The following is a 56315-nucleotide window of genomic DNA, read 5'->3' as shown; positions in this document are numbered from 1 at the left end:
GGCAGAGCTGTGGCATGCAGCGGTTGCGTTTGGAACGGCCCTTTGCAATCAGACGCCGAGCGTCTGTGGGTTCCCGATTCGCAGAGGGCGTGAAGGCGCCGACAAAATACAACCATCACAAGTGCACTAGAGAGACAACATGGCGTTGGACGACAAGCTCACGGATTTGCACAAACTGCACGCCGCAGGCCAGGAGAAGTACACCTACTTTGTTCTCGCCGCTTCAGGCGCGTCCATCGCCTTCGCTGTGCAGAAGACCGAGGGGCTTCCGCTCTCGTGGTGGCTAGTTCCTGCTGGACTTGCCGTCCTGTCCTGGGCGGCCAGCTTCTGGCTCGGCGTTCGAGCAATCGACCGGGTGCAAGCAACCGTGGTCGCGAATCACGCGCTGCTACAGCTACAGCAGGGAACTCACCCTACACAGCCCGACCACCCTCAACTCGTCCAGGCCGCCAAGGAAGGCGTTTTGCAGGCCATGACGGTCAACAGCTATCAGGCCAACACCGCCTACGTCTGGCAGTTCAGGATGTTGCTCGCAGGCGCTGCGTTTTTCGTGGCTTGGCGCGCGTTGGAGATGTACCGGATTACCCCCGCCTCCTAGCCCGATCATGAACAACGAGGTGTAGATGGGAGCCACTAGGACATACAAGCGTGGTACCGAGTTTCCACATGAGGGGTTCGTGCAGCTAGCAATCGAGGCACACTTTCGCAACGCTGGCTTCACTGTCGATTCCGACGGTCGAGTCGATTTGCTGTGCCGCCATGCGCGAACTGGCGGGACATGGCAGATCGAAGCGAAAGGTGTGACAACCCAGATTGGGCTGGACTTTAGGACCGGGATGGGCCAACTCGTGCAAGGCATGACCGATCAAGGCTCGCGCCACGGTCTCGCCGTGCCTGACACCCCGGCCTTCCATGCGCAGATCAATAAGGTGAGCGCTTGGGTGGTCCAGCGCTTGGACATTTATTGGTTGTTTGTATCGGAAGACGCCTCCGTTCGGATCGTCGCCCCAGGCGAACGGACACCCCCGTAGGGTCCACTTCGATGCCTACGCTCCGCCCTCGGGCTTCGAGCTCGTAAGGGCGCCGACCTGCGCGCCGAACCGATCCAGAACACTCGCCCGGCTCGCAACGCGCGGCGGCTGCTGCTCGAACAGGTAATACCGCACGGCCTCTTCCACGACCGTCCTGGTCGAGGTGCCCGGCTCGAAGACGGTGCCGTGCACCTGGGCTTTCTCGGTGAGCGCCGGCCAGGCCTGGGCCGGCAGATCGTCTGGCGCGGCCAGCGCGGAAGCCAGGATCCGCAGCGCCGCGGCGACGCCAGGCGGAACATCTTGGCCTTCCAGGTGCGCGACCGCCGCGAGGGCGTCGGCGCGCCAGCCGGCGGCAGGCATCTGATCGTTCGAAGGCTGGTCCATGACCGAGAGTATCGGGGGTTTCGCGGACTGCCGCGAGGGGGTCGATGACCCGGCAAACAGCCTCATTGCACCGCTCCAGCGCCTGCCTCGACCTCGTCATTGACCGGGATGCAGTGGCCCACGCAGACACAGCCCGCCTTACCCTCGAGCCAGACCACGGCCGTGTGCCCACTGAGGATCTGAGCTTCGGTGCGGGTCTTGTACCGCTTGAGGGGCGCGCCCTCGTACTCGAAGAAGTCGACCGTGCCGCCAATGGGCAGCTGCGCGTTGAAGGCGTCGACCTGGGCCTGCAGGCGCTGTTGGGTCTTGATCTGGGTTTTGGTTGGAGTGCTCATGATTGGCCTGATGGTGGTTCTCGTCGCTCAGGCGGCGACAGCTTCTCGTAGTTGATACTGACCCGGCGCCGTGCGCTCAAAGGCGCTTGCATGACGCTGGAGGACCTGGCGCACCTTTGCGCGCCAGTGGGGATTCGCGGTCGGGCGCATTGTTTGGATCGAGCCGTAGATCTGCTCGAGGTCGGCTGAGCCGCCAAGCGCCCGAAGGATCTCGCGCACGACTGGGAACCAGACGCCGCGGCTGTCGCGGCCGGTGGCCACCGCCTCTTTCCAGCGCCTGTCGATCGCTGCGATCTCCTGGGCTTCCCGGTACAGCATGAATCCGTGCAGCCGGCGCTGGCGCTCCTTCGTGAAGGTGGCAAAGCACAAGGGCAGGGACAGGCCCGGGAAGAGGTTGCGCGGGATCATGGCCTGATGGATGCTGAAGAGCGAGTGGATCCGCTCCACGCTGCTGCTCGTCTGCAGAATGTACGCCGGCAGGATGAATCCGGCCTGGCCGCCCTCCTCCAGGATCTCGTGCGACTTGCGCAGGAACGCGGCCACCGTGTCCGACTGGAAAGGCGGGTTGCCGATGACAGCCTGCACGCGGCCCAGGTCCTCCGCCGGAACCTCGAGGAAGTCCCCCACGATCACATGGCGCCCGGACGCGCGGCGCGCGCGCTCGGCCTGGACTGGATCGATCTCAACCCCGACGACATCCAGCGAGCCGGGCAACGCGCATAGGAAAGCGCCGTCGCCGCACGGCGGCTCAGCTACGCGATCGCCGGGCTGGAGCCATCCGAAGGCCTCCTCGACGATGCCCTCGGCCGCCCAGGCGGGGGTGAACCATTGGTGCAGGCGCTGCTGCGTGGATTCCACTGGCATGGCCGCACCTAAATCGACAGCGGGTAACGGGTGGCGAGCCAGGAGACCTGTGCCGGCGTGAGCTTGACTAGGATGGGAATCAATCGTCACGGTATGCCCTGCCTCCCGAAAACGGCGGGCGACGCGGGCAGCCGACGCGCGAGGCAGAAGACGGCACTTATGACCTACCTGCACCCCGAAAGTGTGACCGGGGCGGTGGATGCGGATCTGGAAGAGCTTGCGGGTTCTGTACTTGTTGGTGGCGGTCATATCTGCTTGATCTGATGCGTCTCAGATCAAGGTACAGGATCCGCGCGTGATTCGTAAGGGCAGATCCTCGATAAGTGCACAGCACTCTCGCTAGGATGGTCGCTGTCATGGCAGACGTCCCACCACCGCCGCGCGATCCCTACTGGCCGTTTCCACCGTGGCCCAATCCTCTCGATTCGGACGATGAGAGCACGCGGGCGAATGCACGGGCCCCTGCGGCCTTCGAGGAAGAAAAGGAAGCGGAAATCGAAGCGGAGACCTCACGCTTGTGGGCAAAATACCTCGAACTGCAACGCCGACCCGGTAAGAAGTCCTGACGCTGCAGCGCCGTCCGATCGTTGGGCTACAGATGCGCAACTGATTTCAGCAGTTTGGCCCTCCAACCCAAGTAGCAGCGATCGGGCTGGTGATCAGCCCATCGGCGCCGGCGCGCGCTCTTCCTCGTCCTCTTCCTCCTCTTCGATCCCATCGTCGTAGAACATGCTGACACCGCCCAGATCCACCAGCGCATCCTCATCGAACAGCGCTGCCTGCGAAGGCTGCACCGCGGGCGCGACAAGCTCGGGCGTCGCCAATCCCTCGCGGCCCTGCTCCGCCACCATCTCGAGCAGCCGCTCGCGCGCTGCTGCCGAAGGTGACATCCACGCCTTGGCGCACCGCGCAGTGGCCCAGTGCCTGCGCCAGATGGCTTTTGCCGGTGCCACACGGCCCAACGATCAGCACCGGCGCGCGCTCGTCGAGATAGCGCCCGGTGGCCAGCTCGTGCACCAACGCGCGGTTGAGTTGCGGCAGGCGGTCGAAGTCGAACTGGTCCAGTGTCTTGTTGCTGCGGAACGCCGCGCGTCGCAGCCGGCAGGTGAACTGCTTTTGTTCGCGGCGCGCGACCTCGTCCTCGATGAGCCGCGCGAGGAACTCGGTGTAGGCGAGCTTCGAATCGATGGCCTGGCGGTTGCGCGCCTCCAGCGAGTCGAGGATGCCCGACAGGCGCAGTTGCTTCAGGTGCGGGCTGAGGGCCGGCATGGGATTCATGATGAGCACTCCTCGGGTCAGTGACGCGGGGCGTCGGGGTTGAACAGCAGTTGCGCGCTGCGCGCGAAGCGCGCGCCCGGGGCATGGATGTGAGCGACGTCGGCGGCATCCATCGGTTGTTGGTCGAAGCCCCCGGTGAGGATCGTCTTGACAGTGCGGTAATACGGGCTCGCGTGAAGCAGCGCTCGGGCACATGCGGCCTCCAGGCGCGCGGCGCCGAACCTGTCGCGTAGCCGCAGTACGCCCTGGGCCGCGCGCACGCGCTCCAGGATGCGGTCGGCCAGCAACCGCTCGACGAGCTCGGCACACGCAGCGCCGACTTCACGTGCCTGCTGCAGGCACCACGCACGGTCATGGGCGAAGAACTGGCGCGCCGCCGGTGGCAGGTGGTCGCGCACGCTCACGCTTTGGCCCGGGCGCTGGCCTCGCGGGTGGCTGGCCACCAACTGGTGGTCCTTGTACAGGAACACAGTGGAGTCGGTGGCGCGCATCCACAGCGTCTTGCCCACCAGCGTGAACGGCACGGAGTACAGCACCCGGTCATGCGCGACATGGCAGTCGCGGTGCACCGACACCTTGTGCCAGGTGCCCAGATCCGGCGCGACCGCGGGCAGTGTCTGCAGCTGCGTGCGCTCCAGTTCGAACAGCGCCAGTGGCGCCCGGCGGGTCGTGCCGTGCACGCGCACGCCGGCTTGCTGCATGACCCAGGTGCGCGCCTATGCATTGAGGTCGGCCAGGTCGCGGAACTCGCGCAGCGGCACGAAGCTGCCTTTGACGTATTTGACCCCGGCTTCGACGACCCCCTTCTTCTTCGGGTCCCTCGGGGCACACGGGTCGATCTTGAAGCTGTACCCCTCGGCACACTCGGCATACGCGCGCTGCACGACGGGGTCGTAGATGCACGCCTTCACGATCGCGCACTTGGCGTTGTCGATGATCAGGCGCCTCGGAACGGCGTTGAACCATTCGAAGGCGCGCCGGTGGCAGCCCAGCCAGGTCGCCACGGTCTGATCCCACACGAACACGACGTACTGGTGGCGACTGAAGCACAGCGTCATCACGAACGCCCAGGTACGCCGCAGAGTGCCCGCCGGATGCATGAGCACGGGGCCGGCGCCGAAGTCGACCTGCGCCGCCTCGCCCGGGGCGAAGCTCAACGGCACGGTCGCATCGGGCAATCGATCGCCGCGGATCGAAACGATCATGCGATACACCGACGAGTAGCTGCCCCGGTAGCCGTGATTGCGCTGCAGCGCCTCCAGGATCGTGGTGCCCTGCACGCCCTGATCGAGCCAGCCGGCGATGCGTTCGCGATGCGCCTCCAGGGTCGAGACGGTGGAGGCGGCCAGCTTGGGCGCGCCAAGAGCGGCGGCGATCTCGGCGTCCTCGGGGAAACGAGTTTGCGCGTCGAGCCACCCGTGCTGCTCGGCCAACGCGCGCAGGTCCGCCACCTTATGCCGGCCCATGCAATGACTTCGCGCGATCTCTCGCTCGGAGGCGCCCCGGCGCATCTGCGCAAGGGCGATTCGGTACTGGAACATCTCGATTCTCCTTCGGCTCATCGCTGCCTCCGTGGGGGCTTCATCAAGTCGCCCACTTCAGCACGCAACAACCCATTCAGATCGAGGTGTCCTTCAACTCAAGTGGCTCCAATATGCCGCAAACGCAGTGGCTCCACTACGCCGGATACGAACTGGCTCCTATGTGCAGGAAGATGACACAGTGGCGCAGCGGACATGCCGAACGCGCGTGTGCGACTGACCGGTGGCGAGCCTTACCTCACCCTTCGGCCATGTACAGCGAACTGACATTGACGGCCACAAGCCAATCGGCCGCGTGCCTGCCTGCTACAACCGGCCGGCCTTCCCCGCAGATCTGCCAGTGGGCGATTGACGGCACCCGGAGCCGACGCAATTTCGAACGATTCCTCATCGAGGGGCGGCGCCATGCGCAAGCAAGCATGCAGTGCTCGCACATGCGGCGGCGGCCTTCAACAGAGTTCGATGCGCGCTTGTCTCATGCATGCAACATGGACGTTTAGGTCGCTCGCTTTGCATGATTGTTGGTCAACTTTGCATGATGGGCCGATCCCTCATTTGAAGGCTTGGTGGAATGTCTCACCCTCCGGATTTGGAGGTTGACATCGGACCGGTCGGAGGCGCGATGGGGTGCCGCCGACACCGTGGTTCATGTCTAACCCTAGTGAGACTCACATGAGAAGATCCTTGGTTGGCTTAGCAACTTTGATGGTCGTGGGCGCTGCCTCTGCGCAGTCATCCGTAACCCTCTTCGGGGTCATTGACATGGCCGTAAGCGGCTACAAAAACCAGTCCGTCACGCCTTCAGGCTTGGCCGTCGACGTTTCCAAAACCGCTCTTTCGAGCAGCGGCTACACGACCAGCCGGCTTGGCTTTCGCGGAACCGAAGACCTGGGCGGGGGGTTCGCAGCAAGCTTCTGGCTCGAGGCGGGCATGTCGCCAGATACTGGGAGTGGCGCTGCAACCGGAGGCGGCATTGCTTTCAATCGGAGATCCACGGTGAGTCTGTCGAGTGGCCTCGGTGAGATTCGTCTCGGCCGCGACTACACGCCGACCTATTGGAACGACGCCGTGTTTGATCCCTTTGGCAATCTTGGCGTGGGAGGCAGCCTGATCTACACAGCCAGCGGCGGCGCCGCGCTTGGCGTGCCGGGCAGCGGCTTTCAATCGAATCCAAACTATATTCGCGCTTCCAACTCAATCGGCTACCTCCTGCCGCCCAATCTGGGAGGCATCTATGGCCAGTTTCTATATGCCCTCAACGAGAAGACCAACTACGACCCGGGCGGCCTGACGCCACCTGGCGTCGCGGCGGTGGTGGCAAACCCAGCGCTTGCAACGGCCGACAACGCGCGCGCTGGCCGCTATATCGGGGGTCGGCTTGGCTACATGTCAGGCCCGCTCGACACCGCGGTTGCATTTGCGAGAAGCACAATCGCATCGAACTTCTTCGTTGGCACGACGACCAACCTCGACATCTGGAGCATCGGCGCATCGTACGACTTCGGCATGGTGAAGCTATTTGGCGAGTATTCGAACAACAAGCAGGATGTCAACTTCGCCACCAACACCTTCAATCCTGTCGGAACCACTAAACCTGGGGCGAACGGCGCCCTCCTTGGATTCAGCATCCCGGTCGGCGCATCGTTGATCCGCGCTTCGTGGTCTGAGGTCAGATATAACAATTTGCCAGTTGGTGTTTTTGCCTCCCAGCCCGAGGCTGACCAGTTCGCCATCGGATACGTCTACAACCTCTCCAAACGGTCTGCGCTGTACGCCAGCGCCTCTTACCTCGACAACAAGAATGGCGCCGCCCTTGCTGTCGGGGGCGCGCCTGGGTTCTACACCGCGACTGCTCCGGGTGGAGTAGGCAACGCTGTACCGAACAAGTCGATGGGATACGACCTCGGCTTCCGTCACATATTCTGATCAGAACACGCCAGGGTTCCTGGAAACGATGACAAAGGGCAATCGACGATGGACGGTTGCCCTTGTCGTCCCTGCTCTGGTTCGCGAGGTTCTGCTTGACCTTTATTGCCGCGCTAGGAGTTCGCAAGCGGTCAGTTTTGGGTGCCAGGATAGAGAGAAGAGGCTGCCAATGGACGAGAGCATCCAATCGCAATTGACAGCGGAAAGATTGATCGGCCTCAACGATCTCAGAGTGTTTGCCCATGTGGCTTCTCTAACCAACTTCTCCCTGGCAGCGGCCGCACTGAACGTGCATAGGTCCAGTGTGAGCAGGAGCGTCTCGCGACTTGAGTCGGCGTTGAGGGTGTCACTGTTGCACCGTCCCGCTCGGAAAATTCATCTGACCCGCTCCGGCATCGCGCTCAACGAACGCTGCGTCGAGATTTCTGTCTCTCATCAACGACATCATCGCAACGGAAGATGACGCGTTCGATCATCGACCTTGCCCAGACTCTCACGGGTGTTGGACGCCTTTGAACTCTTGACGCATTCGACTTGGAGCAACAAGGTACCAGCACTTGAACTTGCGGCCAAAATTCGTGGGATCGGCGTATCCAAGATGCGACGCGATGGTTTCGATCGAAAGATCGGTATGTTGGAGGTACCAGGCCGCTTGGCTCTTGCGTACTTCGTCCTTGATACCAGAGAAGCTGGCCCCAGACTGCGCGAGCCGGCGAGCTAGCCTTCGCGGCGAGACGCCCAGGTCCGACGCGACCACCGCGGCTACGGGGTTGTGCGCGAGTTGCTTGAGAAGCGAGCGACGAACTCTTTCCGCGAACGCTCCGAAGCCGAATTCCGACCTTTGTCTCAGGCAATCTTGCGCGGCGTTTTTGAAGGCCTCTTGATCGGCAAAGAGACACCGACGATCGATCATCCCCACGGGCAACTGAAGCATCAGGCAAGCCTGGTCGAAGACCAGTTTTTTGGCGAACAGCGACGACGAAACGTCGTGTCCCGACGGTTGAGGATAGGGCAGGCCGACAACGACTTCGTCCGGAGAGTTCCCGATCATTGCTTTCAGCAAATGGAGGGACCAGCCGAGGATGGAGTGCAACGCGAAGACATGTGCGTCGCACATCGGCCCGAGCGGTCGAATTCTCAATGTGCTTGAGGTGGGCCCGTGTTGGACCTGAAAATCAAAAGTTGGAAACAGCAGATCGGCGTGCGCGCTCAGAAAGTCTAGACCCTCACGCACGCTTCCTCCCGACACCGCGGCGATGCCGACGGGTGTGTGGTACGGCTGCAGCATCGAACCCGCCAGGTACCCCAAGGAGGATTCTCCGCTCCGCTGAATCGCCCTGTAGGCGAACTGGCGGAAGGCAAGGAGGTCAATCATTCCAAGGTCGTTCGAGAGGTCCTGCCACGACAAGCCAGCGTCGGTGAGCAGCGTCACCGAGTCCACGCCCCGGCCATTGAGGCAGTCAACAATGGTCCGGACATAGACTGGATGTGCAAATGCGACGGTTGTCATGGAACGCGGCATCGCTCGCAGTGTGGCGTTCGATGGTTCAGTGACGGGGTCGAGCCAGAGGCTGCGACGCAGGGTTCGGGCGTGCAACCTGTCCGCCGCGCGCTTCTGCGTTCTTGCACTGATCGACTGGATTCATCGAACCATCTCCTTCGTTCGTGCCGATGCCAACGATCGGCTCAGACTGACTCGAAGTCTTCGGAGAGCATCTCATCGTGGTGAGATTCGAGGATGCCCTTAAGCATCCCCGCCTTACCGGAACGATGTCTCCTGAAGAAGCCGTAAGGCGCCTTGGTTTGGCTAAACGAAGTTCTTTGCAATGAGGCCGAGCTGCACTTCAGCCGCACCACCGAAGATGGTGTACGCGCGACTGTTGCAGTATTCAGGAACCAGCGTCCCTGCCGTGTTGCGGCCGTCTGCTGGATCGCTGCGCCAGCGCAGGCTGTCGCCGCCCAATGCTTCTACCCCTAATTCCCCGATGAGTTGCTTGATTCGGCTCGCACGTAGCTTGAGGATGGAGGACGCCGGCCCTGGATTCGTTCCCGGCGCGAGGTTTCCCATCGTACGCAACTCGAGCCATTCGAAGGTGTCGACGTCCGTGGCCACCTCGGCGAAGCGGCGCAGCAGTTCATCGTTCGGCCGGGCCGCCGAGTGCAGCACTTCACCGATCCGCTTGAGCTGCGAGCGTAGGCGTGGACTGAAGATGCCGGCGCCGCGCTCGAACTCGAGCAGGTACTTGGCACACTCCCAACCTGCGTTCTCCTCTCCCACGCGATCTGCTTGCGGGACGCGTACATCCTCAAAATGCACTTCATTGACCTCGTGGTCGCCGCCAATCGTTTGGATCGGGTGCACCTTGATCCCGGGCAACGTCATGTCGACCAGCAGGAAGCTGATGCCCTGCTGCTTTTTGCCTTCATTGCTCGTTCGGACCAGGGCGAACATGCGATTGGCGTGGTGCGCAAAGCTGGTCCAGATCTTGGTGCCGTTCAGCACGTAGTCGCTTCCGTCAGATCGGGCGCGCAGCGACAGGGACGCGAGGTCCGAGCCCGCGTTGGCTTCGGAGAATCCCTGGCACCAATAGTCCTCGCTCGACAGGATCCGAGGCAGGTAACGCCGCTTCTGCTCGCCCGTTCCGTAGCGAATGATGACGGGGCCGACCAGTCGCACCCCCATCGGATGCACCAAAGGTGCGCCGGCGAGTGCACATTCGGTCTCGAAGATGAATCGCTGGAGGGAGGACCAACCGGTGCCGCCCCACTCCTTCGGCCACAGGGGGACGAGCCATCCGCGCGCCTGCAGCTTTTGCTGCCAAGGCGTGGAGAACTCAGGCTCTGGATACATCGAGGTCGTGCTGGACTGACCCTGGCGCAAGGCCTCGGTCAGGTTGTCGGCGAGGAATGCGCGGACTTCATCGCGAAAGGCGAGTTCAGCGGGTTGCAATTCGAGGTTCATACGGTGGCTGTGGTCCTGGAAGGCGCTGTCGCCTCGCGCAGCGTCTGGCTGTAGACGTAGTCCTTGTCACTCAGCAACAGGTCACCGAGCCACGTGGCGTGTGAGGGCGCATCGCCATCCTGTTGTCCGAAGGCGAGAAGCGCTCGGAACATGGCGGCCACCGGCAACTCCTCGCAGACGCCCATGGCGCCATGCAACTGGACGGCCTCCTGGCCGACGAAGCGTGCGGCTCGTCCGACCTTCGTCTTGACGAAGTCGGCCATGGCGATCGCGCTAGACCCGTCGAGAGCGACGCGCATGGCCGCCAACTCACAGGCCGCCTGCGCCTCGGTGCATTGCACGGCCATTTCCGCCAACCGATGCTGAATCACTTGGAACTGGGAGAGGCTTTGACCGAATTGGCGGCGCTGTTGCGTGTACGCGGCGGTCTGGGCCAACGCCGCTTGCATGGTGCCCGTTGCTTCCCAGGCGCGAGCCAAGATGCCTTCGGCGATGACCTCGTGCAGCAGTGCGACGGTATCCGCGCTGGAAGTAGCGGGTTCGCATTCTTCGGCTGAGGCCCCATCGAAGACGATATCCGCCGCACGTCCGCCTGTGGTTGTATCGTAGGCGTCGACCCGAACGCCTTCGGCTGCCGGGTCCACCAGGAAGAGACGTGTGCCATTTTCCGCCGCGGCGGAAACTATCCATCGCGATGCGCCGGCCCCCCCGACGACCTGCCGCTTCTCGCCTTGAAGACGCCAGCCAGAGGCGGTCTTCGCGGCTTTGGTCTGACGAGAGGTCCACGGCAACCGGTCTCCCGGCTCCATGTGCGCAAGCGCCAACCTCGACTCGCCAGCCACTAGGCCGGGCAGCAGGTCAGCGCGCTGCTCCGGTGTGCCCACGAGAGCCAACAACCTTCCGGCCTGCAGCACGCAGGCGTGCCACGGCTCGGTCACCAGGTGCCGGCCGAATGCCTGCATCAGCAGGCCCGTCTCGAGGGGTCCCATGCCCAAGCCACCGGCTTCCTCCGGAATCGGAAGACCCAACCAGCCCATCTCGGCGAAAGCGGTCCAGGTTTCAGGAGAGCCGCCATCGCGGTGCAAGCTCGCTTCGCGCTGCCGGAAGTCATAGCAGCCCGCAAGCCAGTCCAACGCGCTGGATTGGATCAGGGTCTGCTCGTCGGTCAGGGTGAGCCTCATGCGCAGGCCTCCGCTTCATCAAGTTGTCGCATCAGTCGGCCTTGATCTTGGCGCTCGAGATCACCCGAGACCATTGGTCGATGTCGCGACGCAAAAAGCTCGTGAACTCTGCGGGCGTGTTGCCGATGATGTCGAGACCCCAGCCCTTGAATCGCTCGCGCAGTTCAGGTTCTTTGAGCACCTCGACCACTTCGCGATAGATGCGGTCGATCACCGGTTGGGGAGTCCCAGCGGGCGCGACCAGTCCCAGCCATGGCATCGCTTCATAGCCCGGCAGGCCGGATTCGGACACTGTCGGGAGTTCAGGGACTGATTGCGAACGCTTGGCCGTGGTCACTGCCAACGCACGCAGCTTGCCGGATTTGATGAAAGGCCCCGATGAGCCGAGTGCATCGATCATGACGCCAACCTGCCCACCCACCACGTCCGTCAACGCTGGGCCGCTACCTTTGTAGGGGATGTGCACCATGTAGGTCTTGGACATGCTCTTGAAGAGTTCGCCCTCGAGGTGGGTGGAGGTGCCCGTGCCCGTCGAGGCGTAGTTCAGCTTGCCAGGGTGCAGCTTCGCATACGTGACGAGCTCCGCCACCGACTTGATCGGAAGTTCCTGGTTGACCACAAGAACATGCACCACCGACGCGACCTGCGTGATGGGTGCGAAGCTCTTGATCGCGTCGTAGCCCACCTTGTCATAGAGCAGGGGCGCGGTGCCGAGCGAGGATGCTGCCAGCAAGAGCGTGTAGCCATCTGCCGGTGCACGCGCGACGTAGTCGGAGGCCAGCACAGTGCCGGCACCTGGCTTGTTGTCGACGATGACCGGCTGGCCCAGTCGCGGCGAGAGCTTCTCGGCGAGTGCGCGGGCCAGGATGTCGGTTACACCGCCGGGAGGGAACGGCAGCACCATCCGAATGGGCTTTTCGGGAAAGGCCTGCGCCGACGCACCCACCGGCGAAATCAAGAATGCCGCAGCGACGGACGCCGCGGTGCACATGGCCTTCATCAGAGAGGTTTTCATGTCTGGTCCTGAAAAATTCAAGCAAGTGGCCGAGTCACGACGAGCGCGTCGAGCGCCACCGCACCCTTGCCGTGTGCACGCACTTGGATCGGATTGATTTCGATCTCCTGCGCCTGTTCGCCCAGTGCGGCCGAAGCTGCGGAAAGTGCCGCGATACTGGCGCAGGCAGCTGCCACATCGGCCGTCGAGCGGCCTCGGAATCCATCGAGGAGGGGCCATGCTTTCAACGAACGCAGCATGTCGCCCACCATTTCGGTGTCGACGGGCAGCAGGCGATGGCTCGTGTCGCGGTACAGCTCGGTGAGCACGCCGCCCAGGCCCACGGTGAGCGCCGGACCAAACACGGGATCATGGGTGACGCCGGCGATGAGTTCAGCCACGCCGCCGCTGGCCATCGGCTGCACGAGGAGGCCGTCTATGCGGGCGGCGGGATCGTATCGGTGGGCCGCTTCGAGCACTTCCGCGCAAGCCGTGCGCAGCGACGCCGGGTCGGCGATGTTCAAGCGTACGCCTCCAGCCTCGGTCTTGTGTGCAATGTCAGCGCTGAGGATCTTCAGGGCTACTGGGTAGCCGATCTCTTCGGCCGCCTGCACTGCCGCCAGCGCGTCTTCACAGACCTTCTCTGGAAGCGACGCGACGCCATATTGCGCGAGCAACGCTTTCGTGTCGTGCTCGTTGAGCCTGGCGGGCAACTGCGGTGCACGGTCGTGCCGGGGCGGCATCTTCCGCAACTCGGCCCAGCGGGCCACCGCGGCACGCCGTGCCAGCCAGAGGCAATACGGCGCCAGCGCCTGGGTCGCACGTCCCAGGTCGTCGAAAACCGGGATGCCCGCGTCGGCCAGGCGCGAACGGCACTGCGCGGCGCCGGTGTCGATCGCGACGAAAAGACGAGGGTGACGCGCGCAGATGTCGACCAGGGTATCAGCCATGCGGTCGAGCAGGTAGCCCGGGGCGTAAACGATGACGGTGTCGACTGCGTCGCATTCGGCCAGCGCGGTGAAGATAGACCGCACGAACTCCGGCGTGTTGACCAGATTCCCGGTCACGTCGACAGGGTTCGACACCATGCCGTAGTCTGGAATTCCTTTGCGCAGTGCCTCCTGCACGTCCTGCGGCAGTGTCGGAACGTCGAGGCCGGCGCCAATCAGCTTGTCGGCCAGGATAGCGCCGAGCGCACCAGACATGGTGACGATCGCCACCCGACGGCCGCCTTCGCGGTGGCGAAATCCGCTCAAATAGGCCAGGTCCGCCATCTGCGCAAAGTCGGTGCCGCGAATCACGTTGAGTTGCTCGAAGCCTGCCTGGTAAAGCGCGAGATCGCCTGCCAATGCCGAGGTGTGCGAGCGCACCGCTTCCGAGCCCTTTTCGGTCTCGCCGGCCTTGTAGATCACCAGCGGTTTGCCCTGCTCGGCAAACGACAACGCGGCATCGATGAAGCGTTGACCATGGCGAAGTTGCTCCACATATCCGATCACGCAGTCGGTTTGCGGATCCTGCGCCAGGAATTCCAGATACTCCGAGAACTCCAGCGATGCCTCGTTGCCAGTGTTGATGAACTGGCTCACCGGTGTCCCGAGCTTGCGGACCAGGGCAAAGACGGCCGAGCAGACGTTGCCGCTCTGCGTCAGGATGCTCACGCGCCCGGGCTGCTCTTGGGGCGGTGCGCTGCGGAACACGGAAGCGAAGGCCGTGTGCGCCTGCAGATTCAGGTTGGCGAAGCCCATGCAGTTCGGGCCTGCCACCACCATGCCGCTGCGAGTGACGAAGGCCTCGAGCGGCTTCTGCAGCGCGGCACCAGCCTCGCCCGCTTCAGCGAAGCCCGCGGCGTACACAATGGCTGCGGGAACGCCCTTGGCATGGCAGCGCTCCAGCATGGGCGTCACGTCCTCGGCGCCGATCGCCAGCACCACCAGGTCCGGTGTCTCCGGCACCGATTCAATGTCCGGATAGCAGGTGTAGCCAAACACCTCTTCGTACTTCGGATTGATCGGGAAAACCCTGCCGGCATAGCCGAAGTGGCGCAGCAGGTCGAGCGGCATGCCGCCGATGCGGCCTGCCTGGTTGCTGGCGCCCACCATTGCTATCGATCGCGGTCGCAGCAGAGGGTCCAGTCGGTGCGTGCGCGCTTCGTTCATGGGCGTGCTCCCTTCTGGATCGCGTTGGCCAGTCCTGCGTCTTTGGTCTGGCGGTACTCCTCACTCACATGGCTCAGCTGATGGACGTCGAAGTGAGCAGACAGGGCCTCCCGCATGCCCTGTACGTCGACCGATCGATTGAGCGACTTCTTCAGCACCCGAAGCGCAAACGGCGGCGCCTCGGCGATCCGCTGTGCGAGCTCGATCGCGTCTTCATCCAGCCGTTCGGTCGTCGACACCCGGTTGACCATGCCCATAGCCTTCGCGTCGGCGGCCGTGATCCGCTCGCCCGTGAACAGGAACTCCTTGGCCTGCCGCAGGCCCATCACCCAGGGGTGAATCAGGACTTCTGTGGCGGCTGCTCCCATGGTGTGGGTGACAGGATCGGAGAAGAATGCGTCTTCGGAAGCGACCACCAGGTCGCACATGTTGGCGAGCATGAACCCAGCCGCGACGCAGGCGCCTTGCACCTGGGCAATGGTCGGCTTCGGAAAGTCCCAGATGTGCATGCAGTAGTTGAAGTAGCGCTGCTCTTCGTAGGCCCAGCGCTCTTCCACCGTGAATTCCGCACGCTCGGCCTGTGCCTGCTTGAGATCGTGGCCCGCAGAGAAGTGCGCACCCTTGGCCGCGAGCACCACGACTCGGGTGGCGCTATCGTTGCGCGCAGCCTCGAAGGCATCGTCGAGCGCGTCAAGCATCTGCTGGCTCTGCGCATTTCGCGCCTGCGGGCGATTGAGCCAGATTCGGCGCACCGCGCCAAGCTGTTCGATGAGAAGAAGGGGGTCGCTCATGAATGGTTCCGGATTTCAGTGGTGTTCGATCTTCTCGCTGCTATGCTCACAGTGCGAGCAAAACATGAAAAGGATCCCATACTGTGAGCAAACCTATGGAAACCCCGGGGGCACAAGCCATGCGCCGGTCGCTACAGGTGCTGCGGGCACTTGGCGCGCATCATGAGGATGGACTTGGTGTCAACGAGGTCGTGGCGATCACCCACCTCGAGCGGTCGACTGCGCACCGCCTCTTGACCTGCTTGGTCGAGGAACAGTTCGCAGAGCGAGACACCATCACGCGTCGCTATCGCCTCGGCCTTGAAGCCATGCGGCTCGGTTTCGCGTCGCTCAAGCGGGCGCCGCTGGTGGCGACCTTCCAGCCGGTTCTGCAACGGTTGGCCCGCATTTCGGAAGACACGGTGTTCCTTCTTGCTCGCCAAGGCGACTACACAGTTTGCCTGGCGCGTGAAGAAGGCGCTTTTCCGGTGAAGATCTTCAGCACCCGCGTGGGCGACATTCGACCGCTCGGTGTGGGCGTCGCGGGCATGGCGATCCTGGCGACTGCTCCAGACGAAGAAATCGCCCGCATCCGAACGCAGCACGCAGCGGCATTCGACGCAGCTGGGCTGACCCCGGCACAGATGAGCAAGGTGATTGCCCGCACCAGGCGAACGGGCTACTCCGAGATGGTCGATACCGTCACCCAAGGAGTGGCCGGCGTAGGCGCTGTCATTCCGGACCCAGCCGCACCTTTCGCGGCGATCTCCATCGCGTCGATCAAGCCCCGGATGTCTTCCAGCCGCAGGGCTGAACTGGGTCAGCTTCTCTTGAAGACGCTCGCCGAGCAAATTGCAAAGTGACTCCATGTGTCCCGTTAGGAGGCAATGAGCGTGGCTTGGTAGTGACGTAGCGCCCATGCACCGTCGGCCATTGTCCAAGTCGCCAGGGCACGGCAATGGATAGTCTTGACCAAGCCTGACGATAGCACCGACATCTTGAGGTCGGACCACTGCACTGCGAAGCCGTCGAAGACGTCGACGCTGGCATGCAGGAGTTCGATCTCCCGATAACGCAACGCGCCGGTCGAGACCTTGCGCATCAGGGAATCCCGGTCATCGACGGCCGCCGTCGTGTGCACGAAGCGAAGTTCAGGAGACAGCAGGGCGCCGAGTGCTTCGACGTCCGCGGCAACGAGCGCATTGCGCCTGAGCTCGTCGGCCAGCAGGATTTGCCGAACGATCTCGGTCACGGTTTGGAGGGCGTTTCGAAGGCGAAGTCCTCGGGGTCGATCGTCGCGGTCAGGTCACGGTACTCCGCAAGGCGCCACGGCGAGTTCATGATCACCCGACCCTTCTTGTTCTTGTACCAGTTCGTCACACCCGGGTGGGCCCACACCATAGTGCGCAGCTTGTCATCGACCTTCGCGTTGTAGTCGTTGAAGGGGGACTCGCGGCATTCCATCCAGGCGGCACCACGCTCCAGCATCTCGCGCAGTGCCTGCATGATGTAGCGCACCTGGCACTCGGAGTGGAAGATCGCGCTGCCACCGTGCGCAAGATTCGTGTTGGGCCCATAGATCATGAAGAAGTTGGGAAACTTCGGGACCGTGATGCCGAGGTAGGCCCGTGGATCATCCTCGCCCCACAGATCGCGAAGCGTCGCGCCATCGCGGCCGATCACCTGCAGTGGGGCGATCATCTTGGCTGCCTCGAATCCAGTGGCCAGGATGATGACATCGACGTCGTGACGCGAACCGTCCTTCATGACGATGGCACCGGGCTCGACATGATCGATGTCGTCAGTGACAAGATCGACGTTGCTGCGCTCCAGCATCTCGAACCAGTTTGTATCGCGGAGCATGCGCTTGCCGAACGGCGGATAGCACGGGATCACCTTCTTCATGAGGTCAGGGCGATGGCCGATCTTGCTTTCATAGTAGGCGATCAGGTCTTCCCGCATCTTGTGGTTCGCGGGATTGAGCGACAACTCTGGCTTGGTCCAATCCGGATCGATCTTCAGCGTGGCGTGGAAGCCATCCGATGCGGCCCAGAAGAGCATGAAGCGGAACCATTTCATGTAGCCGGGGATGTTCGACATGGCCCAGTGCACGTCCGGTCCCAGCTCGGAAAAGTAAAGGGGATGTTTGATGATCCAGTGCGGCGACCGCTGGAAGATGCTGAGCTTGGCGACCGTCGGAGCGATCTTCGGTGCCACCTGGATACCACTGGCGCCTGTGCCGATCAGCGCCACTCGCTTTCCTTCGAGCGAGACGTCCTCGCGCCAACGGGCGGTATGGAAGACCGGACCATCGAAGGTGTCGAGCCCGGGGATCTTCGGAATGGATGGGCGATTCAGCGCGCCTACTGCGGATACCACCGCATTGGCGCTCAACGTTGTGCTCGAGCCATCTTTGGCTTTGGTGACGATGTTCCAGCGCGCGGCAGGCTCGTTGTAGTCGGCTGCCACGACCTCTTCTCCAAATCGGATGCGGTCACGGATGCCGAAGCGCTCGACACACTCCAGGATGTATTTCTGAATCTCACCGCCCGTGGCGAAGTAGCGTGACCAATTGGGATTGGGCGCAAACGAATAGGAATAGAAATGGTTTGGCGTGTCGACTGCGATGCCCGGATAGATGTTCTCGAACCAGGTGCCGCCAACTTCGCTGTTTTTCTCAATGATCGTGTACGGAATACCAGCTTCTGCGAGGCGGATCGCCATCGCGATGCCGGACAGGCCGGCGCCGATGATGAGCACATGGTATTCCTTCGATCGAGACGGCGTCTCGGCATCGCGCCACTCGACACGCCGCGGATCGACGCCGTCGAATTGTGCCTCCTCGGAAAGGATCGGCCGGTACTCGGGCGGCACTTCCTGCCCGACTGCGGTGTTCATGATGCGTATCAGGAGTGCTTCGCTTGGTCGGTGAGGAGTCCTCACGCCGGCGGCGATGTCGAGGATTACTTCTTGCAGTTCGGAGCGGATTGCCGCAGCCATTGCCTCTGGGATGGTGACAAGAAAGCTCCATCCACCCTTGATGTAAGGCGCTGTCTTGTCGAGCCAGGTCTCATCTCCCGTCAGGTGGACCAGAGATGCCATGAGTGGCACCACGTCCGCGGCAGCGAGTGACTGGGTCAACTGGCTGCGATCGGCCGCGGCGCGCTGACACTGTTCGAGAGTATTCACGAGTGGACTCCTGTGATGAAAATGCGGGTTAAACGGTTGCGATAGGCGTCACGGGCGAGCCGGCGGCGCCGGGCAGCCGAAGGGGCGGCGCGGTGAGTAGGAATGCGCTTCGCTGGTGCGCTCTCAGCCAGTCGGCGAGATCGCTGAGGTGGAACATCTCGCCCAGATGAATGCCTAGCTTGAACAAGCAGTGCTCGTGCAAGGGGAAGTGCGAACCGTGCTTGCTCGGCGTCACGCACGGAAGGATCTCCACGCCTTCGTTGTCGCATGCGATGGCAGCGATGCCGGCATCGTCGATCCAGCGCAGCAGGCGTTCGTCGCTTCCATCGAGTCCGACTCCAACACTTGACGCCACGCCCGGTGGCGGATCGCCAGCACAACCGATCAGGACGCGGTCAAAGCCCGTTCTCACACAGAGGATGTCACCGTGCAGGATTTCAAGCTTGTCGGCCTCAATCACCCGCATCACATCGTCGTACCCGATGGCGCGCCACGTGTCGCCGAAATGGGCGAACAGATCGAGCATCACCCCCCGGCCCTGAACGCCGGCGGCCGCCATGTTCTCGATCCCGAGTGCGCGCAGCCCGTAGGGGCCGTCCTGCGGCTTGCGGCCATCAAGGTAGTCGAACGGACCGCGCACATCCTCGTTGGCCCGGAAACCGTTGTAGTAGACGACCTGCGGTTTGCCGGTGTCCTGCGCGTCGAACACCGAGCCGATATGGGCCAAGCTGTCCCACTGCGTGGAGTACTGGGTGCTGAGCGTGACCTTGTCATCGCAGACAACATCCGCCTGCCCCGGATTGACGAGCCCGACCGGGTAGTTGATCACCGGGTCGTCTCCCCGCATGGAGTATTCAATGCGAGGTGGAAAACGCCGTGGGTTGAGGACGTTCTTGCCAGGAAGATCGAGGGGTAGCGAAAGGCAAAACACGCGACCTTCCACCACCTCCTGCACGGCGCGCCGAACAACGGCCGGTGTCAGCAGGTTCAGGCGACCACGCTGATCGTCTGCGCCGAAGGCGCCCCAATTCGAGCCCTCTGGTCTGATCTTCCATCGTTCGGCCATAAGTGTTCCTTGATTCAGTGTGGCATCCGAAATAGATAACGACTGAGCGCAGCAGATGCTCTGCTTGGCAGCCGCTTACGACGACCTACAACTCCTGTCGCGACCGCTTGGCGATGGTGCCGACGATGCCGGCCCGGAACGCCATGACGCAGATGGCGAAGATCACGCCCTGGATGACGGTGACCCATTCGCCCAGCCCAGCCAAGAAGTTCTGCAAGGTCACCACGATGAGCGCCCCAGCGACCGGGCCGAAGAGCGTCCCCAGGCCTCCCAGGAGCGTCATCAGAATGACCTCGCTCGACAAGGTCCAATGGACGTCGGCCAGTGTCGCGAGTTGGAAGACCAGCGCCTTCATCCCACCGGCCAACCCGGCCACTGCCGCAGACAGCGTGAACAGCAGGATCTTGTAGCGCGTCACGCGATAGCCCAGGGAAATGGCGCGCGCCTCGTTGTCGCGAATCGCCCTGCACGTCTGCCCGAAGGGGGAATGGACGATGCGGATGACCAGCGCCAAGGTAGCGATGAAAAGCACTGCAACGACGGCATACAACACCATGTCGTTGCTCAGGTCCAACAACCCGAACAAGCGCCCTCGGGGCACGGCCTGGATGCCGTTCTCGCCGCCGGTGAGATCAGAATTGCGGACTGCGATGAAATACACGAGTTGCGCCAGGGCAAGCGTGATCATGGCGAAGTAGATGCCGTCACGCCGCACAGCGATGGCGCCGAATGCGGCGCCCATCACGGTCGATATAGAAACGGCGGCGAGCAACGAAAGTTCGGGCGGTGCACCCCACTGGGTGGCGAGATAGGCAACGGCATAGCTGCCTCCGCCGAAGTACGCCGCATGCCCGAAAGAAAGCATCCCGCCGAAGCCCAGCAGCAAGTTGAACGAAAGCGCGAACAACGCGAAACACAGCACCTTCATCAGAAACACCGGATACAGCAGCGCCGGTGCGATCATCAGCGCCACTGCGAGCCCGACCAGCACCCATTGCTGAACCTTGTACTGTGCGAACGCTTTTTGTCGTTCGATCTGGAGGCTGTCAGATGCGGGAGATTGAAGTATGGACGTTTGGTTCATCTGAATTCCTAGGTGCTCAGGACTTGCGGCCGAACAGACCCGCAGGGCGCATGAACAAGACCATTCCCATCACCAGGAAGATCACGATCTCCGAGGCGGGCGGGTAGACAATCTTGGTGAGCCCTTCGATCAATCCCAGACCGAAGCCACTGACGACCGCGCCAGCGATCGATCCCATGCCTCCGATCACGACCACCGCGAAGACAACGATGATGAGATCAGCGCCCATGTTCGGACTCGCGGAATAGATCGGCGCCGCCAACACGCCAGCGAAGGCCGCGAGCGCGACCCCAACTGCGTAGGTCGCCGTCACGAACACGGGTACGTTGATGCCGAAGGCTTGCGTGAGCGCCGGGTTCTCGGTCGCCGCCCGGAGGTAGCTGCCCAGCCGTGTCTTCTCGATGATGTACCAGGTCGCAGCGCAAACGCTGGCAGAGGCAACGATGACCCAGACGCGGTAACGCGGCAGGATCAGGAAGCCGAAATCCACGCCGCCACGCAATTCCTCCGGCACGGGATAGTTGACGCTCGACGAGCCGAATTTGATGCGAAAGAGGCCCTGCAGGATCAGTGCGATTGAGAATGTGAGCAACAGCCCGTACAGGTGATCGAGATGAGCGATCCTGGAGAGCATGAGCCTTTCGACCAGCGCGCCGAAGAGTCCCCCCAGCAGAGGCGAGAGCAACAGAGCGCCCCAGTAGCCCACGCCCAGGTAGGTCAGGCCGAACCAGGAGATGAACGCACCCATCATGTACTGGGCGCCGTGGGTGAAGTTTGCGATATTCAACATTCCGTAAATGACCGCCAACCCGAGGCTCAGGATCGCGTAGAAGGAGCCGTTCATGAGCCCAAGCAACAGCTGCGCCATGATCGCCTGAGGTGGCATTTCGAATATGTTGTTCACTTCAGACCCCAAGATAGCGAAGCACTCGTTGCTCGTCGCGCAGGAGCTCGGCGTTGTCAAACTCGTCGACGATGGCGCCCTGCTCAACGATGTAGTGACGGTCGGCCAGCGTCGTGGCAAAGCGAAAGTTCTGCTCGACCAGAATGATCGTGAACCCTCGCGCCTTCAGGCGTTGAATCAAGCCATGGATCTGCTCGATGATCACCGGAGCAAGCCCTTCGGTTGGTTCGTCGAGGAGGAGGATCTTGGCGCCTGTACGAAGGACGCGGGCGATTGCCAACATTTGCTGCTCGCCGCCTGAGAGCTTGGTTCCCTGGCTGTCCAGGCGTGCCCTTAAGTTCGGAAACAGCTCGAAGATCTCTTCGAGCTTCATGCCGCCTTCGGCGATCACTGGCGGCAGCAGGAGGTTCTCTCGCACGTTCATGCTCGAATAGATGCCGCGTTCTTCGGGCACATAGCCAAGACCGATGCGGGCGATCTTGCGCGAAGGCAATGCGATCGTCTCGACGCCATCAATGACGATCGAGCCTGTGCGATGTGCGACCAGGCCCATGATGCATTTCATCGTCGTCGTTTTGCCGGCACCATTTCGACCCAGCAAGGTCACCAGCTCGCCTTGCCCGACGCGAATGCCGATGCCCTGCAGCACATGGGATTCGCCGTACCAGGCGTGGAGCTTCTCGATCTTTAGCACGTTGTTGTCAGACATGGGCAGCGGACCCCAGGTAGGCTTCAATCACGCGTTCGTCGTTCGACACCGTGGCGTAGTCGCCGTGCGCGAGCACCTCGCCCCGGGCGAGAACCGTGATGTGATCCGACAAGCGCGAGACGACGGACAGGTTGTGTTCCACCATCAGAACCGTTCGCCCGCGCGCGATGCGCCGGATGATCTCCGCCACCCTCTCGATGTCCTCGCGCCCCAGGCCAGCCATCGGCTCGTCGAGCAGCAGCATCCTCGGGTTGACAGCTATCGTGGTCGCCAACTCGAGCGCACGTTTGCGGCCGTAGGCCAGCTCAGCCGCCGGAACGCCCGAGAATGCGCTGAGCCCGAAGGCTTCAAGCAGGCTCATGGCTTCATCCTCCAGTGCCGACAGGCATCGCTCGGCACGCCAGAAGTCGAAGGAATCGCCCCGTGTACGGCGTTGCAGTGCCACGCGCACATTCTTCAGGGCTGTCAGCTGCGGGAAGACGGCCGAGATCTGGAATGACCGCACGAGCCCCAGGCGCGCAATGTCCGCCGGCGCCCGACGTGTGATGTCAATGCCATCGAAGTGGATCGTGCCACCTGTGGGCTGGAGGAATTTGGTCAACAGGTTGAAGCAGGTTGTCTTTCCTGCGCCATTCGGGCCGATGACGGCATGGATGTGTCCGCGCCGCACATTGATGTCGACCTCGTTGACGGCCGTGAAGCCACGAAAAGTCTTAGTAAGTTTGCTAGCACGGAGGATGAAATCCTCGTTGGCCGTCTGTGGTGCGTTGCCCATGGATGTGTTTTGCGCGCTTCAAGTCTTGAGCAGCGTGCAGACGCTTTCGCCGGGGGGACGGAACGCCTGGTCACCCGGAATCTCGGCAACGACCTTGAGCAAGTCCCACTGGCCTTTGATCTCACCGGGACTCTTCACTTCAACAAGATGCGTGGGACGGATCAGCCGCCCGTCGGCGCGGACCTTGCCATTGCGTGTTACCAAGTCCTCGACGGGCATCGAATGCAGCGCTTTTAGGACCGCACCGGTCTCCTTCGTGCCGGCGGCCTTGACCGCCTTGAGATATTGGGTCACCGCACTGTAGTTGACGGCATGCGTCTCGGCGGGCGGCTTTCCGTTTCGCTTCAAGAAGCGCTGGGCCAGGTCGCGCGTCTTGTCGTCCCGGTCCCAGTAGTAGATGCTGTTATGGACCATCCCTTGCATGTTGGCGGGGCCAATGCCCGGGATGTAGTAGAGCTGCATGCCAAAAGAGGCGGCCTTCTGCTTGCGCCAGATTCCGAACTCCTGGCCCTGTTTGACGATGCGCTCCATGTCCTCGCCCGTCGTTGCGAGGCCAATCACCTTGGCGCCAGAGCTTTGCGCCTGGAGAAGGAACGAGGACATGTCCATCGTGTTGGCGGGGTGCTTCACGCCACCCAGCACCTTGCCTCCAGCTTCGAGGACCTTCTTTCGAGCATCGGCCTCGAGCGCTTGGCCATACGCATAGTCCGCGCTGAGGAAGAACCAGCTGTTGTCACCGCCCTTCGTCATATTGCCCGCCAGGGCGGCGCTCTGCATGTAGGTGTCGTATCCCCAGTGGAACGAGTGGCTGTTGCAGAACTTGTTCGTGATGTCTGAGCTCGACGCGCCCGTGACGATGATGATCTTGTTCTTGTCCTTCGCGATCGTCTGACAGGCGATCGCAACCGCGGAATTGCCAAGGTCCAACAGCATGTCGACTTGCTCCTCGTCGAACCAGCGCCGCGCAATGGCGGCGCCAACGTCAGGCTTGTTTTGGTGGTCAGCGAAGACGAGTTCAACCGGCATACCGGCAACGGTCGATCCGAAATCCTCGATTGCCATTCGCGCGCCATCGACCGAGCCCTTGCCCAATACGGACGACAAGGCCCCGGACATGTCGGTCAGGACGCCGATCTTGAGCTTTGGCGCCTGCGCAAACGCCAGTGGAGCGGCGGCTTGGGCCGCCGTGAGCGCTGAGAAAAAGCTAAAGGAACGGCGCGAAAGGGTCATGTTGGCTCCTGTGGATTGAATCTACGTTGTTATCTAATTTGGGGACAACTCTATTTTATGAGACACTTTCAGCAAATTGAATCGCGTCTTCCCGGTTGCCGAGTGTCCGCCTGTTGAGATATGATTGGGTACGGTGCTCACAATGTGGGATTTGCTTTAAGTGATCCGGGAAAGTCAAAGTGAGCGTCAAATCTGCCGAGGGGGTTTTCAGCGTGTTGCACGCGCTGGCTGCGGCCGCCGAACCCAAGAGCGCTAGCGAACTCGCGCACACCGCCAGGTTGCCACTGACCAGCGCCAGTCGAGCCATCGCGACGCTCGAGGCTGCGGGGTTCGCACGACGAGTGAACGGTGCCGCACGCTTCGAACTTGGCAACGCTGCTCAAGTACTGGCCTACGCCTTCATGTCGCAGTTCCCAATCCGCGATGCGGCGTTGCCTTATCTGCAGCAACTCGTGACTGTGTCCGGCGTGAGCACGTCGCTGTTCGTGCGATTGGGGAGGTATGCGGTTCGCGTTGCGTTCATCGCCGGGACCAATTCGGTCATCAACGTGAATGCGCTCGGTGAGGCGCGTCTTCTCTCGGAGGGGGCGGCCGGACTCGCGATGCTCGCCCACTGCGATCTTCTGGAGAGCAGCTTGATGCCGTCGGATTCAAGCCGCGAAAGTATCGAAGCGAGGCTCGAGGAGATTCGATCTCGAGGTCATGCGTGGGAAGAAAGTACGCTCGAGCAGGGGGGCCATGACCTCGGCGTGGCGCTGTTGGACAGCGCCTCAAAGCCTCTCGCGTGTGTGGTTCTCGAGGGCGTGACTGCTGAACAGAGCACCTTCCTTACCCCACCATTGCAAGCCGTCTTTTTGGAGCTTCAGCGGCGCCTCGAGGGGGATAGTGAGCTGCTGCAGTCGCACTATGCGCACGTCGAGCACACGCGGATTGAGCTGGGCCCCGACTTGTCCCTCAGAGCCGGATGAGAGGCACCGCGGGCATCATTCGGCTGTGCTGATTGAGGTCCGCGAGAATGTTCCGGATCTCAGGAATATATGAATCCGCAACAGCCTGCGTGAATCTGAAAATTGGTCCGCCTACGGTAATGGCTGCCAGCGGGCGATTCATCGGTCCGAAAACCGGAAACGACAGATAGGTGGCGCCTGTCGAAAAATCCTCGTAGCCGCAAGCGTAGCCGCGCGAACGAATCAACGCGATCTCCGCCCACAGCGCCTTGGGATCGCTGATGGTCGTGGGTGTGAATTTACGCAACGGAGATTCGAGCCTGATGTACTGCTCGATCTCCGAATCATCAAGGTAGGCAAGCAACAGGCGCGAGCCGGCGCCTGCATGCAAAGGCAGGGGCTGGCTCAACGGTGAATAGCCGACGGTAACGCCCTTGCCCTGAACGCTTTCGATGCAGACGTTGCGTCGCCCGACCAGAATACTCAGGAACACGCTCTCGCCGGTGAGCCGCTGGATGGCATGGACATAGGGGCTGGAGAGCGAGCGAATGTCCACGGCTTCCATCCCACGGGCATAGGAGAGAACCTTGTGGCTCAGCTGGTAGCGGCTGCCTGTTGTGTCCCTGACGAGCAGACCTTCCTTCAGCAGAGTGTCCAGCGCCTGGAAGGCCGTGTTTTTGGAGCATTCAAGCTTCTTACTGATCTGCGTGACGCCCCAAACCGGTTGCTGGCTGAAGAGCGAGAGCACCTGCAGAACGCGCAGGGTTCCCTTGTTCGTTCCGGCAGCGGACTGGATCATCGTTTCGGCCACGTTTAGTCGTTCCCTTGCGCCAAGCCCGTCGAAGATGAATTGCATGTGCTGGCCGCGCCATTTTCCACGATTCCGCCAATACTGCGCGGGCCTAGGTTGCAGATCCTCTTGTCTTCTGGAACTGGACGCAAGCTGCGACCTACCCATTAATGGCGCGCTGCTGAGAGCTTGATGAGCTCTACCTTGCGGGAAAGTTGCGCAGCACCAGAAAGCAGGCGTTCGCGAAAAGGAGCCTACTGAAAGCCACGTGGACCGCGGCGAGCCGGTGATCTGTCCGCGCCGAAGTAGAAGTGAGCCACCGCGCCGATCGAATCGCGAGCCAGGGGTGGAAGCCGACCTTGTGTTGGCCGGCTGTGGATAAGTGTATGTCCTACCTTGTTCGTTGACCTCCTGATCGGGTGATGGATGCGCGTGGCAAGGCGCGAAGGGCGTAGCCCGCAGCGCCTTGCCACGCGCGGCGGCCGTCAGTCGGTGACGTCAGTTGGATCGGCTTTGACGCCGCCCATGCGGGCCTGTTCCCTGGCCTTGATACGCTTCTTCGCTGTGGCGCTGCTGTGAAGGAAGCGATGGCTTTCGTTGCCGGTCTCTACGATGTGGCAGTGGTGAGTGAGGCGGTCGTCATCTTTGCATCTCCGAACACCGTCGACCATTCGGCGAAGTCAAGGTTGGTGGTGATCACCACGCTGGTGTGTTCGTACAGCTTTGAGAGCAGATGGAACAGCAGCGCGCCGCCGGCCTGGCTGAACGGCAGGTAACCCAACTCGTCCAGGATCACCATGTCCATGCGCAGCAGGCCGCTGGCGATGCGCCCGGCCTTGCCCTGGGCCTTCTCTTGCTCCAGTGCATTGACCAGGTCGACTGTCGAGTAGAACCGCACACGCTTGCCTCGGCGCGTGATGCCCGACACGCCCGGAGCCGTCGCCAGATGCGTCTTGCCCGTACCCGGTCCGCCGACCAACACGGCGTTGTGCGCGGCCTCGGTGAACTCCAGCGTTGCGAGCTGTTGGATCAGCTTCTGGTCGACCACCGAGGCATCGAAGTCGAAGCCCGCCAGATCCCGGTGCACGGGGAAGCGCGCCGATGTCATCTGGTACTGAACCGAGCGCCACACCGCTCAACGCTGCGAACGACCTCGTGTGGGCGTCGAACAGCATCTCGTGGCCTTGGCTCGGGTATGCCACCAGCCAGAACGCACGGCTCGCGCACAGCTTCAGGTGCGACACCTGCATGCGGTAGTAGATGCCACCGACGACCAGGCCTTCTTCGCTCCAATCGAACTGGAATGCCTCGCCGAGCTCGAAGTTCAGCGGCACGAACGCCGTGACGTTGACTGCCTGCCCCTCGCCCTGGCGCCAGGCCCGAACGAAGTCGGTGACGGCCGAGTACCCGCCGCCGTAGCCCGCCGCCCTGATCTCGGCGTGCAGCGCACGTGCCGTGCGTCGTTCGTGCTTGGGCTGCCGGTTTTCTCGGCGCAGCCGCACGAGCTCATCGCGCTCGACGCTGCTCAAGACATCCTTGCCGCGTACGGGCTTGCCACTGTCAGCGGCGGCTTGCGCCACCCAAGTCGAGATGCTCTGGGCAGTGCAGCCGAACTCACGCGCGAGCTGTGACGGCGTGCGGGCCGCCTGGACCAGTTCGACCATCTGTCGGCGGAACTCCGCCGGGTACGGAGGCTTCGGTGTAGGCATATCGGACTGACGTCGTTGCGGCTGGCCGAGTCGGGTACGCCGGTGGTCGATGTGTGCCGCCAGATTGGCGTGTCTGAGGCGACGTACTACACCTGGAAGAAGAAGTTCGGTGACTTGGGCGTGACCGAGCTCAAGCGCTTGAAGATGCTCGAGGACGAGGACACCAGGCTGAAGCGCATCGTGGCGGACCTGACACTGGACAAGCAGATCCTGCAGGAGGTCGTCCGAAAAAAGCTCTGAAGACTACCAACGGCGTGAGCTGGCAGCCTGGATGCAGGAGCGCTTCAAAGTGAATGTGCGCAGGTCGTGTCGATTGGCGCTGCTGAGGCCCTCGGTCTGGTATCAGAAGAGCGAGGCGCGCGATCAAAGTGCGTTGCGGTTGCGCATTCGGGAGATCGCCATGGACCGACCGCGATTCGGGTATCTGCGCGTCCTGGTCATGCTCAAACGCGAGGGCTGGTCGGTGGGCAAGAAGCGGGTCTATCGCCTGTACCGGCTGGAAGGGCTGCAGTTGCGCATGAAGGTCAACCGCCGCAAGCGCATCAGCCTGCAGCGCGGTCGACCGGTGCCCGCGACCGAGCCGAATCAGCACTGGAGCATGGACTTTGTCCACGACCAGATGCTCGATGGCTGGGCATTCCGTGTGCTCACGGTGATCGATCAATGGAGTCGCGAGAGCGTGTCTCTAGAGGCCAACTTCTGTCTCACGGGCAATGCGTCGGGAAGGCCCTGGACGAGGCCGCGCAGCAGCGTGGATGGCCCAAGGCGATCACGGCGGACAACGGCACCGAGTTCACTCCGAAGCGCTCGACGAATGGGCCTGACGGCGTTGCGTGAAGCTCGACTACACGCGCCCCGGCAAGCCCACGGACAACGGGCTGATCGAGTCGTTCAACGGTCGGTTACGCGACGAGTCCCTGAACGTCAACGAGTTCATTACGATGCAGGACGCGCGCGAGAAGTTGAAGGCATGGCAGCATGACTACAACCATCACCGCCCACAAGGATCACTTGGCCACCTGACCCCCAGTGAGTTCGTCAAAAAGAGGTCAGATCAACAAGCCGAAAACCGCCCAGCTCCAGTTTAGAACTGACCGGATAAGGGGGAGACGTCAGAACTCCTTCATCCATAAGGATCGGGTGTCCGCGAAATCGGGTCAACTTCATCCTGCCAATCACGTCCATGGTGATCACTCCTCGAACCCCACTGCTTAAATAAACAGCAGGGTAGGTTGAACACCTGGCTCACTTTTACTTCGGCGCTACCCGCAGAACTGGCTCAGTTTCCGGTCGGCGCCAACAATCTGTTCTCTTGAGGTGCGGCCATCCCCCTGTTGGGGCGGCTTCGGGGAGTCCCGCAACCAGACGCGCTCCTATAGACGCGAGTTATCCACAATCGTTGACCCAAATTTGGGTATCCACAAATAAGAAGTGGGTGCCCGCCATCTTCTAGTGGCTACCCTGCTCAAAATGCAAAAAGAGAGCTTGACTACATAGCTTCGAGCAGTCTTCTTTTCCGGTTGGGAATGAAGGCAGGGCACGGCCGCCGATCACGCGCACAGGCCACGAGGTGTAGAGGCTGGGTTTCCCGACTCGAATCTGTAGCGGCAGACCATTGGCGCGCGCGAACTCGCCCATCTTCGCCAACTCACCGTCCGCCAGGATCCTCACCGCGGGAGACTCGACGCCGGTGTCGGTGTGAACGACCAGCATCGGAGGCACCGGCAGGCCCGCCTTCCTGCGCTCGACCGCTACGGTCAACACCAGTCTCACCAGCACCGACGAGTCCTTGCCCGAGCTCCAGCCCATGACCGTGGGCGATTCCGAGTCCATCAGGCCGTCGATCACTCGCATGGCCGCGGCGGCCAGGGGGTGAAACTCGGCGATCGCGGCGATGCGTGCCTCGATCGTGGAGGTGGTCGACGCTTGTTGTGCGTCCTGTGCGGCGGGTTGGTTCAACTTGAATCGGTCGTTGTGCCGATTCAAGATATCGAGGGAGACTCAGATCACGACGGATGAATGAATTCCCGCGACCTCGCGGTTTTGTGGTTGCGCCGTGGCCCTGTCGTGGAGCCTATTGCGATGGGGTCCTGGGGCCCGGACGCCGATATTCGTCATGCACCTTCGAATCGTCCGACTCCACCACACTCCGGGGAGCGCTCCGCAACGCCTCCTTCAGTGTCGAAGGGAAGCAGCTTGCAAGCTTGTCCATTGCCCTCTCATCGAGACCGCTCTGATCGAAGCACTTGCGCCAGTTCTGGCGGACCGTCGTCTGGATGTGATCGTAGATCTCCGCGGCCGCCTTCGGGGTTAAGCCGTACGGCTCGACGTTGCTCAGTATGTTCTCGCGCGTGGGTGCGGCGGTCTTCCCTACAAGCATTGCCTGCACGCGGCGACGGGTGGTTGGTACACGCGGAACCATGTCGTAGGCGCTCGAGAGCCGGTAGCCAACGGCAAGATCATCTCCAACGAAGCCATGATTGCGCTCGTGATCGTCACTGTTTGACACCAGGCAATTGAAGACCATCCGACGGAAGAGTTCCGGCTTGTCGGAGCCAGGCTTAGTGCTCCATCGGATCATGTCTCGGGCCACGTTCGCGTAGCTTCCGCTCTCGGAATAGTCATTCACCGGGGACGAGTACAGCACTGTTCGCGCGCTCACGAACGCGTTCCGGCCCCAGGTCGTCACGCCGCCATTCTTCAGCGCGGTGCGGTCGAACCGCCGGACCAGAAGGATGTCATGACCGTCCACCGAATGGACCTCTGAATGCACCGTATCGATGCCGCAGAGCTTCGCCAATGCGTGGGTGGCGTGCTCCAGTCGTGCAATGGACACCTCAGGGTCGTCGAGACGCGACGGGAATTTTGCGATCCATTGGTAGTTGTCGTCTGCAATCGTCAACTTCGGACGGGCTCCGCCCATCGCCGTGTTAGGACGCACCCAGTGTTCGAGGGCGGGCTCTTCCTTCTGTCCCCTCTCGATCCCGGCGAGCACCCCAACTGCCGATGACAGGATTTCTCGGCTTGGCAGGGGACGCTGCACCGGTGGCTTTTCGGCCGATACGCTGAATCCAAGATTGCCTACGCGGTCATCTTGCGAGCGCAACAGGTAACCGACCGGCGAATCTGGCTTTCCGTACATGAGCTCGATCACGCCCCTCCCCCAGCTGTCCGGAGACGAGTCCGCGAACACCCCGAAGAACCCGAGTTGCTGCGTGGTCGTGTATTCCCTGGGGCTCAGCGGCAGCGTGATTGGATCAATCGCGAGCTTGTGCTCGAGCGCGAGATAGGACTTCGCGTAGACGAACTTTCCAACCATACCGGCCGCGGTCCTCTCATTCGTGAACCGACCGCACACCGTGGGCTCGCTATCCCCGGGCATGTAGATCCAGACGAAAGCTTGGTTGGTCAGCGCCCTAGAAGTCATTGTCGACCTTCGATTGCACGCGCACGCGCTTGGTGACCGCCGACAACTCGAGCGCCAGACCATCACGATCGAGCCCAGGGTCGGCAATCAGGTCCAACTCTTGGTCGAGCCCCATAGCCCAAAGAGCCCTGACGTAGGCGCCGATGCCGGTGGTGAGCTCACCTCGTTCAATCGCCTCGAGCGTCGATCTCGACACACCTGCGCGCTGCGCCAGATCCTCCCTACGCAACTTCCGGCGGGTTCGCGCAGATCGGATCCGCTGCCCCAGTTGGGAGACGCGATCCGCGACAGCACCTGGTGTGGTTCCGGGGTTTGTTGTGCTTGCCATAGCATGCATTATATGCAGTTAACGCCTGCTATGGCACCAACGCCGCCCCATGCAGATACCCACTCTACGCGCCGGGCCGGCCGAGGCATGCGAGGGGTGACCTACCCCTCCCGAGGCCCCTTAAACAGTCGATTCCGCCACGGACTCGGCACCGGCGAGCGCGGATGCCCACCGGACACGGAAATCACCCCACACAGCCTCGTTTGCATCGCGCGACAGCTTCGAGGACCAGACCACCTCCTCGGCGAGCTCGACGCGCGCCAGCCGTGGCCAGATGGTCTCCCCATCCACCTCAACCTCTTTGCGCGACTCGTCGGGAACGTCCGCCCATTGGGACTTATGGCCCTGAGGCTTCGTGAGGTTGTACTTCCGGGCCTCCCCAGTCTCGACCACCGGACGCTGAAAGACGCGGGACACGATCTCGACCACCAGCGAACTATCCGCGGTGACTCGGTAAGTCTCGATCGCGCGCCGGGCATCGCCATCGAGTCCCTGCGCCGCGGTGAGGTAGCCGTAGTAGTCGTTGTGGGTCGACTCGTGCTGCAATTCCTCTCCGCCATGGACGAAGCGAAGGACGGCCTCGGATTCCTGCAGCCAATGGATCTCCCGCTCGAACTCGAAACGGCGGCGCTCACCACCAATGGTGGTCCACTCAGCAAAGGTTTCGGTGGAGCGGCGAACGACGGGACAGGAGCTGTAGAAGAGATTCTGCATGGGACAACGTCAGTTGTGCGCGGCACAGGCCGAGCGGGTGGGTGAACGGTTCAGCCCCGGGACGGGAACGCCCGCCGTGGAGGAAAGCCAGGAACCGCGGCCGGATCGGCCTTTGCGGTGGGCGCGGGCAGCGGCTCAGCGGCGGAGAAGTCGAATCCCGCCCTAATGCGCTCGATCGCGCCTGGCGGCAACGGGGGCGGCGCAACGGGCGTGCGACTCGCATGCGCTGGGAACCGGCCCACGACAGGCGTGGGGCTCGCCGGCGCGCGCACCTCGGGGCGGGCCGGCAACAGCCGGAATCCCAGCTGCTGCCCGGGCTGTCCTGCTGGCGCTGGGCGCGGTTGGGGCGCCGCATGCGCGGGCCGCGGCGCGGGAGCTGGCGGGCGGGGCTTGAAGGATCCTGGAGGGGTGGAGAGCCTGGCCGGCGGGGCCGGTTCGGCTCGCGCGGCCGGGCTCACTGGGCTCTCGCCGGCGGCCACCGCCTGGCGCAGCTTCTCGACCTCCTTGCGCACACGCCGCATCAGCGCATCCGCCTCGTTGGCGTCCTCGACGTCTGCAGCACCAGGTTCACCCGCCGCCGCCGTCGCGGTCGCGATGCCCAGAAAGTCAGCCGGAGCGATTTTGGTCAGCCTGAACACGCCCTGCGAGGAACCTGTCTGGCTGTCATCCACATACGAGCCGAAGCCTCGATGCTTCATGTCGATCTCTGCCAGGCGGAAACCGTTGGTGGTCAGCTTGCAGGCCATGAGGCGCTCGAGGGCCGCATCTTCCAGCGCGTCGATCGATTCCACCATCATGAAGAAGTCGGCCGCGCCGCCGTTGCGCACCAGCCGGCCGCGCAGCTGGTGTAGCTGGGACAGGCCGAGCCGGTCCGCATCGCGGATGACGACCAGGCCGATGTCCGGAATGTCGATGCCGGTCTCAACGACCACCGAGGCCACGGCGAGCGGCTTCTCCAGGCTCGTGATCTGCTGGATCGCCACGTCCTTCTCGTCGTCGGAGAGGAGACCGTGCAGCGCCACGACCTTGCCGGGAAAGGCCTGCTCGAAGGTCGCCGCCGCATCCACGACGCCCTGCGCCGTGCGGGTGGTGTCTTCCGTGGTCGCGCCCAGCTCGAGCTGCGCGCCCTCCTTCGAGGCCTTGGCCTTCTTCGTGACCTCGGCGCTGTCCACGCGCGGATAGATGACCAGCACGCGCCTGCGGGCAGCGATCGTCTCGCGGATCGCACGGGTCACGGCGCCGCGGCTGCGCACGTCGACGATGTGGCTCGTGATCGAGCGCTCCACCGGCGCTTGGCGCAGCGTGAAGACCTGCATTCCGTCAAAGAACACGGTCGCCAGGGAGCGCGGGATTGGGGTGGCCGTCGCCTCGATGACATGGGTGGCCGGGCCGACCAGCGCGCCGCGCGTCTGCACCGAGAGCTTGTGCTGCTCGTCCATCACCAGCACGTTGGGGACGATGCCCGCCTTCGAACACGCGCTCGTCAGGCCGCTGGTGCCGACCAGGATGTGATCCTTGTTGCGAATCTTCTTGCCAGCCTCGACTCGCTCCACGCCGCGGATCCCACCGGCGAAGCGCCGCACGATCTGCTTGGCGATCTGGTTCGCAAGGATGATGGTGGGCGCCATGATGACCACGCTGGCGCCGTTCTGGTGGGCCACGATGGCGGGCAGCAGGAAGGTGAGCGTCTTGCCGGTACCGACATCGCCGGGAATGAGACCATTCATCGGCACCGGCGAGCGCAGTGCGCTGGCGATGCCCAGGATGGCAGTGCGCTGGTCGTCCGTGAGCGTCTCTGCCTGCTTGGCGGCCAGGTCGAGCACCTGCTGGTCCGGCACGATGAGGGGCGCATCACGGTGGGGCTGCCGCTTGCTCTGGGTGCGCGCGGCCGTGCGGATCGAGGCCGCATCGATTCGCTGCGCCAGCTGGAGGGCACGCTCGCCGGCTGTAACCGACACAGGCCGGTGCAAGGCGACCAGCAGTTCGCGAAGGGTCGAGAAGACGGGCAGGCCCTCGGCGAGCTCATCCAGGTCGTACTGGACGCATGCGAGCACGCCCGCCTCGTCCAGTTGCATGGCGGCGACGATATGGCGCTCGGACTTCAGGTAGGCGGCTTCCTTGTCCAGCACCGCGTGCACGGCGCCGGTGACAGCTTCTCCTGTGACGCGGCCCGGCATGCCCAGGTAGCGCGCCCAGATCCCGCCGATCGCACCGCTGTGTGGCTGCTCGGCGCCGGGCTCGACATAGAGCTTGTCACCGAAGCGCTTCACGGTACCGAGGAAGTGGACCTTCGAGCCGATCTGCGTAGTGCGCCAACCCCAGGGAGCGAACGAATTCAGGTAGGCGACGCGGCCGGTGTCGTCCGCGACTTCGATCTGGAGGCGACCGATGTTCTTCCAGAACGGGTACTGCTTCTCCTGCAGCTCCGCCATGGACGTGATGACCCTTCCGCCCCAGACCGCCGGGGACTTGTCCTTGTTGACCGCCATGACGCGATCGGTCACCACCAGGCTCAGAAGATGGGAGGTCTTGCCCGAGTGATCCGCCTCATCCAGATCGGTGATCGAGCTCGTACAGTCGATGTACGCCGCCGGCACGCAAAGGAGCGCCAGATCCGGATCGGATAGCTTGAGGCGGGACAGGAAAGTCGGGGTGGAGGCCATGTTCGTGCCGTCGATAGGCAATTCGGAATTCTCCGCAGAAGGATATCGGCACAAAGCCTGTTTCCGCAAGGCAACGACTGCGATTGGTGCGAGAACAGATATGGAGGATGGCGGGTAAGCGTCAGTCGGCCAGCTTCTTCAGGCGCAACCGGACGATGACAGGCCGATGGTCGGAGCCAAGGTCTGGTCCTGTCGTCGAGCCGAGAGTTGTCCACGCTGGCGTCGCCAACACGTGGTCGAGCGGAAGCAGCGACAACCAACCGCCGGCATTGGGCCAGGTCGAAGCAAGGCCCGTGGCCCGGGTCATCCAGGGGCGGCCCCTCGAATCCCGACGCTGTAGTTGGCAGAACCGAGTGGAGCCGGTCGGGGACAGCTGTTGAAGTTCGTCCAAAAGTACTATTTAATGTCATGGCCGTCGCTGCCGGCCATAGGAGTCCTCAAGTAGGCGGCCAGAACCGGAGCGCGGTAGACCAATGCTTGATTGCGCCATCGAATCGTGCGACTCCTTGCGACTCGGAATCGTGGTCAACTTTCTGTTTTTCGTCTTGGGATCGGCTGTGCTGATCGCCTTGCATATCGCATGGGATGCACACGAGGCACTCGGCGGAAAGGTAAGGAACGAAATCCAGGGGCAACTGCACCATTCGGGCTATGCGCTGCACCTGATCGCCGGATGCGCCTTCTTCGGCGCGTTTTCACCTGCCGAAGCCATTTCAGGGCCGCACATAGCATTTGCACTACTCTGGATAGTGCTGCTCCAGAGCTTGTTGCTCTTCGAGTTTCTTCGATCGAACACGAGCAAGAAGAGGGAATCATTCAGCTGGTCACGCAAGGCGGCGATCCCAACCTCAGTCTTCTTTGTGTGGTGGGCATGGGCCGGGGCAACACCTTGAAAGGCCTGAGATGAGCTATGGTCTTCCGGCTATTCTGGCGACAGCAGGGACCGTGATCACGCTGGCACTCGGTGTCACAGAGGTCATCCTATCGCGGAGGCAGGCCAAGATCGAGTCTTCCGCGCACGCAACGATGGTCGACGGTGTCCTCGATCTGGAGAGGGAGGAGCCGACTTTGAGCGGAGAGGGATGGCCCGCACGCACGCTAGTCTTGATGGCAATCATCGTCCCAGCGCTGGCGCTCGCCGTCGTCTTGGTCGGCTCCATGACCCGCCAGCCTCCTGATTGGCTCCACCTGCGCGGACCGTTCGGGACGACAAGTCTGCTTGCCTTTGGTACCGTTTATGGTGGGACGGCGATCCTGTCCTTCGCGTTTGCCGCTTGGGCGATCCCATGGCAGATAGGGGCTGGCGAACTGGCATTTCAACGCCAAGCAAATGCGTCGAACTGGGTATTCGGAATCGGATGCGTAGCTCTGCTATCCGCGACAACGGCGGAGCTATTCTTTGACAGCTACCGTTCGATCTTGGTCGCCCTGTCCATTGCTGTCCTCTGCATGGCGGCCTTCTCCATTCACTTCGCAATCCGGCTGATCGTTTCGATCCTCAACACTCGCGCGCCAGGCATGACATTGGCAAAGATGCCTCTGAATTGCTGGGCATGGCTCGTTGCTGCGTATGTGATGCTCGCAGCGAACAGTCTGGCCGTGGGCTATCTCGGCATCCTGCTCATAAACCCTCCCTCGGCCATTCCTGTTGTTACTCAGTGGCGAGGGCTTCTCCGTTTGTCGATCGGAGCGTTCCTTCTAGTCTCCCTCCTAACTGCGACCGGCGCTGTTGGGCCCATTTTCTATCGAGCAACAAAGGGAAACCATTGGCGGTACTGGTCAAGCTTGATGTTTATCGTGGCCATTGCCGGCATCTGCGTTTGGCTGCTGCTATCCCTGTGGCTCGCCCAACTGCTTGGATTCAACGGTTCCATCGTCACTAGCCTAGTCAGCGGAAGCTCTGGTTCGCTCGCACTCCTCATGGTCATCTTCTGCGTCATGTGCGCAGCGGCAGTACGCCCGTCTAATCCTTCTGCAATCTTTGCGGCGACCGCCTTCGCTCTGTACGCAATCGGCTTAGCTGCAGTGGCACGCTCCGCCAATGTCGGCGTCCTGGGATACTTCTTCGTGTTTGCCAGCGCCTTCGCCTTGTGGGCTAGCGGCTACGACTGGCTCTCCAGGCTGATCGATGCCCCACCGAATCATTCTGTCGCCTGGATCCACTTCCTTCTAAGCTCGCTACTGTCGGCGCCGGGATTGCTCAACGAGGCAGCGTACTTCACTCCACTCAACATACTGGACTGGGCGCCCGAGACCCGCCTCGTCCTGCGCTTGTTTTCAATTGCTGGATTGGGATTGATCCAAATAGGGTTCGCCATCTACGTGTTGGCGCCTTCGAATCGATCCCACAGGACAGCACCGGCAGCCGGACCATTCGATCAAGCCGGAGTCAATTTGCTCCATTCGTAGAGCACCGGCCGATTGAGGAAGCTGAGCGCTACTCGGGCCGGTCATCGAAGGATGGGTTCAGCGGGCGGGCGAGTCGCCGGTGCAGTTCTGCATCTCAGCGCTCGCGCCCTTCGTCGACAGGCCTTGCGGCCGCAATTGCCATTGCTGGGAGCGGATTCTGCACGCGCGCTCGCGAAGCCACAAGTAGATGAGGCCTGAAAACCGCGCGCGCGTTCGCCGGACCGATGCAGCTGGCCCGTCAGTGGCGATGCCGGATGCCGTCGGGCTGAAGCACGAATCCTCCGCTTCGTGACAGACTCCGTCGATCCATGTCGCCACTCCACAGGCTCAGAACGCAGGATGAGTGAAAGCTTCGCACCTTCCCTTGCCCCCGAACTCGATGCGCGTCGGCGCTCGATCTACGAGGAAATGATGTGACTGGCGCACCGGCCCGACACCACAGCGTCCATGGCGCGCGTCCGCACCGGCACCGAGGTGCCGTTCGATCAGCTTCGTGAGCGTTGTCTGGATGCGCTTGAAGTGCACCAGGCGCCAGGTGACGCCCTCTTCGGCGATCGCAGCCTTTGATACCAGCCCGGAGAACGATGCCGCCGAGTTCATTCGGACCATCGTGGAATGCGAGCAGGTGCACCTAGTTTCGTTCCACGAGAACTATGCCGCCATGGTCGCGCGCGGCGATTACTCCGCGGCCGGCATTGACCTGGTCGAGTGGGCTGAAGTGCCACTCGAGTTGCGGAGGCACCTCTGGGCGAAGATCCTCAGGGGCCGGGTGGCAAACGCGTCCGCATTCGCTCCTCCAGCCTGACCATCACACCATCCGCGGACTCGAACCCTCGAGCTCCTCCAGCTCCACCGGGAGCAGCCAACCCAGACGCTCCTCTCCGTCGGACCCACCCAAGGCGCTCAGGCCCGGGATCCTGTCCCAAACGTCGTCTGGGTCGATGGTCAGGAGGTCGGCTTCAGCTTCGGGGGCCGGCTTCGGGGCCGGGGCCCGGGCAAGCATGCTGACGCCAACCCAGGCGCCGCGAGAGGTCCGCGCCGGCCGCGACTTCCCATTCGCAAGCGGCGGGCGATCGTCCTCGAACTCGACGCTGCCCCTTCAGTGCTGCAAGCGGCTCGATGAGTCTGCCATCTGAAAGGCCGGCGAAATTTGCAATGCCCAGATCGATGCCGAGCGTCGGCGCGACGCCGGCCGCCGACATGACTGATAGCTCACCGCGCCGCAGTGCTCAGCCATTTGGCGCAACTCGCCGCGCACCACGTCCGGAAGGTTCAGCTCTGCCGCGTCCGCCAGGGGCTCGCGCTTGCGTGTGCGCCACTCGACCTCGACGCCCCGGAGGCCTTCGGCTGGGATGAGCTGGCGCATGAGCACCAGGCGCTGGACGGCGCGCTCGTAGGACTCCCGGTAGTGCGAGGCCTCGCGACCCTGGGCAACTCGGTTCAGAACCTCGTGCATGCGGGCCAGCCGGTCCGCCTTGTCTGCGAAGCCGCTGCTGCGGACCAGCTCTTCCACGTAGTCGAGCGTCTCGAGATCCTGCTCGGAGACAACGACGGGATCGGGAGTGGTCACCGGTGCGGCCTGCGCCCGGAGGCGCTTGAGCTCGTGGAGCACCAGCGACAGCGATTCGCCTTCGGATTGAGAGAGCGGCTCGCTGGTCTCGCGCGCGTCGAAGGCCTCGAGCTCAGCGACCGATGCATCGAGAGCCGACGGCTCGACCTGCGTGAATGGGGGTTTCGTGGCATTCATTCTGGGTGGTGTCCATGCGTTGTGAAGCGGCCCTCAGGGCAACGTCGCTTCGAAGGTCTCGTGTTGCTCACCGACCAGGCGGATGCGATCAGCGTTCTCGCAGGAATGAAGCCGAATGCGCAGACCGATGTTGTTGCCGGGTCCGGCCTGATTCGCCAGCCAGCCCACGCAATGGGCGTCCTCCAGCTCGTGGCAGGCCATCATCCGTAGCGGGCCGAAGAGGTTCGAGAGGTCCCCTTCGACGGCAATGGTGTCGACCAGCGCGCGGTGCTTCGTTTCGCAGTACCCGTTAGGGATGTCATGCGGATCGACGTCCTTGCGCCACGGGCACTTGGCACACTGCGCGGTGCGCTTGAGCTTCCAGCCTCTCATGGCGCCACCGCCGTATCCGGCTCGCCCATGCGCTCAGGGTGTTGCTTCGCGAAGGCGGAGAACTCGTCGAAACGCTTCAGCACAGCCTCTCGGTGCGGGCCCGGCGGGCAATCCAGCGCGTAGTTGTAGATCGCGCCCGCGGCGAACTTGTCGCGGGCCCGCATGATGAACACCGGCTCGTCGGCCGGGATGCGGTGGTGGCTAGCGCGGTTGACGATGCTGTCGCCATCCACCGTGTACTTCGGTTCCTGGTTGAGCGGCAGGCCCGACGAGGATGCTGCAGCCGGAGCCTCCAGGGTTTCCCGCACCTCGGTTGCGAGACCGAAGATCTGAGCCTTGCAGAGCCTGTCGTAGACCCTTTCGAGAAGGTCCCGACTCGAGGCGGACAAGTTCGCCGGGGGAACTGCAGGAGCGTTGGTCTCATCCATGGGGCAACCTGATCTTGATTCGAAGGGTGAAGGATCAGCGCGCGCGGCGAGCTGCCGCGCGCGCAATGGCCGAGATGGCCACCGCAAATGCCGAGGGGCTCTCCTTGAGCAACGCCTGGCGCTCAGGCGTCCAGTTCAACAGGGTGGTGGCAATGCGATGTGCTGGATCTCGGGCAGCTTGATGCGCTCCATCCATAACGCGGAGCAGCTTCTCCGCAGCGCGCGAATGAGCAAGCTCGCCACGCTCCAACATGTTCACCAGGGACTGCGAGACGCCGGCGTGCCTGGCCAGCTCCGCTTGGGTCCAACGCCTCTCGATTCGGAGCTCTCGCAAGCGGGCGCCGGTTGTCGAAGCGGCGGGCTGCGCAGGCATCCGGCCACGCAGCTTCGACGGGCCACCGGATCTCTCGAACGGGTATGGGTTGCCAGGAGGAGAGTTGGAGGTCATGCATTCAAAATAGCAGGCGCGAAGCGAATCGCGCAAGGCAACCACGGACTATCTGCACGAAGCAGCACCGGGCCGGGCCGGCCTTCACGGGCTGCCCTCCCAGCTACATGCCCATGCGCTCGGCCGGCTCGCTGGCGTCCTCTGGCTGCTCGTCGACCAGGTGATCGACGCCTTGCATGGCGAGATACCGCCGCGCTACGTTCGCCTCAAGGCGATCGCGTACGGCGAGTTCCCTCTCGATCAGCTCTCCCACTGCGCGGCCGGTGACGCTCGCACTGCCCTGCAGGACGGGCTTCACATAGACGTTGTCGGCGGTCTGGGTCAGCGTCACGCTGCGCTGATCGGGCGCGGCTTGCTCCACGATCCTGAGCAGCTCCGCGTAGCTGAGCGTGATCTGCGCGATCGGGCGGCGTTGCGCGGGCGCTGAAGGCGGCGCCGAGCTGGTGGTGGTCGCCGGCTGCGCGGCGGCGCGGCGCGCGCGCTGCGAGTCCAGCCGCTGGCGCAAGCCCATGCGGACGGAGTCCAGGTGCTCAGCCGGGTTCCACTGGCGCGTGTCGAGGTCGATCGCCTGCGCGATGTCACGCTCAGCCACGGGGTGCCTCCGCTGCCTCGAGCTCTTCCTGCTCTGGCTGCTCTTCGTGCTCGTGCTGGGCCTGCTCCACGATCGCATCCGAAAGCGCTTCTGGCGCGCTTGGAGCCATCCGCGCGCCTGCCTCGCCCAGTGAGCCGCTCATGTGCAGCTTCGAGTTGATGTAGATGAACTTTTCCGGGTCCGAGTAGTGGCTGCGCGGGCGGATGATGCGGAAGTACGAGCTCACCCCTCCGTGCGCGATCTCGATACCCCCCTCGACAGCGCCTCGCACCTCCTCGGCGATTGGCGACTTCCGGGAGACGACGATCGTGTCGGCGATCGCGTCGGCCATCGGATCGTCGATCCCTCGATACGGCTCCTGCTTGACCACTTTCCCGTCGATGACGACTGTGCGTGCGACAGGCTTTGCGCTCGACTCGGGCGCGGCCTTGCGCGGCACCCTGAGCAGCGCCGACCGGACGGGGTTCCCCACCTGCACCTCGACGACGACGTGTCCCGTTGGGAGCTCTGCGTCGGGCTCACGCGCGTTGGCCCATTCCTCCGGCGTGTAGCGGCTGCCAGCGGGCAGATCGTTGCTGGGCCACACCTTCGGTGCCGGGTAGGTGGTTGGCATGCCGTCGTCGCCGTACTGCGGCTCGTCGAAGAGCTTGGCGAAATCGTGGGACTGGCCATTGACCTTCGCCTGGTCCGTGGAGAGGCGAGCCGGCGCACCAAACCCCAAGGGCTTCGAAGGGAGCACAGCCGGCTTGCGCACCGAGAACCCTGCGGGCGCCGCCGCTGGTCGAGCTGGCGCGCCTGGTGCCGGAGGCGTTGCGGCCCGGTTGAAGCCGAACCCTCGGGCTGGCGCCGCGGCAGGAGATCCCGGTTTGGTGCCCCGGGCGAACGCCAGCACCGGTGGCGTTTTCGAGGAGGCGACGGCTGGAGCAGTGACCGGTGCGGGACTTGCCGGCGGATGTCCTACCACTGGCGCGTCGCCGTCAGCGAACGAATCCAGGTAGCCATCGTCGAGATCCGGCATCCCAGCCCGCTCGGGGTCGTCCGCGGAGCCGCCACCCCACGACTCGAGCAGATCCGGGGGAATCACGCTCGTCGCGATGGTCGCTGGGCCCGCAGGCCCGGCTTCAACAGGCGGCGAAGCAGAACCGTCGATCACCGGATCGTTTGCACTTGCCGGCAACGCATCCTTGGACTGGGCTTTGCGGGCCTTATCCAGCAGTGCCCGCTTGGACGTCTTCTTTGCCGCACTGGCAACAGCGGTCGGTTCGACTGGGCTCGATGGCGAAACGGGTAGCGGGTTCATGATCGACGGAGAATCCTTGATTGGTGGATTTTCCCGCAGGCGACCTATTTCGCGAAATATTGTTTTCGTCATGGACTCGACCTCAGGCGATACGGGCAGGTCGTTGTTGTCGTCGCCGTCGAGGCCTCGATCGGAGGGCACCGGCCTGGCGGGTGCGACCTGCAATGGCGACGGGGCGGGAGACTCCTGAATGGTGCCGTCGGCGATCTGATCGAGAACATCGGGCACGCCGGCGCCTTCCCTCACGTGGCGCATCAGGCGCTCCAACTGCGCATTCATGTTGCGCACGCCCTCCTCTTGCTTCGCGCGAGATTCCTCCGCGGCGGCTGCGGCGTTCCGCGCCATCTCGGCTTGGAAGGCAGCCTTCTTCGAATCGAACCAGGCCTGGACATCCTCCGGGCTGCCGTCGCCCTCGTATCCGTTCTTGCGGATTCCCGCCACCAGACGCGCGTGCTTGCGCTTCGCATTGAGCCGGTTCCGCTCCTCGAGCTGCTCTGGGCTGAGGTCTGCTGGCTTCCGATAGGCTCGCGGTGGCGCTTTCCCCGCCTTTCGAGCTTCCTTGAGGGCCGCCGCGCCGTCGTGCCTGCGCAAGAACTCCCGAACGGTGCGGGGGACGAGACCCAGCGCCTGCGCGATCGTTGCGCAGACCTTCTGCTCGGGAACCGCATCCTTGTCACCGGCCTGGCGTGCCGCGGCCTGCTCGTCGCGCATACGGAGCGCCTCGGCATTCCAGGACTTGCGCGCATCGCGACGCTCGGCGCGGCCCTCGACTTTTCGGTCGGACCGGGCCAGCTTCTCGTCCTGATCGATGAGGGTGCGCAAACCTCTCATCTCTTCGTTCGTGACGCGGAACAAGTTGATGAGGTAGTCGTTCGATGGGGTGTACTTCGGATCCCACAGGCCCCCACCATACTGGTAGCGCTGGCCGGCCTCGCTCGCCTTGATTCGATGAAGGAGCGTGTTCAGCGCGCCAGACTTCATTGGGTGCTCGAACCCGTGTGGACCCGGATACCCGACTCCATCAAACGCCCGCAGAAGCGAATCGATCTCCTGATGAACGTTGCGCGAGTTGACGACGCCTGCCTGAGCGAGGAAGTTCACCATCCACATGAGGGTCAGGTCTCGACATCCTTCCGGAATTCCAGTTCCCCCCCCGGACTCGACCCGGCTTTGCAGCAGATCCCGAATGTCGAGCCATCGGTACCAGGCCAGCGTCCTGGCGGATAGCCCGCGCTTCCCCTCTGCTTTGCTCATCTGCTCGAGGTCGAAACTGGGCTGTCGCATCACCCCGTAGTCCCGAAGGAGCACGATACTGCCGCGGGCCGACTCGGGAAGAGTGAAGTCGACGAGAGCAATGCCGGCTCCGACCTGGTGAGCGACCTTCGCTCCCGCCTTCTTGATGTCCGTTGCGATCTGGTTGTCGAGGAGGCTGGCAGCCCTGAGCAAGCTTTCGAACGAGTAGCGCTGGCCACCCTCCCACGTCACCCGCACGAGGCCGGATCGGTCACTGCCGTCCTGGCCTCCTACCTTGCTGTTGACCGTGTTCACGACGCGCAGAACGCGGGCAGAGTCCCTCGCGGCGATGTCGGCGCCGACATCTTCATAGAGCTGGTTCAACCGGAGCTGCACCAGTTCCCACATCTCCAGGTGGCTGTCGGGCACGGGGGCGTCGAGGAGCCACTTGATGTAGAGCCCACGCCCGGAATGAACGATGTGCGTCGGTCGCGGGATGCCTGCAAAAACAGCCCGGTCAACCAGCCTCTCGACGAAGTCGTCCGTGGGCACGATGCCATTCTTGTAGCAATCGAGGTCGACCCAGCACACCTGAAGGGACTTGACGTTCGACTTGCTTCGCGACGCCTTGCTCCTGAAGAGAGCAGCTGCTGAATAGAAGTCTCGCTCGCGGCTTTGCTCCGCTGCGGCGACGATTTCACCGTGCATGGAGGCATGGCGGATCATCTGGCGCTTCTTGGCGGCCGGATTCAGGTTGAAGTAGACCGTATAGCCGGCTGATGCGAGCTGGAGGTCGCTCATCCCCAAGATGCCAAGACAAGAGGATGACTCGTGCACGCCGTCCATTTCGAGGTGGCGGAGCGAGGACCGAACATCCAGCTCGGGCTCATCTTCAAACAGAACACCGTTCTCTTGCACTGATCGCACGCAAACGAGCGAGCGCCGGTGGCCCTGAAGGCCATCTTCGAGAGTGCCGGGCCCGAGGCCCGCATCCATCTATCGACTTGCACCGAGCCCCCCGCACGAGGAGGTCATCGTGGAAATCAGCTCAGGTTAACTTTTCTACTAATTGGTAGAAGTCTGGCCTAAGTCTGACCTAAGTCGCAGTGGATGACGCCACAGATGACTCGTTGAGAGCCGATCTGGACGGAAAAAGTCGCCGTGAGACGAGAGTCGCGTTGACACCTGGTCGAAGTCTCTACCATAATTGCGACAAGTTAAGCCCTTTGGTGTTTTTCACACTCTGGTGGTGGCGCGTTGTGGTAGAGACTTCTTCACTATCCCGCACCGCTATCTGGTACTGAGAGACCGCCTTAAGGCATCTTCCTCGGTACCGAGGCAACGGTTGGTGATCAGTTTTGGTGTCAAGCGCGGTTTTTCTCCGCTCTCGATTTCCTCTTCTGTCCTGATCGGTGACTTGGTCACCTGCAGCGAGCATCTGGATTTATCCGGTGCTCGCTTTTTTTTGCCCTTCTGTTTCTGGCTCACCTGACAGCAGGCGCACAACTGCTCCGTACCACACCGCGCCGGGGCCGAAGCCGCTCCAAGGTCGTGGTGCGCGGGCCCGGCTCCCCACTGTCTCTCGATGCCGAAGCCCCTTTTGAATTTCTACCTCTGGATGGCCCCGAAGGGCTGTCCTTGCGCACCATTGTCTATTGAAGCGCGTATTTTCCGCAAGGTTTTGAGCGGTTTTTACATTCGCGGTAATTACTCGCCACGGGCCCCTAAATCAAAAGGATTCAAGCGCAGACCGTGACGAGCAACCCCGCTTTCGGGTCAGCGCGGGGCGTCGGCCGTTGCGCTCTCGTCCTCGAGCAACGGGCCGGACAGGACGTACGGCTGGCCGTTCACCATCACATCGCCGGCGCTCATCGCAGTGCGGGTCATGAGGCCTTCCGGCACCAGTGCCTGCACCTTCACCGCGTTCTCGGCGGTGTCGGCCAGGACCGTGAAGTGTTCGATGTGGGTATAGGTCAGCGTGTCGCCTTCTTGGCGGCCGCCACAGGCGCTCGCGAACGTTTCCATCCCCACCGCTGCATCGGCCACTTCACCGGCCACCGCGGTCACCACAGGCGACCCTGCAACGGCCTGGGGCACGCCCGAGAGCTCGCGGTCGTATTCGTCGTAGTCGTCGCCGGCGATCATCATGAAGCGCAGCTCCTTCGGCTCGGCAACCTGCACCGTGAACACCTCGCCACCGGTGCGGGCGATCTGCGCGACGGCTTCGCGAGCCACACGGGCTTCGTTGTTGAGCGCGAACTTGACCATCGAGTTGACGCTGGCGCCGGCCTGTTCGTAGAGCTGCTGCCAGCGGGCGCCGCTCAGATTGGCGAGCGTCGCCTTGAACGAGGCGGCCAGGTCGGTCGGCACCGAGACCGTGACCGTCTCGGGCATGCCGCCCATTTGCTCCAGCATCTCGCCGTGCTCGTCGTCGCGACCAGCGCCCGGCACGCCGCCCGGCACGGCGCCGTCGATTAGCTCGAGCAGGTAGATGGCCTTGAGCAGCGGGTCGGTGCGGAACTTGTCGCCTTCCATGCGCCCGAAGACACCACCAAAGACCTGGCCCTGGCGGCCGCCGGTCGACAGCATGATCGTGATGTCTTCCGTGGGGACTGCAGCCTGGGTTGCTTCACCGGCTGCGCCTTCGACGGCCTGGGCAGCCAGGGTGGCGACAGGGGCTTCCTGGACAGGCGCGGTGCTGGTGGCGATCGACTGGGCGACGGGCGCGGCGACTGGCGCCGACGCGACGGGAGCAGCGGCAGGCGCAGCGGTGGGTGCTGCGGCGGGGGCTGCAGCGCGCGGCGCGAAGCCGAATCTGAGAGTGGACGTGGTGGTGGTCATGATGCTGTCGCTCCTGGGTGAATGGCTCTTGTGGTGCCGTGTTGCTGATGGGAAAACTGCGATCAGGCGCGGGGCGCCTGGTCGGACTCGGGGGATTGCTGGGAAGCCGATCGGGCCACTGCCAGCCGGATGCGCTCGCCAATGACCTGGGCGTCGGGCGTCTCTTCGAGGTCGGCGGCCAGCTCGCCGTCCGGCAAGGCCGTGAATTGATGCTTGACCTCGCCAGAGAGGACGTCGTCGTAGATGTAGACCCGCGGCGCACCGCCATTGATCTCGACGCCCAGCAGCAACTGGGGCAGTCCCTCGAGCTGCTCGTTGCTCACGCCGGCGGGGCGGATCTCGACCACGCCCTTCGCTGGATCCATGGTCATGGTGTAGGTGGGCTCGGCCTCGATCGCCTCGGAAGAGCCGTCCAGAACGTCCCAGCGTCGAATGGTGCTCTGCACCGGCTCGGTGGCGGCGCGCTCAAGCTGAGCAATTCGGTCTTGCTGATCGCGCAGTTGCTGGAACATCGCCAGCATCAGGTTGTCGCCGTCGGAGGACATGTCCCGCCATGGCAGCCCATTGCGCAGCGCGGTGAAGGAGAAACGGCCATTCTTGTGGCCCAGCTCGACGGTGTACTTGCCGCCGTCGACCTTGATCGTGTCGATGGTGTCGGTCATAGGGTTCAGTGGGCGGGACGCGCCGTGCCGGCGCTGTTCATGAGTTCGATCGCGCGCATGCGCTCGGCCTGCAGCTGGGGCAGTTCCTTGAGCCATTGCTCGGTCTCGTCGTTCAGCTTGCACATGCCGCGGGCGCGGGTGATGCCGACATACAGAAGGTTGACCTCCTGCTCGGTGGCCTTGGACAGCTCGCCGGTCTCGCAGATCTCCTTCTCGGCCTCGAAGAGGAACTCGAAGTCGTTGCCGATTCGAACGCAGTCCCACTCCATGCCCTTCGACTTGTGGAGCGTGGTCAGGGTGAGCTCGGCGGCCGCCGGATCCTTCACTTCGTTCTTCTTGACCTGGGCGACGAGCTGCGGGATCTTGTGTTCGTGGCGCTCGACCACCTTGATGAGCATGCGGGTCTCGGCGTCGCGCGACGACTCGGAGTAGTCCACGAACTCGCTCCACGAGCGGAACCGCTTCATGAAGGGCGCACGGACCGCATGGAGCGAACGGGCCCAGATGTTGTAGGCGTCGACGATGACGTCCAGGTTGTAGTTCTCCACCCCACCCAGCCAGTGGACGCCGCGGCCCTGACGGGAGACGGCTTCCTCGAAGAGACCGGAGTTCGTGCGTGTGAGCAGCGTCGATTGCCGGCCCCAACCGGTGTCCTTGCCCATGCCCAGGATCTCGATCGACTCGCCCTTCAGGTTCTGCAAGATCTTGTTGGCCACATCCGCCGTCCGCGGTCCGAAGCGCCAGGTACGGGGCATCGTTACGACGCGGCTGCCTTCGATCGCGCGAAGGTTCTGCATGGCGTTTGTGGCGCCACGGAAACCGAAGATCGACTGGTGACGGTCACCAATGGCCAGGAGGCGGCAGTGATCGAGTTGCGCCATGACCAGTTGCTCGGTGAGCGGATTCGTGTCCTGCGCCTCGTCCAGGATCATGCAAGCGTAGTTGAGGCGCGGCCCAGACATCGTCCAGAGCTTCAGGTACGTGTCGTGCGTCACCGGCATCGTCGAACCGGGGGCGATGATCTTCTGCCAGGCCCTGCGGGCGTGGCCGAGGACGAGCTCCTCCTCCAGCGGCGTCAGGCCCCAATCGGCCACGACCGCCAGGTGCGACTCGTTGATCTCGGAGTCCACACTGGAGTAGAACGAGGCGAGCGTTTTCCCGATGCAGCCGGCAATGCGGTTCGCCACTCCAAGCTGCTCGGCAATGTCGCGCGGGCGCCAGGACTTGACCAGGCGGTCCTTGAACTTGTGCCCGATCGCGTTGAAGGCGAGGCTGTGCACGTTGAACACGTCCACGTTCGACGGGAATCGCTGCCGGGCTTCGTCGGCGTTCGCACGGCCGAAGCACAGGTAGATCATCTTCTCGTGCGGACGCGCCGCCGCGTAGCCCACAGCGGTGGTCGTCTTTCCCGAGCCGGCGACGGCTTCGCCGATGACGATGTGGTCCTTGGCGTCGATCAGCTGCTGCTGGTTCTCGTCGTATTTGACCGTGCGCCTCGCTGCGCCCGGCGTGGTGACGGCGGCGGCATCGGCTGCAGCGCGGGCCGCCTGGAACACGACCGACTGGGCTCGAGCCTTCTGGTCGAACTGAAAGCGCAGCGTGCGCGCACGCTCGATGAGCGCAGCGGTCCCGCCGCCGCCCGATTGCTCCGCTGGTTGCGGGCGAGCCACCGCGGCAGGCTTCGCCGAGCCGGGTGGTGGAGGAAGGATCGCCATGTTGCCTTTAGTTCGCCTGAACTGGCACGGCGCAAACATTTAGTTTGCGCTGCACTATTGCTGCGGTGTTTGTTTCGTTGCGCAACAATACCCGAAACGATCACGACGACGACTTTTTTTGTTTGCCTGGCGCGGATCGGATCGACGCGACGTCTTCATCCTTGACGACCCGCCCTCCCCTCTGCGCACAATGCTTTTATGCACACCGACATCGCTCTCTTCACCATCGACGCCGAGCATTCCCGCGACCTGGACGACGCGATCGGGATCGCCAGGAGCGATTCCGGCTGGACAGTGCGCGTGGCCATCGCAAACCCTTCGGGCTACGTTCCGATCGGAAGCGCCGAGGACCTCGTGGCCCGCAAACAGGGCGCGACGATCTACCGCGGGCGCCAGGCCACCATGCCCATGCTTCCGCGCTCGATCTCCGAGGACCAGGCGACGCTGACAGCCGGTGTTCCCCGAGCGGCCGTCGTCCTCGACCTCGAGCTCGACCAGGCCGGCCAGCACGTCGGCACCCGACCTTCCCTGGGCGAGATCACCGTGGTGCAGCGCCTCTCATACAAGGATGTGCCGTCCATCGCTTCCGACCGATCCCACCCGCATCACCAGGCCATGGTGGATGCGATCGCGATTGCTCGAGGCTTCCTGAGGCAGCGTCGTGCGCGCGGCGCCCTCGCCTTCTTCGACCAGCAGCAGATGCTCCTGACCGACGAAGAAGGCAGGGTCCAGCACTTCGCCGCCGGCGAGATGGTCGGGCACCTGCTGGTCCAGGAGATGATGCTCGCGGCCAACTCCGCCGTAGCCGAGCTCGCCGCCAGGAGCGACATCCCCTTCCTATATAGATGCCACGAACCGCGCGGATCTCTGCGCCACGAGGCCTCGCCGCGGCGGAATCCTTCGAGGCGTGGATCGCCGGCGGCCAGGCCACCACTGCTGCCGCGCTGGAGCGGCTCAACCTCATCAGGCAGAAGGCGCGCTACACGAGCACCCTGACGGGCCACTACGGGCTGAACGTTCCTGCCTACGCGCACATCACCTCGCCGCTGCGCCGCTACGCCGACCTGGCCGTCCAGCGCCAGCTCGTCGCGATGATCCAGAGCACCGCCCTGCCCTATTCCCAGGACGAAATGACGGCGATCGGCGACGAGCTGTTCGAGGTCTCGGAGGCGGTTGCCGTGGAGACGTCCGACTTCTTCAAGGCTCCAGTGCTCGCCAAGGCGCAGGCCGCCCTGGAGACCGGTGCCCAGCACGCGCTGCGCGCCCTTGCCGACAACGAACTGGGCCAGGCGGTGAAAGCGGGCCTTGCGGGCACGTTCGCGCCGGCGTTGGTCGACGAGCTGCTTCGCCGCATGGCCGCCGGCGCGCTGGCCGACAAGATCTCAGTGCGCTTCATCGAAGGCCGCGCCGCCCTCCCTGCGGCCGTCGCCGAGGGCTTCATTGCGATGGTCGGTGCAAAGCCCGCCACCGCGGTGTCCTTCTTGAATCACGCGGGCGCGATCAACGCGATCAGCGACTTCGAGGTCCAGTTCGAGGAGATCGCCGGCCGGACGGGGCCCACCTTTCGAGCGACCGCGACGATGCGTGACGCCGAGCGCGGGGCGACCTACCGCGCGGTTGCCAAGGATTTGCGGAAAAAAAGCGGCCGAGCAGGCAGCAGCCCTTCTGACCCTCTGCGATCTGATGGGAGTAGCGCGCCCGGTGGCCAGCGGCGCCGAGGACCAAGCGCCCTCCCCGGCCCCAGGCTCCGCAGCTCGCGATTTGCCGGCCCCTCCGCCCTCCCAACTCGCGAACCCGAAGGGTGCGTTGCTCGAGCACTGCCAGAAGAACAAGCTGGGCACGCCGACCTTCACAAGCACGTCCACCGGCCCGTCGAACGCGCCGACGTTCCTGTGCCAGGTCGAATTGACCGCCGCCGGCGGCCGCGTGCATGCGCGCTCTGCCGAGGCCTCGACGAAGCGCCAGGCCGAAGCCCTTGCCGCGCAGGCGCTACTCGATCAGCTGGGGGCGCGCCGGGATGCGGTCGACCAGGTCGATGGCACAGCAGCGACCGCACCCCTCGCTCAGAGCAGCACTGCCGGCCCGACACCGGTGGCGAGCGATCGGGGCCGCACGATCCAGCTCCTTTTGGAATACGCGCAGAAGGCCCGCCTGTCCGCGCCGACCTTTGAGTTCGTCGAGCTCTCGAAGACGCCGAGCTCGTTCGAGTGCCGCGCTTGCCTGGCGCTGGCCGAAGGCCCGATCGAGCTGCGCGCCACGGACGCGTCGAAGCAAGGGTCCAAGGCCGCGGCCGCTGCGCTCGTCCTCGAGCATCTTGCGACGAACCTCGTTGCCTGACACCCTGATTGCGGGCGCTTTGTTTCGATCTTTGTTGCGCGGCGAAACAATAAACGCAACAAGGACGGGTGGGTGGCCGTTGGGAGCCCAAGGCATCCCGGCCTGGCTTCAAGGGGCCGTCGCGCTAGCCTGGTCGAGTGGGTACCGGCAGTGAACTTTGCGCAAGCTGCAGGCCGAGCAGCGAGGTGAGTCAAGGCACACGCCCTGAGTGATGCCGTAGGCGGTGGCACTGGCCTGTCCGTACAGGACGAACACAATGTCGATGTACCGGATAGGCAACCCTGTGGCGGCGGCGAACTTCTGCCCATGCAGGACCGTCTTGAGTAGCTGCCGCTTGTCCTCAATCAGCCCCAGCCGCAGAAACATGCGCGTGATCACGCGATCCGGCTTAAGCACAGGGAGGCCGACATCCGTCATGAAGTGGTACACCGTGACTCCCCCCAGGTAGCCGAACTTCGCCTCGAGCGTCTCCTTCAGCAGCAGCACGTCCTCGAGCGCCTTGAGCTGCCCGAATGACAGTAGAAAGCTGCGGAAGGACCCATGCTCTTGAATCAGCGCCTGCATCACCCGAGCGTTGTCGACGCACGCCTGGATCTTGCGCTCGTTGCGGATCATCGCGGTATCGAGCAGGACGCGCTTCACATCCTTCTTGCCGTGCCCAGCAACGGTGTCCAGGTCGGGGAAGTGTCCGAAGATCACCGCCTCTTTCGCCTTGACCGTCTCGGCACGAAAACCCGAGTAGAAGACCACCTTCACCATGATGGCGAAGTAGTCGTCATCGGAGAGCTTGCGCGTGGCGTAGTTCTTGAACATATCGAGCTTCTCGCGCTGCACCTTCGCTTCGACGTCGGGCGAGCGCATGTCGAATAGCGCGCGCTCGACTGCCTCGAACACCTTCTTGTAGGGGTATGCCATAGAGCTTCTCTTTCAGAACGGCCTGCTGGCCTTTTTAGACCCGGGCATCAGCCGAGGGGGACACTAACCCGCATGGTGCCGCGAGCGAGCCGCTCGTCTTCGCACGCTCCCCAAAGGATGAAAGTGTCTGGGTCCATATGTTCGCGAACAGCCGCGAATGCGATCTTTGGCTCTGCAAATCGCCGGTCTCACGGTGGAAATGCGAGAACGATCAGCGCGTGCGCAGCAGCACGGCCGCCTGCCTCACGGAAGGCCTGCTGCGCCGCCAGCTTCGCCCGACGCTCGCCTGCTGCAGTCCCCACCCTCAGGGCAGGCGATTGCACGCCGCGAAACACTACCTCCAAGTCCTCCAGGTCGAGGGTGACGTGCTGGCACCTGTGGCTGCGCGCCACGTCATCCAGAAACCGGCCGCGCACGCCGCGCCCCTGAGATGAGCTGGCCAATGGCAGGGCAGCCCTGACCACGGCGGCGAAGTCGGGGCAATTGCCCTGAGGGGGTCGTGCTGCATGGATTGCTGTCTTGTCCGCAGTTGGCGGCCGGATTCTGACCGACGCTCAGACCTCTTGCAGCTGCTCGACCAGCACGACAAAGTTGCTGCTTCCGGCGGTGGACTCGACTCCCCAAGGCTTCGTCGTCGAAGCACGGACCAACGACCGGCCCGCGGCGTCAACCCACTCCAATTCGACCTCGCAAGCCAGAACGCCCGGCCGAGGGAGCCCATCGACGGTGACCGGGGTGGAACTCACGATGGCGTCTTTTTCAACGAACCGGTGTGCCTGGCCTTGCGCGTCGACCAAGAGGCATTCCACGAGGGGCGGATAGGCACTGTCATCGACAAGCCGTGTGATTTCGACGGTGATGGCTTTCAACGGGCACCTATTTCTGTGGCTTGGGTGAACGGATTGAAAGGAGGGTTCGAACGTCCTCAGTTGGCCGACTGCCGCCTACCGCGACGAGGACCATCGGACGGTGAGCATACATGCCGGCTGCGAGTCTCTGAAGAGCGAGCACCACGGGTCGTAGGTCCTTCGCATCGACTTGAAGCTCATCGGTGTCAAGGGCCCATACCCGGGACTCCTCGGCCACCGCTGGCTTCGGCTTGATCAGAGGAACGGCGGCAGCCCTGTCACGGCCGCACGCGCCGCGCCGTGCCGAACCGATGTTTGAAACACCGCCATCGGCGGCTTTAGGAAAAGGACAAAAGTGACCAAGGCAGTCAACGTGTTCCGCTCGAAACCTACCTTCTCGAGCGAATCGGTGCGGCGTTTGCTGACCTACGGCGTCATCGCGTGCGGCGCATCCACTGGATTGATCGCGTGTGGCGGGGCGCCCTACAAAGCTTCGGCTGGGAAAGACCCGAACAAAATAGTGCTCAGCACATGCACGTCCTTTGCAGGTCGGGTCATCGAGGGGGGGCTGTAATCATCTCCGCGAAGTTGGTTCCGAGCATCGCCGACGTGCCTGAGTATTGCGCGGTTCGAGGAGAGATGCCGCTTCAGGAGCTTGGAGGCCACGCGCGCCTTCTTCATGGACAGCGGACTTTTGCAGAACCTGGGCAACTTTGATATCGCGCTCTGTCAAGGTATCTCGATCGGCCAGCTAACCATCTTAATCTTCGCTTGCGGCCTCCTGGCGCATGGTCGCCATGCGCCAGGAGGCCGGTGGTGCCTTGGAAGCCGCGCCCTGGAGCCCGCTTATTCCCTGATGAATGCCAGCAGGTCGTTGTTGAGCCGGTCCTTGTGCGTGTCGGCGAGTCCGTGCGGTGCGCCTGCATAGACGATCAGCTTGGCGTTCTTGATCAGCTTGGCGGAAGCCCGGCCGGATGCGTCGATCGGCACGATCTGGTCGTCGTCGCCGTGGACGACGAGGGTTGGCACGTCGAAGCGCTTCAGGTCTTCGGTGAAGTCGGTGGCCGAGAACGCCGCAATCGAGTCGTAGGTGCTCTTGTGGCCGCCCTGCATGCCCTGTGCCCAGAACGACTGGATGGAGCCCTGCGAGACCTTCGCGCCAGGCCGGTTGAAGCCGAAGAATGGACCCGAGGCAATGTCGAGATACAGCTGCGAGCGGTTCTCCAGCTCGCCCTTGCGGATGCCGTCGAACACCTCGATCGGGAGGCCGCCCGGGTTCTTGTCGGTCTTCAGCATCAACGGCGGAACCGCGCTTACCAGCGCAGCCTTCTTGACGCGGCTGGTGCCATAGCGGCCGATGTAGCGCGCCACCTCGCCGCCGCCGGTGGAGAAGCCGACCAGCGTCACGTCCTTCACGCCGAGCGTGTTGATCACGGTTGCCAGGTCGTCGGCATAGTGGTCCATGTCGTTGCCTTCCCAGGGCTGGCTGGAGCGGCCATGGCCGCGGCGGTCATGCGCAATCACGCGATAGCCCTTGGAAGCCAGGAAGATCATCTGGGATTCCCAGCTGTCCGAGCTCAGCGGCCAGCCGTGGCTGAAGGTGACGACCGGACCGTTCCTCGGGCCCCAGTCCTTGTAGTAGAGCTGCACGCCGTCCTTGGTGGTGATGTAGCTGGCGGTTTTTGCAACCGCCGCCGCCGGCTGGCGAATGGCCAACTTGTCGGCCGCGAACACGGCGTTGGCGGCGACAGCCAGGGCGGCCACGGCGAAGATGCGGGTAACGGCGTTCATGTTCTTTCCTTTGATGCGGGTTGGGGTTTCAGGTCGGAATCGACAGAACGAACTTTACGTGCGTGATGAAACGATTGGTGATAAAACGTCCTGATAACTTGACTTGGAGTATTTGATGGCCGATCGACTGGAAGCCCTGCTGACGCACTTCTCCGTCACCGCTCGGGTGTTCCAAACCGGGGCGCTGTGCGGAATCAATGACGTGGACGGGGAGGGCACGACCGGCCAGCTGCATCTGGTGCGCCGCGGTGAAGTAGGCGTCAGCCACGGCGGCGCGGAGGTGCTGCGCATCCGGCGGCCGAGCCTTCTGCTGTACCCGCGGCCGATGGCGCACAGGTTCATCACCGAGGCTGGGCACGGCGCCGACTTTGCCTGCGCGCACCTGCAATTCGAAGGCGGCGCCGCGAACCCGATCCTGGCCGCACTGCCGGCGTTCGTCTGTCTGCCGCTGGAGGAGATCGACGGCACGGAGGGCGTCCTGGAACTGCTGTTCGAAGAAGCCTTCGAGCAGCGCTGCGGCAAGCAGGTGCTGCTGAATCGCCTGTTCGACGTTGTTCTCATCCAGGTGCTTCGACATCTGATGGAGCAGGGGCAAACCCGCTCGGGCCTGCTCGCAGGGTTGTCGCACCCGCGGTTGCGCAACGCCGTGGTGGCCATGCACGAGCGGCCGGCGCTGGAATGGACGCTCGACGCCCTTTCAGCCGAGGCGGGCATGTCGCGCAGCGTCTTTGCCACCCAGTTCCGCCACACCGTGGGATGCACGCCGGGGGTCTACCTGCAGCGCTGGCGCGTCGGCCTCGCGCAGCTGGCTTTGCGCCAGGGGCGTCCGCTCAAGCTCATTGCGCAGGAGGTCGGCTACGGGAGCGAAGCCGCGTTGTCGCGCGCCTTCAAGGCGCAAAGCGGCGTGTCGCCCCGGGAGTGGAAGCAGGCCGCGTGAGGCCGGGACCCGAGGGCCCGTCTCAAGTCCGCCGACTAGCACCCCAGAGCAGCACCACGAGCGCGATGCTCAACAGGAAGGTGGTGCATCCCTAGGGATGGTCTGCAGAACACGCGCAGCGCGGACGGTTGAATGAATATGGCGATGTCGATGCATCCGAACATCTCAATCGAGCTGTCAAGGCGTCGATTTGCCGCGCGGCGCAGCCTTCAAGCGGATCTTGTGGGCCCGATTCCGGCCCTGCAGACGCACTCATCCCTCGATCCCGATCAAACGCCGCCGGGCCATCCACAGGTTAGACAGCGCGAACAGCGTGACGATCTGCGCCGTGTTCTTCGCCAGCCCGCGATAGCGCACCTTGGTGAAGCCGAACTGCTGCTTGATCACACGGAACGGGTTCTCGACCTTGGCTCGGATGCTGGCCTTCATCTTCTCTATACGCTCGGCCACGAACTCCGGCCCGATGAAGGGGTTGAGCATCCTGCGCTTGCCCGGACGCATCGCCACGTGCCAGGTCGGCCCTTGGGCCTCGCCACGCTTGTGCACGCCTTGGTAGCCGGCGTCGCCGAAGGCCGCCTGCTCTTCACCATGCAGCAGTGCGCCGGCGACGCTGATGTCGCTCACGTTGGCTGCGCTGCCCACCACCGTGTGCACGAGGCCAGAGGCAGCATTCACGCCGATGTGAATGAAAGGGACTTCCCCGTCCCGAGCTATCCGCGGAGTGCCCCTTGGGCGTTGCGGCAAACGGCATCAAAGTGCCACGATGGGAAGTTACCTCATCAA

At 63.2% G+C, this 56315-nt stretch carries 50 protein-coding genes and 8 pseudogenes; 14 read left to right on the top strand and 44 right to left on the bottom strand.

Going from position 1 to position 56315, the window contains the following annotated elements:
• Positions 1–139 precede the first annotated feature (139 nt).
• Complete coding sequence (locus tag QZH52_RS25400) at positions 140–598, top strand: hypothetical protein (RefSeq protein ID WP_301813396.1); 459 nt, start codon at positions 140–142, stop codon at positions 596–598.
• A 79-nt stretch (positions 599–677) separates the two neighbouring features.
• The gene (locus tag QZH52_RS25395; protein ID WP_301813395.1) at positions 678–1031 is read left to right on the top strand and encodes a hypothetical protein; all 354 of its coding nucleotides are present in this window, start codon (positions 678–680) and stop codon (positions 1029–1031) included.
• A gap of 15 nt (positions 1032–1046) precedes the next feature.
• Here QZH52_RS25395 and QZH52_RS25390 read toward each other — a convergent pair whose 3' ends face one another.
• The 3 genes from QZH52_RS25390 to QZH52_RS25380 form a co-directional block, all read right to left on the bottom strand.
• Positions 1047–1415 (bottom strand): hypothetical protein, encoded by a 369-nt coding sequence (locus QZH52_RS25390; protein ID WP_301813393.1) that lies wholly within the window; start codon positions 1413–1415, stop codon positions 1047–1049.
• Positions 1416–1477: 62 nt separating this feature from the next.
• Positions 1478–1750 (bottom strand): hypothetical protein, encoded by a 273-nt coding sequence (locus QZH52_RS25385; RefSeq protein ID WP_301813392.1) that lies wholly within the window; start codon positions 1748–1750, stop codon positions 1478–1480.
• Between the two features lie 27 nt (positions 1751–1777).
• Positions 1778–2614 (bottom strand): methyltransferase domain-containing protein, encoded by an 837-nt coding sequence (locus tag QZH52_RS25380; protein ID WP_301813391.1) that lies wholly within the window; start codon positions 2612–2614, stop codon positions 1778–1780.
• Positions 2615–2970: 356 nt separating this feature from the next.
• Between QZH52_RS25380 and QZH52_RS25375 the strand changes: the two genes are divergently transcribed.
• Positions 2971–3180 carry a hypothetical protein gene (locus tag QZH52_RS25375; protein ID WP_301813388.1) on the top strand — a complete coding sequence of 70 codons (210 nt, stop codon included), beginning with the start codon at positions 2971–2973 and terminating at the stop codon, positions 3178–3180.
• Positions 3181–3273: 93 nt separating this feature from the next.
• Here QZH52_RS25375 and QZH52_RS25370 read toward each other — a convergent pair whose 3' ends face one another.
• The 3 genes and pseudogenes from QZH52_RS25370 to istA form a co-directional block, all read right to left on the bottom strand.
• Positions 3274–3408, bottom strand: a complete 135-nt coding sequence (locus QZH52_RS25370) for a hypothetical protein (protein ID WP_301813386.1) — start codon at positions 3406–3408, stop codon at positions 3274–3276.
• Positions 3409–3481: 73 nt separating this feature from the next.
• Positions 3482–3892: pseudogene (locus QZH52_RS25365) on the bottom strand (ATP-binding protein); the annotation flags it as partial.
• Between the two features lie 17 nt (positions 3893–3909).
• Positions 3910–5433, bottom strand: a pseudogene (gene istA, locus QZH52_RS38885) (IS21 family transposase).
• Positions 5434–6105: 672 nt separating this feature from the next.
• On the opposite strand from istA, the gene QZH52_RS25350 reads away from it, so the two are divergent.
• Both QZH52_RS25350 and QZH52_RS25345 read left to right on the top strand, forming a co-directional pair.
• A complete protein-coding gene (locus QZH52_RS25350) occupies positions 6106–7359 on the top strand; it encodes a porin (protein WP_301813383.1) in 1254 nt (417 codons plus the stop codon).
• A 169-nt stretch (positions 7360–7528) separates the two neighbouring features.
• Complete coding sequence (locus QZH52_RS25345) at positions 7529–7822, top strand: LysR family transcriptional regulator (RefSeq protein WP_301813382.1); 294 nt, start codon at positions 7529–7531, stop codon at positions 7820–7822.
• A gap of 30 nt (positions 7823–7852) precedes the next feature.
• On the opposite strand, the gene QZH52_RS25340 is transcribed toward QZH52_RS25345, so the two are convergent.
• From QZH52_RS25340 to QZH52_RS25315, 6 genes are all read right to left on the bottom strand, one after another.
• Positions 7853–8869, bottom strand: coding sequence for a helix-turn-helix domain-containing protein (locus QZH52_RS25340; protein ID WP_301813381.1), 1017 nt, complete (start codon positions 8867–8869; stop codon positions 7853–7855).
• 297 nt (positions 8870–9166) lie between these two features.
• On the bottom strand, positions 9167–10321 hold the full coding sequence (locus tag QZH52_RS25335) for an acyl-CoA dehydrogenase family protein (RefSeq protein WP_301813379.1): 1155 nt from the start codon (positions 10319–10321) through the stop codon (positions 9167–9169).
• Positions 10318–11502 (bottom strand): acyl-CoA dehydrogenase family protein, encoded by a 1185-nt coding sequence (locus QZH52_RS25330; RefSeq protein ID WP_301813378.1) that lies wholly within the window; start codon positions 11500–11502, stop codon positions 10318–10320. The genes QZH52_RS25335 and QZH52_RS25330 overlap by 4 nt, the downstream gene beginning before the upstream one ends.
• 31 nt (positions 11503–11533) lie before the next feature.
• Positions 11534–12502 (bottom strand): Bug family tripartite tricarboxylate transporter substrate binding protein, encoded by a 969-nt coding sequence (locus QZH52_RS25325; RefSeq protein ID WP_436411631.1) that lies wholly within the window; start codon positions 12500–12502, stop codon positions 11534–11536.
• A 32-nt stretch (positions 12503–12534) separates the two neighbouring features.
• On the bottom strand, positions 12535–14652 hold the full coding sequence (locus QZH52_RS25320) for an acetate--CoA ligase family protein (protein WP_301813377.1): 2118 nt from the start codon (positions 14650–14652) through the stop codon (positions 12535–12537).
• Entirely contained in the window at positions 14649–15443 is a 795-nt protein-coding gene (locus QZH52_RS25315) for an enoyl-CoA hydratase (protein ID WP_301813376.1), read from the bottom strand. Before QZH52_RS25315 ends, QZH52_RS25320 begins: the two co-directional genes overlap by 4 nt.
• Before the next feature lie 83 nt (positions 15444–15526).
• Here QZH52_RS25315 and QZH52_RS25310 point away from each other — a divergent pair, with 83 nt between their 5' ends.
• Positions 15527–16285, top strand: coding sequence for an IclR family transcriptional regulator (locus QZH52_RS25310; protein WP_301813374.1), 759 nt, complete (start codon positions 15527–15529; stop codon positions 16283–16285).
• Positions 16286–16299: 14 nt separating this feature from the next.
• Here QZH52_RS25310 and QZH52_RS25305 read toward each other — a convergent pair whose 3' ends face one another.
• The 8 genes from QZH52_RS25305 to QZH52_RS25270 all read right to left on the bottom strand — a co-directional run bounded on the left by QZH52_RS25305 (position 16300) and on the right by QZH52_RS25270 (position 24379).
• Entirely contained in the window at positions 16300–16674 is a 375-nt protein-coding gene (locus QZH52_RS25305; RefSeq protein ID WP_301813372.1) for a nuclear transport factor 2 family protein, read from the bottom strand.
• The gene (locus QZH52_RS25300) at positions 16671–18611 is read right to left on the bottom strand and encodes a flavin-containing monooxygenase (protein ID WP_301813371.1); all 1941 of its coding nucleotides are present in this window, start codon (positions 18609–18611) and stop codon (positions 16671–16673) included. The genes QZH52_RS25305 and QZH52_RS25300 overlap by 4 nt, the downstream gene beginning before the upstream one ends.
• 28 nt (positions 18612–18639) lie before the next feature.
• Positions 18640–19677 carry a cyclase family protein gene (locus QZH52_RS25295; protein ID WP_301813370.1) on the bottom strand — a complete coding sequence of 346 codons (1038 nt, stop codon included), beginning with the start codon at positions 19675–19677 and terminating at the stop codon, positions 18640–18642.
• A gap of 85 nt (positions 19678–19762) precedes the next feature.
• Positions 19763–20761, bottom strand: coding sequence for a branched-chain amino acid ABC transporter permease (locus QZH52_RS25290; protein ID WP_301813369.1), 999 nt, complete (start codon positions 20759–20761; stop codon positions 19763–19765).
• Between the two features lie 16 nt (positions 20762–20777).
• The gene (locus QZH52_RS25285) at positions 20778–21665 is read right to left on the bottom strand and encodes a branched-chain amino acid ABC transporter permease (RefSeq protein ID WP_301813368.1); all 888 of its coding nucleotides are present in this window, start codon (positions 21663–21665) and stop codon (positions 20778–20780) included.
• Between the two features lies 1 nt (position 21666).
• Entirely contained in the window at positions 21667–22374 is a 708-nt protein-coding gene (locus QZH52_RS25280) for an ABC transporter ATP-binding protein (RefSeq protein WP_301813367.1), read from the bottom strand.
• Positions 22367–23149 (bottom strand): ABC transporter ATP-binding protein, encoded by a 783-nt coding sequence (locus QZH52_RS25275; RefSeq protein ID WP_301813366.1) that lies wholly within the window; start codon positions 23147–23149, stop codon positions 22367–22369. Before QZH52_RS25275 ends, QZH52_RS25280 begins: the two co-directional genes overlap by 8 nt.
• An 18-nt stretch (positions 23150–23167) precedes the next feature.
• Positions 23168–24379, bottom strand: coding sequence for an ABC transporter substrate-binding protein (locus QZH52_RS25270; RefSeq protein ID WP_301813365.1), 1212 nt, complete (start codon positions 24377–24379; stop codon positions 23168–23170).
• A 179-nt stretch (positions 24380–24558) separates the two neighbouring features.
• On the opposite strand from QZH52_RS25270, the gene QZH52_RS25265 reads away from it, so the two are divergent.
• Positions 24559–25347, top strand: coding sequence for an IclR family transcriptional regulator (locus tag QZH52_RS25265; RefSeq protein ID WP_301813364.1), 789 nt, complete (start codon positions 24559–24561; stop codon positions 25345–25347).
• Here the strand turns inward: QZH52_RS25265 and QZH52_RS25260 are convergent.
• From QZH52_RS25260 to QZH52_RS38880, 4 genes and pseudogenes are all read right to left on the bottom strand, one after another.
• Entirely contained in the window at positions 25334–26182 is an 849-nt protein-coding gene (locus QZH52_RS25260) for an IclR family transcriptional regulator (RefSeq protein ID WP_301813362.1), read from the bottom strand. The genes QZH52_RS25265 and QZH52_RS25260 overlap by 14 nt on opposite strands.
• A gap of 419 nt (positions 26183–26601) precedes the next feature.
• Positions 26602–27242: pseudogene (gene istB / locus QZH52_RS25255) on the bottom strand (IS21-like element helper ATPase IstB); the annotation flags it as partial.
• Positions 27217–27597 (bottom strand): annotated as a pseudogene (locus QZH52_RS25250) (IS21 family transposase); the annotation flags it as partial. The pseudogenes istB and QZH52_RS25250, both read right to left, overlap by 26 nt.
• Before the next feature lie 57 nt (positions 27598–27654).
• A pseudogene (locus tag QZH52_RS38880) lies at positions 27655–27780 on the bottom strand (transposase); the annotation flags it as partial.
• 45 nt (positions 27781–27825) lie between these two features.
• On the opposite strand from QZH52_RS38880, the pseudogene QZH52_RS25245 reads away from it, so the two are divergent.
• Positions 27826–28913, top strand: a pseudogene (locus QZH52_RS25245) (IS3 family transposase).
• A 361-nt stretch (positions 28914–29274) separates the two neighbouring features.
• Here the strand turns inward: QZH52_RS25245 and QZH52_RS25240 are convergent.
• The 6 genes from QZH52_RS25240 to QZH52_RS38690 all read right to left on the bottom strand — a co-directional run bounded on the left by QZH52_RS25240 (position 29275) and on the right by QZH52_RS38690 (position 35348).
• A complete protein-coding gene (locus tag QZH52_RS25240; RefSeq protein ID WP_301813361.1) occupies positions 29275–29784 on the bottom strand; it encodes a hypothetical protein in 510 nt (169 codons plus the stop codon).
• 115 nt (positions 29785–29899) lie between these two features.
• Entirely contained in the window at positions 29900–31144 is a 1245-nt protein-coding gene (locus tag QZH52_RS25235) for a type II toxin-antitoxin system HipA family toxin (RefSeq protein WP_301813360.1), read from the bottom strand.
• Between the two features lie 97 nt (positions 31145–31241).
• Entirely contained in the window at positions 31242–31580 is a 339-nt protein-coding gene (locus QZH52_RS25230) for a helix-turn-helix domain-containing protein (RefSeq protein WP_301813359.1), read from the bottom strand.
• Positions 31581–31700: 120 nt separating this feature from the next.
• On the bottom strand, positions 31701–32294 hold the full coding sequence (locus tag QZH52_RS25225) for a hypothetical protein (protein WP_301813358.1): 594 nt from the start codon (positions 32292–32294) through the stop codon (positions 31701–31703).
• A 50-nt stretch (positions 32295–32344) separates the two neighbouring features.
• Positions 32345–34957: a DEAD/DEAH box helicase gene (locus QZH52_RS25220; protein ID WP_301813356.1), complete on the bottom strand. Its 2613-nt coding sequence runs from the start codon at positions 34955–34957 to the stop codon at positions 32345–32347.
• 121 nt (positions 34958–35078) lie between these two features.
• Entirely contained in the window at positions 35079–35348 is a 270-nt protein-coding gene (locus tag QZH52_RS38690) for an endonuclease/exonuclease/phosphatase family protein (RefSeq protein WP_366919320.1), read from the bottom strand.
• A 115-nt stretch (positions 35349–35463) separates the two neighbouring features.
• Here QZH52_RS38690 and QZH52_RS25215 point away from each other — a divergent pair, with 115 nt between their 5' ends.
• Together QZH52_RS25215 and QZH52_RS25210 are read left to right on the top strand one after the other, a co-directional pair.
• Positions 35464–35850: a hypothetical protein gene (locus QZH52_RS25215; protein WP_301813355.1), complete on the top strand. Its 387-nt coding sequence runs from the start codon at positions 35464–35466 to the stop codon at positions 35848–35850.
• A gap of 10 nt (positions 35851–35860) precedes the next feature.
• Entirely contained in the window at positions 35861–37366 is a 1506-nt protein-coding gene (locus QZH52_RS25210) for a hypothetical protein (RefSeq protein WP_301813354.1), read from the top strand.
• A 327-nt stretch (positions 37367–37693) separates the two neighbouring features.
• On the opposite strand, the gene QZH52_RS25205 is transcribed toward QZH52_RS25210, so the two are convergent.
• The 10 genes from QZH52_RS25205 to QZH52_RS25160 all read right to left on the bottom strand — a co-directional run bounded on the left by QZH52_RS25205 (position 37694) and on the right by QZH52_RS25160 (position 48704).
• Positions 37694–37966: a hypothetical protein gene (locus QZH52_RS25205; protein ID WP_301813353.1), complete on the bottom strand. Its 273-nt coding sequence runs from the start codon at positions 37964–37966 to the stop codon at positions 37694–37696.
• 499 nt (positions 37967–38465) lie between these two features.
• On the bottom strand, positions 38466–39113 hold the full coding sequence (locus tag QZH52_RS25200; RefSeq protein ID WP_301813352.1) for a hypothetical protein: 648 nt from the start codon (positions 39111–39113) through the stop codon (positions 38466–38468).
• 33 nt (positions 39114–39146) lie between these two features.
• Positions 39147–39485 (bottom strand): DUF6283 family protein, encoded by a 339-nt coding sequence (locus QZH52_RS25195; protein WP_301813350.1) that lies wholly within the window; start codon positions 39483–39485, stop codon positions 39147–39149.
• Positions 39482–39913: a hypothetical protein gene (locus tag QZH52_RS25190; RefSeq protein ID WP_301813349.1), complete on the bottom strand. Its 432-nt coding sequence runs from the start codon at positions 39911–39913 to the stop codon at positions 39482–39484. Before QZH52_RS25190 ends, QZH52_RS25195 begins: the two co-directional genes overlap by 4 nt.
• Positions 39914–39947: 34 nt before the next feature.
• Positions 39948–40286 carry a helix-turn-helix domain-containing protein gene (locus QZH52_RS25185; RefSeq protein WP_301813515.1) on the bottom strand — a complete coding sequence of 113 codons (339 nt, stop codon included), beginning with the start codon at positions 40284–40286 and terminating at the stop codon, positions 39948–39950.
• Between the two features lie 178 nt (positions 40287–40464).
• Positions 40465–40953, bottom strand: coding sequence for a hypothetical protein (locus tag QZH52_RS25180; protein WP_301813348.1), 489 nt, complete (start codon positions 40951–40953; stop codon positions 40465–40467).
• On the bottom strand, positions 40946–44287 hold the full coding sequence (locus QZH52_RS25175) for a hypothetical protein (protein ID WP_301813347.1): 3342 nt from the start codon (positions 44285–44287) through the stop codon (positions 40946–40948). The genes QZH52_RS25180 and QZH52_RS25175 overlap by 8 nt, the downstream gene beginning before the upstream one ends.
• A gap of 975 nt (positions 44288–45262) precedes the next feature.
• Positions 45263–46327 (bottom strand): hypothetical protein, encoded by a 1065-nt coding sequence (locus QZH52_RS25170; RefSeq protein WP_301813344.1) that lies wholly within the window; start codon positions 46325–46327, stop codon positions 45263–45265.
• A gap of 62 nt (positions 46328–46389) precedes the next feature.
• Entirely contained in the window at positions 46390–46989 is a 600-nt protein-coding gene (locus QZH52_RS25165; protein WP_301813343.1) for a hypothetical protein, read from the bottom strand.
• 5 nt (positions 46990–46994) lie between these two features.
• Positions 46995–48704: a UvrD-helicase domain-containing protein gene (locus QZH52_RS25160; RefSeq protein ID WP_301813341.1), complete on the bottom strand. Its 1710-nt coding sequence runs from the start codon at positions 48702–48704 to the stop codon at positions 46995–46997.
• A 198-nt stretch (positions 48705–48902) separates the two neighbouring features.
• Here QZH52_RS25160 and QZH52_RS25155 point away from each other — a divergent pair, with 198 nt between their 5' ends.
• From QZH52_RS25155 to QZH52_RS25150, 3 genes and pseudogenes are all read left to right on the top strand, one after another.
• Positions 48903–49700 carry an RNB domain-containing ribonuclease gene (locus QZH52_RS25155; protein WP_301813340.1) on the top strand — a complete coding sequence of 266 codons (798 nt, stop codon included), beginning with the start codon at positions 48903–48905 and terminating at the stop codon, positions 49698–49700.
• Positions 49667–49744: pseudogene (locus QZH52_RS38685) on the top strand (hypothetical protein); the annotation flags it as partial. The gene QZH52_RS25155 and the pseudogene QZH52_RS38685, both read left to right, overlap by 34 nt.
• Positions 49745–50510: 766 nt before the next feature.
• On the top strand, positions 50511–51041 hold the full coding sequence (locus QZH52_RS25150; protein ID WP_301813339.1) for a double-stranded RNA binding motif domain-containing protein: 531 nt from the start codon (positions 50511–50513) through the stop codon (positions 51039–51041).
• Positions 51042–51149: 108 nt separating this feature from the next.
• Here QZH52_RS25150 and QZH52_RS25145 read toward each other — a convergent pair whose 3' ends face one another.
• From QZH52_RS25145 to QZH52_RS25135, 3 genes are all read right to left on the bottom strand, one after another.
• Positions 51150–51956, bottom strand: coding sequence for a DNA-3-methyladenine glycosylase I (locus QZH52_RS25145; protein ID WP_301813338.1), 807 nt, complete (start codon positions 51954–51956; stop codon positions 51150–51152).
• A gap of 554 nt (positions 51957–52510) precedes the next feature.
• Entirely contained in the window at positions 52511–52825 is a 315-nt protein-coding gene (locus QZH52_RS25140; RefSeq protein ID WP_301813336.1) for a hypothetical protein, read from the bottom strand.
• A gap of 825 nt (positions 52826–53650) precedes the next feature.
• A complete protein-coding gene (locus QZH52_RS25135; protein ID WP_301813333.1) occupies positions 53651–54595 on the bottom strand; it encodes an alpha/beta fold hydrolase in 945 nt (314 codons plus the stop codon).
• Positions 54596–54710: 115 nt separating this feature from the next.
• Here QZH52_RS25135 and QZH52_RS25130 point away from each other — a divergent pair, with 115 nt between their 5' ends.
• Positions 54711–55532 carry an AraC family transcriptional regulator gene (locus QZH52_RS25130; protein WP_301813332.1) on the top strand — a complete coding sequence of 274 codons (822 nt, stop codon included), beginning with the start codon at positions 54711–54713 and terminating at the stop codon, positions 55530–55532.
• Between the two features lie 252 nt (positions 55533–55784).
• Here QZH52_RS25130 and QZH52_RS25125 read toward each other — a convergent pair.
• Positions 55785–56216, bottom strand: a pseudogene (locus QZH52_RS25125) (transposase); the annotation flags it as partial.
• Between the last annotated feature and the right edge of the window lie 99 nt (positions 56217–56315).

It is taken from the genome of Variovorax ginsengisoli, assembly GCF_030486595.1.
Taxonomy (GTDB): domain Bacteria; phylum Pseudomonadota; class Gammaproteobacteria; order Burkholderiales; family Burkholderiaceae_C; genus Variovorax; species Variovorax ginsengisoli_B.
Note: the sequence above shows the minus strand (reverse complement) of the source record. Positions and strands in the feature narration are given on the sequence as shown.

What these genes read in the sequence shown, in the direction of transcription:
- QZH52_RS25400 (WP_301813396.1), top strand. Translation starts at nt 140, where the DNA reads ATGGCGTTGGACGACAAGCTCACGGATTTGCACAAACTGCACGCCGCA.
- QZH52_RS25390 (WP_301813393.1), bottom strand. Translation starts at nt 1,415, where the DNA reads ATGGACCAGCCTTCGAACGATCAGATGCCTGCCGCCGGCTGGCGCGCC.
- QZH52_RS25385 (WP_301813392.1), bottom strand. Translation starts at nt 1,750, where the DNA reads ATGAGCACTCCAACCAAAACCCAGATCAAGACCCAACAGCGCCTGCAG.
- QZH52_RS25380 (WP_301813391.1), bottom strand. Translation starts at nt 2,614, where the DNA reads ATGCCAGTGGAATCCACGCAGCAGCGCCTGCACCAATGGTTCACCCCC.
- QZH52_RS25375 (WP_301813388.1), top strand. Translation starts at nt 2,971, where the DNA reads ATGGCAGACGTCCCACCACCGCCGCGCGATCCCTACTGGCCGTTTCCA.
- QZH52_RS25350 (WP_301813383.1), top strand. Translation starts at nt 6,106, where the DNA reads ATGAGAAGATCCTTGGTTGGCTTAGCAACTTTGATGGTCGTGGGCGCT.
- QZH52_RS25345 (WP_301813382.1), top strand. Translation starts at nt 7,529, where the DNA reads ATGGACGAGAGCATCCAATCGCAATTGACAGCGGAAAGATTGATCGGC.
- QZH52_RS25340 (WP_301813381.1), bottom strand. Translation starts at nt 8,869, where the DNA reads ATGACAACCGTCGCATTTGCACATCCAGTCTATGTCCGGACCATTGTT.
- QZH52_RS25335 (WP_301813379.1), bottom strand. Translation starts at nt 10,321, where the DNA reads ATGAACCTCGAATTGCAACCCGCTGAACTCGCCTTTCGCGATGAAGTC.
- QZH52_RS25330 (WP_301813378.1), bottom strand. Translation starts at nt 11,502, where the DNA reads ATGAGGCTCACCCTGACCGACGAGCAGACCCTGATCCAATCCAGCGCG.
- QZH52_RS25325 (WP_436411631.1), bottom strand. Translation starts at nt 12,502, where the DNA reads ATGAAGGCCATGTGCACCGCGGCGTCCGTCGCTGCGGCATTCTTGATT.
- QZH52_RS25320 (WP_301813377.1), bottom strand. Translation starts at nt 14,652, where the DNA reads ATGAACGAAGCGCGCACGCACCGACTGGACCCTCTGCTGCGACCGCGA.
- QZH52_RS25315 (WP_301813376.1), bottom strand. Translation starts at nt 15,443, where the DNA reads ATGAGCGACCCCCTTCTTCTCATCGAACAGCTTGGCGCGGTGCGCCGA.
- QZH52_RS25295 (WP_301813370.1), bottom strand. Translation starts at nt 19,677, where the DNA reads ATGGCCGAACGATGGAAGATCAGACCAGAGGGCTCGAATTGGGGCGCC.
- QZH52_RS25290 (WP_301813369.1), bottom strand. Translation starts at nt 20,761, where the DNA reads ATGAACCAAACGTCCATACTTCAATCTCCCGCATCTGACAGCCTCCAG.
- QZH52_RS25280 (WP_301813367.1), bottom strand. Translation starts at nt 22,374, where the DNA reads ATGTCTGACAACAACGTGCTAAAGATCGAGAAGCTCCACGCCTGGTAC.
- QZH52_RS25275 (WP_301813366.1), bottom strand. Translation starts at nt 23,149, where the DNA reads ATGGGCAACGCACCACAGACGGCCAACGAGGATTTCATCCTCCGTGCT.
- QZH52_RS25270 (WP_301813365.1), bottom strand. Translation starts at nt 24,379, where the DNA reads ATGACCCTTTCGCGCCGTTCCTTTAGCTTTTTCTCAGCGCTCACGGCG.
- QZH52_RS25260 (WP_301813362.1), bottom strand. Translation starts at nt 26,182, where the DNA reads ATGCAATTCATCTTCGACGGGCTTGGCGCAAGGGAACGACTAAACGTG.
- QZH52_RS25235 (WP_301813360.1), bottom strand. Translation starts at nt 31,144, where the DNA reads ATGGTTGGAAAGTTCGTCTACGCGAAGTCCTATCTCGCGCTCGAGCAC.
- QZH52_RS25230 (WP_301813359.1), bottom strand. Translation starts at nt 31,580, where the DNA reads ATGGCAAGCACAACAAACCCCGGAACCACACCAGGTGCTGTCGCGGAT.
- QZH52_RS25225 (WP_301813358.1), bottom strand. Translation starts at nt 32,294, where the DNA reads ATGCAGAATCTCTTCTACAGCTCCTGTCCCGTCGTTCGCCGCTCCACC.
- QZH52_RS25220 (WP_301813356.1), bottom strand. Translation starts at nt 34,957, where the DNA reads ATGGCCTCCACCCCGACTTTCCTGTCCCGCCTCAAGCTATCCGATCCG.
- QZH52_RS25210 (WP_301813354.1), top strand. Translation starts at nt 35,861, where the DNA reads ATGAGCTATGGTCTTCCGGCTATTCTGGCGACAGCAGGGACCGTGATC.
- QZH52_RS25205 (WP_301813353.1), bottom strand. Translation starts at nt 37,966, where the DNA reads ATGAACTCGGCGGCATCGTTCTCCGGGCTGGTATCAAAGGCTGCGATC.
- QZH52_RS25200 (WP_301813352.1), bottom strand. Translation starts at nt 39,113, where the DNA reads ATGAATGCCACGAAACCCCCATTCACGCAGGTCGAGCCGTCGGCTCTC.
- QZH52_RS25195 (WP_301813350.1), bottom strand. Translation starts at nt 39,485, where the DNA reads ATGAGAGGCTGGAAGCTCAAGCGCACCGCGCAGTGTGCCAAGTGCCCG.
- QZH52_RS25190 (WP_301813349.1), bottom strand. Translation starts at nt 39,913, where the DNA reads ATGGATGAGACCAACGCTCCTGCAGTTCCCCCGGCGAACTTGTCCGCC.
- QZH52_RS25185 (WP_301813515.1), bottom strand. Translation starts at nt 40,286, where the DNA reads ATGCCTGCGCAGCCCGCCGCTTCGACAACCGGCGCCCGCTTGCGAGAG.
- QZH52_RS25175 (WP_301813347.1), bottom strand. Translation starts at nt 44,287, where the DNA reads ATGAGCGACCTCCAGCTCGCATCAGCCGGCTATACGGTCTACTTCAAC.
- QZH52_RS25170 (WP_301813344.1), bottom strand. Translation starts at nt 46,327, where the DNA reads ATGACCACCACCACGTCCACTCTCAGATTCGGCTTCGCGCCGCGCGCT.
- QZH52_RS25165 (WP_301813343.1), bottom strand. Translation starts at nt 46,989, where the DNA reads ATGACCGACACCATCGACACGATCAAGGTCGACGGCGGCAAGTACACC.
- QZH52_RS25160 (WP_301813341.1), bottom strand. Translation starts at nt 48,704, where the DNA reads ATGGCGATCCTTCCTCCACCACCCGGCTCGGCGAAGCCTGCCGCGGTG.
- QZH52_RS25155 (WP_301813340.1), top strand. Translation starts at nt 48,903, where the DNA reads ATGCACACCGACATCGCTCTCTTCACCATCGACGCCGAGCATTCCCGC.
- QZH52_RS25145 (WP_301813338.1), bottom strand. Translation starts at nt 51,956, where the DNA reads ATGGCATACCCCTACAAGAAGGTGTTCGAGGCAGTCGAGCGCGCGCTA.
- QZH52_RS25135 (WP_301813333.1), bottom strand. Translation starts at nt 54,595, where the DNA reads ATGAACGCCGTTACCCGCATCTTCGCCGTGGCCGCCCTGGCTGTCGCC.
- QZH52_RS25130 (WP_301813332.1), top strand. Translation starts at nt 54,711, where the DNA reads ATGGCCGATCGACTGGAAGCCCTGCTGACGCACTTCTCCGTCACCGCT.